37 protein-coding genes, 1 tRNA gene and 1 riboswitch (1 of these 39 running past the window's edge) are annotated in these 57,671 nt (G+C 42.8%); of the genes, 7 read left to right on the plus strand and 31 right to left on the minus strand.

The window, feature by feature from the left end; translation table 11 throughout:
• Both DRW42_RS02145 and DRW42_RS28555 read right to left on the minus strand, forming a co-directional pair.
• Positions 1 to 14,885, minus strand: a 14,885-nt coding sequence (locus DRW42_RS02145; RefSeq protein ID WP_113947201.1) for a tandem-95 repeat protein, incomplete at its 3' end; no start/stop codon positions are given.
• Positions 14,886 to 15,898: 1,013 nt separating this feature from the next.
• Positions 15,899 to 16,180, minus strand: coding sequence for a hypothetical protein (locus tag DRW42_RS28555; RefSeq protein ID WP_147243651.1), 282 nt, complete (start codon positions 16,178 to 16,180; stop codon positions 15,899 to 15,901).
• A 176-nt stretch (positions 16,181 to 16,356) separates the two neighbouring features.
• Here DRW42_RS28555 and DRW42_RS02155 point away from each other — a divergent pair, with 176 nt between their 5' ends.
• Positions 16,357 to 16,842, plus strand: coding sequence for an ankyrin repeat domain-containing protein (locus DRW42_RS02155; RefSeq protein ID WP_113947203.1), 486 nt, complete (start codon positions 16,357 to 16,359; stop codon positions 16,840 to 16,842).
• Here the strand turns inward: DRW42_RS02155 and DRW42_RS02160 are convergent.
• The 6 genes from DRW42_RS02160 to DRW42_RS02185 all read right to left on the minus strand — a co-directional run bounded on the left by DRW42_RS02160 (position 16,839) and on the right by DRW42_RS02185 (position 26,671).
• Complete coding sequence (locus DRW42_RS02160) at positions 16,839 to 17,447, minus strand: hypothetical protein (RefSeq protein ID WP_113947204.1); 609 nt, start codon at positions 17,445 to 17,447, stop codon at positions 16,839 to 16,841. The two genes, DRW42_RS02155 and DRW42_RS02160, sit on opposite strands and share 4 nt — an antisense overlap.
• A gap of 56 nt (positions 17,448 to 17,503) precedes the next feature.
• Positions 17,504 to 19,696, minus strand: a complete 2,193-nt coding sequence (locus tag DRW42_RS02165; RefSeq protein ID WP_113947205.1) for a catalase — start codon at positions 19,694 to 19,696, stop codon at positions 17,504 to 17,506.
• A gap of 10 nt (positions 19,697 to 19,706) precedes the next feature.
• Positions 19,707 to 20,261, minus strand: a complete 555-nt coding sequence (locus DRW42_RS02170; RefSeq protein ID WP_113947206.1) for a YciE/YciF ferroxidase family protein — start codon at positions 20,259 to 20,261, stop codon at positions 19,707 to 19,709.
• A 174-nt stretch (positions 20,262 to 20,435) separates the two neighbouring features.
• Positions 20,436 to 24,485 carry a malto-oligosyltrehalose synthase gene (gene treY / locus DRW42_RS02175; RefSeq protein WP_113947207.1) on the minus strand — a complete coding sequence of 1,350 codons (4,050 nt, stop codon included), beginning with the start codon at positions 24,483 to 24,485 and terminating at the stop codon, positions 20,436 to 20,438.
• Positions 24,478 to 26,358: a malto-oligosyltrehalose trehalohydrolase gene (treZ, locus tag DRW42_RS02180; RefSeq protein WP_113947208.1), complete on the minus strand. Its 1,881-nt coding sequence runs from the start codon at positions 26,356 to 26,358 to the stop codon at positions 24,478 to 24,480. The genes treY and treZ overlap by 8 nt, the downstream gene beginning before the upstream one ends.
• A 79-nt stretch (positions 26,359 to 26,437) precedes the next feature.
• A complete protein-coding gene (locus DRW42_RS02185) occupies positions 26,438 to 26,671 on the minus strand; it encodes a hypothetical protein (protein WP_113947209.1) in 234 nt (77 codons plus the stop codon).
• Between the two features lie 143 nt (positions 26,672 to 26,814).
• Here DRW42_RS02185 and DRW42_RS02190 point away from each other — a divergent pair, with 143 nt between their 5' ends.
• Positions 26,815 to 27,075, plus strand: coding sequence for a hypothetical protein (locus tag DRW42_RS02190; RefSeq protein ID WP_113947210.1), 261 nt, complete (start codon positions 26,815 to 26,817; stop codon positions 27,073 to 27,075).
• Between the two features lie 413 nt (positions 27,076 to 27,488).
• Positions 27,489 to 29,006 (plus strand): PAS domain S-box protein, encoded by a 1,518-nt coding sequence (locus DRW42_RS02195; protein ID WP_113947211.1) that lies wholly within the window; start codon positions 27,489 to 27,491, stop codon positions 29,004 to 29,006.
• Positions 29,007 to 29,035: 29 nt separating this feature from the next.
• On the opposite strand, the gene DRW42_RS02200 is transcribed toward DRW42_RS02195, so the two are convergent.
• From DRW42_RS02200 to DRW42_RS02225, 6 genes are all read right to left on the minus strand, one after another.
• Entirely contained in the window at positions 29,036 to 29,326 is a 291-nt protein-coding gene (locus DRW42_RS02200; RefSeq protein WP_113947212.1) for a hypothetical protein, read from the minus strand.
• 39 nt (positions 29,327 to 29,365) lie between these two features.
• Positions 29,366 to 29,890 (minus strand): DUF4385 domain-containing protein, encoded by a 525-nt coding sequence (locus DRW42_RS02205; protein WP_113947213.1) that lies wholly within the window; start codon positions 29,888 to 29,890, stop codon positions 29,366 to 29,368.
• A 3-nt stretch (positions 29,891 to 29,893) separates the two neighbouring features.
• Positions 29,894 to 30,094 carry a hypothetical protein gene (locus DRW42_RS02210; RefSeq protein ID WP_113947214.1) on the minus strand — a complete coding sequence of 67 codons (201 nt, stop codon included), beginning with the start codon at positions 30,092 to 30,094 and terminating at the stop codon, positions 29,894 to 29,896.
• Positions 30,095 to 30,401: 307 nt separating this feature from the next.
• The gene (locus tag DRW42_RS02215) at positions 30,402 to 31,082 is read right to left on the minus strand and encodes an SOS response-associated peptidase (protein WP_113947215.1); all 681 of its coding nucleotides are present in this window, start codon (positions 31,080 to 31,082) and stop codon (positions 30,402 to 30,404) included.
• 11 nt (positions 31,083 to 31,093) lie between these two features.
• Positions 31,094 to 32,338, minus strand: a complete 1,245-nt coding sequence (locus DRW42_RS02220) for a Y-family DNA polymerase (RefSeq protein WP_113947216.1) — start codon at positions 32,336 to 32,338, stop codon at positions 31,094 to 31,096.
• A complete protein-coding gene (locus tag DRW42_RS02225; protein ID WP_113947217.1) occupies positions 32,322 to 32,750 on the minus strand; it encodes a LexA family protein in 429 nt (142 codons plus the stop codon). Before DRW42_RS02225 ends, DRW42_RS02220 begins: the two co-directional genes overlap by 17 nt.
• 176 nt (positions 32,751 to 32,926) lie before the next feature.
• On the opposite strand from DRW42_RS02225, the gene DRW42_RS02230 reads away from it, so the two are divergent.
• The 3 genes from DRW42_RS02230 to DRW42_RS02240 all read left to right on the plus strand — a co-directional run bounded on the left by DRW42_RS02230 (position 32,927) and on the right by DRW42_RS02240 (position 34,478).
• Entirely contained in the window at positions 32,927 to 33,166 is a 240-nt protein-coding gene (locus DRW42_RS02230; protein WP_113947218.1) for a hypothetical protein, read from the plus strand.
• A 41-nt stretch (positions 33,167 to 33,207) separates the two neighbouring features.
• Entirely contained in the window at positions 33,208 to 33,651 is a 444-nt protein-coding gene (locus DRW42_RS02235; protein ID WP_113947219.1) for a hypothetical protein, read from the plus strand.
• A gap of 308 nt (positions 33,652 to 33,959) precedes the next feature.
• On the plus strand, positions 33,960 to 34,478 hold the full coding sequence (locus DRW42_RS02240; protein WP_113947220.1) for a sigma-70 family RNA polymerase sigma factor: 519 nt from the start codon (positions 33,960 to 33,962) through the stop codon (positions 34,476 to 34,478).
• Between the two features lie 133 nt (positions 34,479 to 34,611).
• Here DRW42_RS02240 and DRW42_RS02245 read toward each other — a convergent pair whose 3' ends face one another.
• From DRW42_RS02245 to DRW42_RS02260, 4 genes are read right to left on the minus strand one after another with little or no spacing between them, the layout of a single operon-like run.
• The gene (locus DRW42_RS02245; protein WP_113947221.1) at positions 34,612 to 35,727 is read right to left on the minus strand and encodes an alkene reductase; all 1,116 of its coding nucleotides are present in this window, start codon (positions 35,725 to 35,727) and stop codon (positions 34,612 to 34,614) included.
• A gap of 4 nt (positions 35,728 to 35,731) precedes the next feature.
• Positions 35,732 to 36,727 carry a bile acid:sodium symporter family protein gene (locus DRW42_RS02250; RefSeq protein WP_113947222.1) on the minus strand — a complete coding sequence of 332 codons (996 nt, stop codon included), beginning with the start codon at positions 36,725 to 36,727 and terminating at the stop codon, positions 35,732 to 35,734.
• A 17-nt stretch (positions 36,728 to 36,744) separates the two neighbouring features.
• Positions 36,745 to 37,875 (minus strand): methionine synthase, encoded by a 1,131-nt coding sequence (locus DRW42_RS02255; RefSeq protein WP_244215170.1) that lies wholly within the window; start codon positions 37,873 to 37,875, stop codon positions 36,745 to 36,747.
• Positions 37,802 to 38,809, minus strand: a complete 1,008-nt coding sequence (locus DRW42_RS02260; RefSeq protein ID WP_113947224.1) for a DUF1852 domain-containing protein — start codon at positions 38,807 to 38,809, stop codon at positions 37,802 to 37,804. The genes DRW42_RS02255 and DRW42_RS02260 overlap by 74 nt, the downstream gene beginning before the upstream one ends.
• A 179-nt stretch (positions 38,810 to 38,988) precedes the next feature.
• Positions 38,989 to 39,170: riboswitch (cobalamin riboswitch) on the minus strand.
• 163 nt (positions 39,171 to 39,333) lie between these two features.
• Here DRW42_RS02260 and DRW42_RS02265 point away from each other — a divergent pair.
• A complete protein-coding gene (locus tag DRW42_RS02265; protein ID WP_113947225.1) occupies positions 39,334 to 39,795 on the plus strand; it encodes an Lrp/AsnC family transcriptional regulator in 462 nt (153 codons plus the stop codon).
• Positions 39,796 to 40,258: 463 nt separating this feature from the next.
• On the opposite strand, the gene DRW42_RS02270 is transcribed toward DRW42_RS02265, so the two are convergent.
• From DRW42_RS02270 to DRW42_RS02330, 13 genes are all read right to left on the minus strand, one after another.
• A tRNA-Arg gene (locus tag DRW42_RS02270) sits at positions 40,259 to 40,332 on the minus strand.
• A gap of 219 nt (positions 40,333 to 40,551) precedes the next feature.
• Entirely contained in the window at positions 40,552 to 40,785 is a 234-nt protein-coding gene (locus tag DRW42_RS02275) for a hypothetical protein (RefSeq protein ID WP_113947226.1), read from the minus strand.
• A gap of 462 nt (positions 40,786 to 41,247) precedes the next feature.
• Entirely contained in the window at positions 41,248 to 42,411 is a 1,164-nt protein-coding gene (uxuA, locus tag DRW42_RS02280; RefSeq protein WP_113947227.1) for a mannonate dehydratase, read from the minus strand.
• Between the two features lie 63 nt (positions 42,412 to 42,474).
• On the minus strand, positions 42,475 to 43,299 hold the full coding sequence (locus DRW42_RS02285; RefSeq protein ID WP_113947228.1) for an SDR family oxidoreductase: 825 nt from the start codon (positions 43,297 to 43,299) through the stop codon (positions 42,475 to 42,477).
• An 18-nt stretch (positions 43,300 to 43,317) separates the two neighbouring features.
• Positions 43,318 to 44,784 carry a glycoside hydrolase family 30 protein gene (locus tag DRW42_RS02290; protein ID WP_113947229.1) on the minus strand — a complete coding sequence of 489 codons (1,467 nt, stop codon included), beginning with the start codon at positions 44,782 to 44,784 and terminating at the stop codon, positions 43,318 to 43,320.
• A gap of 188 nt (positions 44,785 to 44,972) precedes the next feature.
• Positions 44,973 to 46,148 (minus strand): glycoside hydrolase family 88 protein, encoded by a 1,176-nt coding sequence (locus tag DRW42_RS02295; protein WP_113947230.1) that lies wholly within the window; start codon positions 46,146 to 46,148, stop codon positions 44,973 to 44,975.
• Between the two features lies 1 nt (position 46,149).
• Positions 46,150 to 47,337: an alginate lyase family protein gene (locus tag DRW42_RS02300; RefSeq protein ID WP_113947231.1), complete on the minus strand. Its 1,188-nt coding sequence runs from the start codon at positions 47,335 to 47,337 to the stop codon at positions 46,150 to 46,152.
• Positions 47,338 to 47,363: 26 nt separating this feature from the next.
• A complete protein-coding gene (locus DRW42_RS02305; protein ID WP_113947232.1) occupies positions 47,364 to 49,826 on the minus strand; it encodes a glycoside hydrolase family 2 TIM barrel-domain containing protein in 2,463 nt (820 codons plus the stop codon).
• 11 nt (positions 49,827 to 49,837) lie between these two features.
• On the minus strand, positions 49,838 to 51,013 hold the full coding sequence (locus DRW42_RS02310) for a heparan-alpha-glucosaminide N-acetyltransferase domain-containing protein (RefSeq protein ID WP_113947233.1): 1,176 nt from the start codon (positions 51,011 to 51,013) through the stop codon (positions 49,838 to 49,840).
• Positions 51,014 to 51,026: 13 nt separating this feature from the next.
• Positions 51,027 to 53,669, minus strand: a complete 2,643-nt coding sequence (locus tag DRW42_RS02315) for a glycoside hydrolase family 2 TIM barrel-domain containing protein (RefSeq protein ID WP_113947234.1) — start codon at positions 53,667 to 53,669, stop codon at positions 51,027 to 51,029.
• A 448-nt stretch (positions 53,670 to 54,117) separates the two neighbouring features.
• Positions 54,118 to 56,334 carry a glycoside hydrolase family 3 N-terminal domain-containing protein gene (locus DRW42_RS02320; RefSeq protein WP_113947235.1) on the minus strand — a complete coding sequence of 739 codons (2,217 nt, stop codon included), beginning with the start codon at positions 56,332 to 56,334 and terminating at the stop codon, positions 54,118 to 54,120.
• A gap of 14 nt (positions 56,335 to 56,348) precedes the next feature.
• A complete protein-coding gene (locus DRW42_RS02325; protein ID WP_113947236.1) occupies positions 56,349 to 57,446 on the minus strand; it encodes an endo-1,4-beta-xylanase in 1,098 nt (365 codons plus the stop codon).
• A 1-nt stretch (position 57,447) separates the two neighbouring features.
• Positions 57,448 to 57,671, minus strand: the 3' portion of a protein-coding gene (locus DRW42_RS02330; protein ID WP_113947237.1) for a glycoside hydrolase family 2 protein. It continues 1,606 nt past the right edge of the window; only the last 224 of its 1,830 coding nucleotides appear in the window; its start codon lies off the right edge, out of view; it ends in the stop codon at positions 57,448 to 57,450.

Here is a 57,671-nt window from a genome sequence, read left to right on the forward strand (position 1 = left end):
TTTACCGGAGTTACTGTTACAGGGATGGTTACCGTTGCCGTGCCTCCTTTGCCATCGCTTACGGTTACGGTAAAAGTATCATTACCATTATAGTTTGGCTCTGGTGTATAAATATAAGTGCCATCAGCATTAATGACCACGGTACCATGTGCCGGAGCAGTTGTTACCGCGTAGCTAAGCGCATCACCATCAATATCTGATGCAGTGATACTGCCGTTAAACGGCGTATCCTCGCTGGTGGTAATGGCCGGAGCAGTTGCAATTGGTGCATCATTTACCGGAGTTACTGTTACAGGAATGGTTACCGTTGCCGTGCCTCCTTTACCATCGCTTACGGTTACAGTAAAAGTATCATTACCATTATAGTTTGGTTCTGGTGTATAGGTATAAGTGCCATCAGGATTAATGACCATAGTACCATGAGCCGGGGCTGTTGTTACCGCGAATGTAAGCGCATCGCCATCAATATCTGATGCGGTGATAATGCCGTTAACCGGGGTATCTTCGCTGGTGGTAATGGCTGGAGCTGTTGCAACTGGCACATCATTTACAGGAGTAATGGTTACCGGAACGGTCACCGTTGCGGTACCACCTTTGCCATCACTTACGGTTACGGTAAAAGTATCATCGCCATTATAGTTTGGCTCTGGTGTATAGGTATAAGTGCCATCAGGGTTCATAACCAAAGCACCATGTGCCGGAGCAGTTGTTACCGCATAGCTAAGCACATCACCATCAACATCTGATGCGGTAATGGTGCTGCTAACGGGGGTATCTTCGCTGGTGGTTATGGCCGGAGCTGTCGCAACTGGCACATCATTTACAGGAGTAATGGTTACCGGAACGGTTACCGTTGCTGTGCCCCCATTACCATCATCTACAGTTACTGTAAAGCTATCTGTACCGTTATAATTTGCATCAGGGGTATAAGTATATGTACCGTTGGCATTTACGATTACTTTACCATGTAGCGGTTGTGAAGTTACTACATAGCTTAACATATTGCCATCAACATCAGATGCGGTAATGCTTCCATTTTTTGGAGTATCTTCTGGTGTAGTAATAGATGGAGCACTGGCTACAGGAACATCATTAACAGGTGTTACCGTTATCGGTACTGTAACAGTAGTTGTTCCGCCTTTTCCATCGTTTACTGTTACGGTAAAATTATCAGGGCCATTATAGTTTAATGCCGGAGAATAGCTGTAGGTTCCATCGGGATTAACCACCACGGATCCGTGTGCAGGCTGCGTGGTTATCGTATAGCCGAGCGCATCCCCATCTGCATCAGTAGCTGTAATTTTACCTGTTCTAGGGGTATCTTCAGTAGTGGAAACAGCTGGTGAAGTGGCAACCGGCACATCATTAACAGGAGTTACCGTTATTGGAATAGTAACTGTAGTTACACCACCCTTCTGATCGGTTATATCAACAATAAAACCATCTGGTCCGTTATAATTCTGATCGGGAGCATAAGTATACGTTCCATCAGGATTAAAGGTAAGCATACCATGTGCCGGAGGGGTACTAACCACGAATTTTAATACATCACCATCAACATCTGTTGCATCAATTTTACCTTTAACAGATGTATCTTCAGGGGTACTGATTGATACCGGAACCGCATTAAAATCAGGAGCATCATTAACCGGAGTAACAGTTACTGGAATATTGACAATCGCTGTTCCCCCATTGCCATCGCTTACAGTTATTGTAAAACTATCAGGTCCGTTATAGTTCAGCGCAGGTACATAGGTATAAGAGCCATCCGGATTAAGAGTTACCTGTCCGTGAGCCGGAGCTGTAGACAGCACATAAGTCAATGCATCACCATCTACATCACTTGCCGTAACCATACCGTTAACTGGTGTATCCTCATTAGTAGTAATTGGTGGCGAACTGGCGGTTGGATTGTCGTTTTCAGGAGTTACCGTAATAGGGATAACAACATTAACAGTTCCACCATTACCATCACTCACTGTAACCGTAAAACTATCTGTACCGTTGAAATTTGAATTTGGCACAAAAGTATAAGTTCCGTCGGTATTCAGTTTTACAGTTCCATTTTGAGGAGCTGTATTCAAAGTATAAGTCAATATGTCGCCATCGGCATCACTCGCTCCAATCAATCCGTTTAAAGGGGTATCTTCCGGGGTATTGATATCCGGCGGGATCGCTGTTGCAACAGGCACATCGTTAACCGGGGTAATACTAATGGCCAATGTAGCCAAGGCAGTGGCGCCCTTACCATCAGCGATGGTGTAGGTAATTACCGGAACCGGACCATTATAGTTGGCACTCGTGGTAAAAGTATAACTGCCATCTGCTTTGATGTTGATCGTGCCCACATTTACGCCCCCAGCACCCAATATGTTTACATCAGTGTTCAGCGTCTGATTTCCTGTCATACCCGCAATGGCATAACCTGTTATGGTAAGTGCATCACCATCGGTATCAGTATCATTGGCCAGCAAACCGGTTGATGCAGTTACCGTTAATGCATTGTCTTCATTTGTTTTTCCTGCATCATTTTGTGCTGTTGGTGCGTCATTCACAGCAGTTATCCCTAGCGTTAATGTTGCAGTTGCTGTTCCGCCGTTTCCATCACTAATGGTATAGGTAATTACAGGAACCGGCCCGTTGTAATTTAATTCCGGACTAAAGCTATAACTACCATTAGCATTGATGGTTATCGATCCTGTTTTTTGGCCGGCAGCATTCAACACCTCAAATGGCGTTCCCATTACAGGCGTTGTGGTTATACCGGCTACTGTGTAACCGGAAATGATTAACGTATTTTGATCGGCATCAGTATCGTTGCTTAATAAGCCTGCTCCCGCAGCAACATTCAACACAACATCTTCTGTTACTGTTCCCACATCATTTACAGCAACCGGCAAGTCGTTAACCGCATTGATACTGATGCTGAGTTTTGCAGAAGCCGTTAAACTGCCATCGCTGATGGTATAGGTAATTACCGGTACTGATCCACTATAATTGGCATTTGGGACAAAAACATAACTCCCGTCAGCATTGATGGTAATTGTACCAACACCTGTAATGGCAAAGGGCATACCTATAATTGGGGTGCCTGTAATGCCTGGATAAGTAAAACCTGTTACGCTGAGTATTGTGCCAGTATCGGCATCAGTATCGTTGCTCAATAAACCATTGGCCAATGTTACGGTTAAGTTATCATCTTCAGTTACCGTTGCCATATCATCAACAGCCACAGGCGCATCATTAACCGGATTTACAGTAATGGCTAGTGTACCATTGGTTGTGGTGGTACCATCACTAACGACATAGGTAATCAGTGGAACGGTTCCGTTGTAATTGGTAGTTGGTTTAAAAGTATAGCTACCATCGGCATTGATGCTGATCTCGCCTACACCTGGAATGTTGAACGGTGCACCCACTGATGGTGTACCCGGAATACCGGCAACGCTATAACCTATTATGGTTAAGGTAGTTCCGGCATCTACATCACTATCATTCGCCAATAAACCATTTATGGCGGTTTTGGTAATACCAGGAGCATCTTCGGCAATGGTTTCGGTTTCACTGTTTACTATCGGCTGATCATTAACGGGAGTAATAGTGATGCTTACATCGGCCGCAGTGCCAGCATAAGCCGAACCATCAGAGCCGTTCCATTTAAAGGAAATAGTACCATTAAAATTGGCATCAGGCACAAAAGTGATGTTGCCAAGATCAGCTGCATTAATCTGCTGCCCTGCTGTAACCGGATTGCCGTTTAAAAGCAGTTTTCCATTAGCTGGTAAAGTAACAACCTCTATTTGGGCCAATGTACTGCCTGCGTCCACATCGCTGAATTTACTGGTAAAATCAGTCGGACTAAAAGTTACAGTTGCATCTTCAGTTCCTGTTTTCGAAATATTGGCTACTACAGGCGCATCATTAACCGGAGTTACCGTAATGGCCAGTGTACCATTGGTTGTAACTGTACCATCGCTAACCGTATAAGTCATTACCGGAACGGTACCGTTGTAATCAGCCGCTGGTTTAAATGTATAGCTACCATCGGCATTAATGCTGATCTCGCCTACACCTGGAATATTGAATGGTACACCCATTGATGGTGTACCCGGAATACCGGCAACGCTATAACCTGTTATGGTTAAGGTTGTACCGGCATCTGCATCACTATCATTCGCCAATAAACCATTTGCAGCGGTTTTGGTAATGCCCGCAGCATCTTCGGCGATGGTTTCGTTTTCGCTGTTTATTACCGGAAGATCGTTTACAGGATCGATGGTTATGGTTACATCAGCCGCAACGCCCGCATAAACAGAGCCATCCGAACCATTCCATTTAAAGGAAACAGTACCATTAAAGTTGGCATCAGGAACAAAAGTGATGTTGCCCAGATCCGCTGCATTAATCTGCTGACCTATTGCAACCGGGTTGCCGTTTAAAAACAATTTTCCACTGGCAGGCAAGGTAACAACCTCTATCTGGGCCAATGTATTGCCTGCATCCACATCGCTGAATTTGCTAGTAAAATCAGCTGGAGCAAAGATTACGGTTACATCTTCTGTTCCGGTTTTCGCAATATTTGAAACAACTGGTGCATCGTTAACAGGCGTTACCGTAATGGTAAGTGTACCACTGGTTGTGGCAGTACCGTCGCTCACATTAAAAGTAATCACAGGAACACTACCATTATAATTGGCTACTGCAGTAAAGGCATAACTACCATCAGCATTGATGGTGATCTGGCCAACATCAGGAATAGTAAATGGTGTTCCAAGTACCGGTGTACCCGCAATGCCTGCAACACTATAATCTGCAATGGTTAAAGTTGTACCTGCATCTACATCACTATCATTAACCAACAAGCCATTGGCTGCATTTTTGGTAATGCCAGGCGAATCTTCAGTTATCGTTTCAGTATCATTATTTACTACCGGAGGATCGTTTACCGGGTTTACAGTAATTTTAAGTGTAGCACTGGTTTCAGCCGGAGTGGCACCTGAAAACCTGATGGTCGGGTTATCTGCAAGGGTGTAGGTTATTGTTGGAACCGTGCCATTGTAGTTAGGTTCGGGTGCAAAAGTATAGTTTCCATTGGCATTGATGGTAATGGTACCCACATTCGGGATCAATACCGGAACACCCACATTCTGATCGCCGTTTATACCATCAATACTATATCTGGTTATGGAAATCGGATCATTATCCGGGTCAGAATCATTGCCTAATAAACTGGCCGAAACCGGCACACCATCTTCAGCCATGCTGTTGATATCGTTGCCAGCAACCGGAGCCTGGTTATTAGAAAGTACTGTAATATTAAAATTCGCATTAGCTGAACCGCCATTGCCATCGCTTACGGTATAAGTTATGGTAGGAACATTGCCGCTAAAAGTAGCCAGAGGTGTAAAAGCGTAACTTCCGCTGGCATTGATGGTAATATCGCCTACTCCAGGTATAGTAAATGGCGTACCCACAACAGGTGTAATAGCCGAGCCACTTACTGTATAAGCTGTAATGCTCAGGGTATTCAGGTCTATATCAGTATCGTTGGCCAATAAACCTGGTGTGTTTCCGGTTAACGTGCCACTGTTCTGTATCATACTGGCCACGTCGTTACCGGCAACCGGTATATCATTTACCGGATTAATGTTGATTACTACGTCAGCAGGTGTACCAGCATATACGCTACCGTCAGAACCGTTCCATTTAAAAGTAGCGGTGCCATTAAAATCCGGATTAGGTATAAAAGTGATGTTTGCCAGATCGGTTGCATTGATTTCCTGATCAACCGTAATGTTCACGCCGTTTAATTTAAGCAAGCCATTGCCCGGCAAGCTTATGATTTTTATTTTGCTAAGGGCATTGTTTTCGGCATCACTGAATTTTCCTGTAAAGTCGGCAGCAGTGAAATTAACCGAAACATCCTCCGCCCCCGTCTTTGTAATATTCGAAACTACCGGCGGATCATTTTGAGGTACAATGCTGATGGTTAAAGTAGCTGTTGCAGTACCGCCACTACCATCAGCAACTGTGTATGTAATTACCGGAACAGGCCCATCGTAATCGGTAACTGGTGTAAAAGTATAACTACCATCTGCATTAATGGTAATATTGCCTGCACCTGGAATAGTAAAAGGACTGCCAATAACCGGAGTACCTGTTATGCCGGGATAGGTAAACCCTGTAACGGTTAAAATGGTACCCGCATCAACATCACTATCGTTAGATAAGAGTCCGTTAGCGGCTGTGCGGTTAAGTATGGCATCCTCGTTTATGATGGCCACATCATTAACTGCTACCGGATTATCATTTACCGCCGTAACATTTAGGCTTAAATTTGCACTGGATGTACCACCGTTGCCATCGCTTATGGTGTAGGTTAATACCGGAACAGCACCGTTATAATTGGCCTGCGGTTCGAACCTGTAACTGCCATCAGCATTGATGGTGAGCGTGCCTACACCTGCAATCAACACCGGAGTGCCGACAGGCTGCGTGGCTGCAATTCCTGCAATAGTGTAGCCGGTAACGGTTAAAGTCGTACCCGCATCAACATCAGTATCATTTGCCAATAAGCCATTACCTGCGGTTACATTCAAAATAACATCTTCAGGAGTATTATTGCTATCATTATTTGCTACAGGAGCATCATTTACCGCTGTAATGTTGATGGTTAATGTGCCTGTTGCGGTTCCGCCGTTGCCATCGCTAATGGTATAGGTAAATACCGGTACAGCCCCATTGTAATTACTAGCTGGTGTAAAACTGTAGCTGCCATCTGCATTAATGGTGATGCTACCTACCCCGGGCACGGTAAAAGGACTACCCATTACCGGTGTGCCTGTAATACCAGGATAAGTAAAACCTGTAATGGTTAAAATATTACCATTATCAACATCAGTATCATTGCTTAACAAACCATTGGAAGCCAGGCGGGTTATTGCAACATCTTCACTGGTGGTAGCTACATCATTAACAGTTACCGGGTTGTCATTTACTGGTGTAATATTCAAGCTTAAAGTTGCATTGGCTGTACCACCGTTGCCATCGCTTAAGGTATAGGTAATTACCGGAACAGCGCCATTGTAATTCGCTGCCGGTTCAAATCTGTAGCTACCATTGTTATTGATGGTAAGAAGTCCAACTCCAGGAATAGATACCGGAGCGCCCACATTCTGTGTACCCGAAATACCTGCAATGGTATAACTAGTAATCAGCAGGGTTGTACCGGCATCAACATCGGTATCGTTAGCCAATAAACCATTAGCTGCTGTTACGTCCAAAATAACATCTTCACCTGAGGTATTGGTATCATTGCTGGCTACAGGGGCATCATTAACCGGGGTGATACCAATAGTTAAAGTACCTGTTGCGGTGCCTCCGTTACCATCGCTAACAGTATAGGTAATTACCGGAACAGAACTGCTGTAATTGGCTAAAGGCTCAAAAGTGTAACTACCATCAGCGTTAATGGTAATACTACCTACGCCCGGAATTGTAAAAGGACTGCCAATGGCCGGAGTACCTGTTATGCCCGGATAGGTAAAACCAATAATATTCAGGTTATTTCCTGCATCAACATCGCTATCATTACTTAACAGGCCATTGCCGGCTGTACGGATAAGGGTAACATCTTCGTTGGTTGTGGCTAAATCGTTAACTGCAACCGGGTTGTCGTTTACAGGGAGAATGCTGATGTTAACGTTTGCCGCTGTTGCATAGGCTGAACCATCAGAACCATTCCATTTAAAGCTGGCATTACCATTAAAGTTTGGTGCAGGAACAAAAGTAATATTTGCAAGATCGGCCGTCACAATTTCCTGTCCGGCAACGATGTCAACACCATTCAGCTTTAATATACCCTGATTGGCTGCTGGTAAGCTTACGATCTGGATCTTGCTTAAACTGTTATTATCTACATCGGTAAATTGACTACTGAAATCGGCAGCCGTAAATGGAATAACAGTATCTTCATTTCCTGATTTGGCAATATCAGTAATTACCGGCTGATCATTAACCGGAGTAACTGTAATGTTTACATCAGCCTGATTGCTGTAACCGGTTCCATCAGAACCACTCCATTTAAAGTTAACGTTACCATTAAAATTTGGTTCAGGAGCAAATACCAGTTTGCCTAAATCGGCTACATTAATCTCCTGCCCTGCGCTTACCGGTGCTCCGTTAATCAATAACCTACCCTGATCTGGGTCGGGAAGATCCTGTACCTGTATTTTTGCCAGGGCATCGCCTTCGGTATCGGTAAAATTACTGGTAAAGTTTCCTGGTGCAAACTGCAGGTTCACATCTTCAGAGGTGGTTAAATTAATATTGGTAACGGTTGGCAGATCGTTAACCGATGCAATGGTAATATTTATATTGTTCGGTGTTGTGGCATAAGCCGTGCCATCGCTGCCGTTCCATTTAAAGGTAACCGGACCGTTGAAATTTGGTGCTGGTACAAATGTTATATTGGCCAGATTGGCAGCCGAAATTTCCTGTCCGGCAAGGATGTCAACACCATTCAGTTTTAATACACCCTGATTAGCTGGCGGAAGGCTTATGATCTGGATTTTGGCCAGTGCATCGCCATCAGCATCAGTAAAATTACTGGTAAAATCGCCCGGCGCAAAATTGAGGGTAACATCTTCTGTTCCTGCTTCTGCTACTGCCGCAACAACCGGATTATCATTTATTGAAGCAATGGTAATATTTACATTGGCTGGTGTAATAGCATAATCAACCCCATCGCTACCGTTGTAACCGAAGCTCACATTGCCATTAAAGTTTGGTGCAGGCACAAAAACGAGATTAGCCAAATCTGCAGACGAGATTTCTTGTCCTACGGTTACATTAACATTGTTTAATTTTAAGAAACCCTGAGCCGCTGTTGGCAAACTCAATATTTTTATTTTAGCCAATGTACCATCTAAGTCGCTAAACTTGCTATTGAAATCAGCCGTTGTAAAAGGCACATTATTATCTTCTGTTCCGTTTTTGGATATATCGGCAACAGTTGGCAAGTCATTTACCGACTGGATATTTAGGTTTGAAGTTTTGGTATCCGTTAAAGCCGGGCCACCTGTATTGCCCTGATCGTTAATACTTACGGTTAACGTTACGGTGCCGTTTGCATTTTCTGCAGGCGCATAGGTAACCTTGGAAGCAGCTATAAATGCGTTAATGGAACTGGTACTACCTGTAAGGATAATTGCATTACTACCTGTACCCGTAATGGCAATACCCGGCTCGGCAGTGGCGGTTAAAGTACCCTGCCCTGCCGGAACGCTGATGGTAACCACTACATTCAGGTTACCTGCGTCGGCATCGGCAAAGCTTATACCCGACAGTGCCTTTGGTGTATCCTCTACCAGGGCAATGGCTGCAGGAACCGTTGCTACAGGAGCAATATTGTAATCTTCCCGCCAGTCCCTTTCTGGTGTTGCAGGGGTATCCAGATTAGGAAACGAATCTGGAGTTTGGGCATTGGTTGGATTATAGGCCGAATCATTATTATCAAAAGCATCGTCCAAACCATCTTTGTCGGCATCGCTGCCAAGCGCTACCACATTGGCCACGCCATTGTTATCGGTATCATAGGCTTCGAGTGTATCACTATCGTTGTCGTTGTCTGAATCAAGATCGAGGTAATCAGGCTGGTCTGTACCATCGGTATTTACCGGCGTGATACCATTCGGACCATAGGCATCATCCAAACCGTCGCGGTTGGCATCAACACCCGACGGGGCAATATAACCGGCAGTGCTTTGCGCTTCAATATTATCTGGAATGCCATCGCCATCTGAATCAAGATCAAGGAAATTCGGAATCCCGTCGCCATCTGTATCGCCGGCACCTTCTAGCTGGTCTTTTATACCGTCGTTATCCGAATCCAGATCGAGATAATTCGGAATACCATCGTTATCATTATCTTTTACTGTTACCGGCGTTCCGGAAGGCTGACCTGCCAGAGAGCCTGTAAGGTTATTGTAATCATCGGCAACATCTGCTATTCCATCATTATCAAAATCGTTAATTGCACCTGAGCCTACCTTTCCATCACCATCGGCATCCGTACCGCGGTTTTCTATTACATCATTAATACCATCATTATCCGAATCCAGGTCGAGGAAATTAGGAAAACCATCTCCATCGGTATCAGGCGGACTATAACCACCATTTGCCAGCTTTGGTACACCGTTGGCATCCACATCATTCGGGCCGATTAAACCAATACCCGGTAAACCGTTATTATCAGGGTCTGAACCACCTGCTTCAATCACATCCGGAACACCATCGCCATCCGAATCCAGATCGTGGTAGTTTGGTAAACCATCTATACCGGCTGTATCCTGCATGCCATCTACGGTATCTAAAATACCATCATTATCATCATCTAAATCAAGGCCATCGGGCACACCATCTTTATCGTAATCAACTGTTGAACGCCAGTCACGCTCTCCGCCGGTGCTTTGTGTAGCCGGCATATCAGTTGGTTTCTGACCCGCGTTTGTGGCATATCCAATCGGACTGTTATTTCCATTATCAAGATCAAAAATATCCTGCAAACCGTCGCCATCACTGTCGGGTGTAAGGTCCATAAAACCATCAGGCCCCGCAGCGCCGGTGCGGTTATTAAAATTATCCACTTCAAGCGGACTCTCTACATTATTTTCAAGCCAATCGCGGAAGCCATCGTTATCGGCATCGCCATCTACATAATCAGCAGCTTCGCCCCCATCTACGTTAGAATAACCAGAAGCAATGCCACCATTATTTACATCATAGGCGTTATCGATTCCATCACCATCGGTATCTAAGCCTTTTGGCGCCACATAATTTGCAGTTGCCAAACCTTCAACATTATCCACAATACCGTCGTTATCGGCATCAATGTCGAGGTAATTTGATAAGCCATCGCCATCCCTATCAACATTAAAGTTGGGATTGATAACTACAAAATCAGGATCATTAAGGTCTGAAAGTCCATCTCCGTCAGCATCGGTTATCTGCCCGGTGCCGATGAAACCATCATTCTCGCTATCGGGTATGAAAAATACCGATTCAAAATTATCAGGTATGCCATCCGCGTCAGAATCAAGGTCTAAATAGTTTGGTTTTCCATCTTTGTCTTTATCTCCGATTACTATTGCTGTACCACCTGCAGCAGGGTCTACTGCGTCTTGCAGGCCATTTCCATTCGCATCTACAAATGCACCAATACCATAACGGCCATCTTTATTGGGATCGTTATTCGGGTTGCCGTCTGATTCGATGGCATCAACAATACCATCATTATCAGCATCAACATCGAGGTAATTCGGAATGCCGTCACGATCGAAATCGCCGGTCCCTTCAACCGTATCCGGAATGCCATCGTTGTCGTCGTCCAGATCGATGCCATCAGGTACACCATCTTTATCGGTATCCGTTACAGAAACAGGAATGGTATAGTTTGCCGTATTCGAACTGGCTCCCGAATTATCAATAGCTGCAAAAGAAAAAGTTGCATTGCCGTTGAACAGCGTATTTGGATTAAATTTTAAACCAGCTGCCTGGGCAGGTGTTAAAGTCTGACCTGCTGTTACCGGTGTATTATCTGCCAGGGTAAGTGTTCCCTGAGCAGCAGTAGGAATAGTAAGTATTTTGTATGAGGAAATGGTGCCATCAATATCTGTTGCGGTTAGCGGATCGATGGTTTTTGGACCCGCAGCACTTTTTAAGGTTGCTGTATTGGTAATATCTGATGCTTGCGGCGCATCATTAACCGGATTAACGGTAATGCTTACTGTTGCGGTTACGCAATCATTGTTTGCGTCGCACAAGCGATAGGTAAAAGCATCTGTACCGTTAAAATTTGCTGCCGGTGTATAAGTATAGGTTCCATCCGCATTAAAGCTTACCGTACCTTTAGCGGCACCACCATTGGTACCCACCAAAGCCCAAACGTTTCCACCATCACCACTTAATATATCATTGGTTGCAACATTGCCTGTTATGGGCGTATCTTCATTACCCGAGGCATTGTCGGCTGTAGCTACCGGAAGATCGTTAACGGAAACCACCGTAATTGATACGGTAGCAATATCGCAATCGTTGTTTGCATCGCACAACTTATACGTAAAACTATCAGACCCGAAATAATTTGCATTTGGGGTATAGGTAAAGGTTCCGTCTGCATTAAACACAACTGTTCCATTAACCGGGTTGGTTTCTTTGGTAAATAAATTGCCTCCGTCTGCACTCTGTACATCATTGGTGCTTACATTGCCGTTAAATGTTACATCCTCGTTGGTGCTCACCATATCATTAACAGCATCGGGCAATGCGTTAAAAGTCATAGAAACGGTAGCCGCATTACTACTTACCGCTGCTTTGTCAACTTCGCTGAAGGTAAATGTAAAAGTACCTGCACCCGGTGGGTCGTATCTTAATAATGCAGGGTTATAATTCACAATGGTTTGTCCGGCGGTTACCGCAATGGCATTATAAAATAATGTACCGGTTCCAGGCAGTGTAACTATTTTTATGGTATTACTGTTACTCGTGCCGTTATAAGCGCCATCTTCCGGGTCGGAGCCTGTTAATGTTGGTACCGCAACAGTATTTGTACCTGCAGGGGTAGTAAATGTAGCACTTGTATTATTAGCCGAGGGTTTCTGGTCTATTCCGAAATTAATCCCCGCAATGTTCGCAGCAAGCACTGATATGCTTGTTTTTCCATCGGGTGTACCATCACCGCTTGCACTGCTGCCTTCTGCGGTATTGGCCGCATTGGCCAAAGTAACATTTACTGTACTGCCTATTGCCTGTACACCGTTAGAAACTGCAATAACAAAAGTAGTATTGGCCGTAACCCCATCGGCAGTACCAAAACTGTAGGTACCTGAAGGCGAAACAGCAGCGCTTTTTACAACCAAACCAGCGTTGGATACCAGGTTGGCATATAAAGTATTGGTTCCTATGGTATTGGTGGCGGTACCAAAAATGGTTCCGCCATCGGCATCGTTATAAGTTGTTCCGCTTAAAACAAGATCGGTAAAGGGCATGGTAACTGTACCGGGTGAAGCGCTCGGCATTAATGCCCTATCGCGGTAACTGAAGGTAAATGTTGCAGTAAGCGCGCCGTTCGCGGGGTCGAACAGCAACAATGTAGGTTCGTAAGCACGAATTACCTGGTTTACCGTTACTGCAATACCGTCATAATACAGTACTCCCATTGCGGCAGTTGGCAAACTGTTAATAATGATATCGGTACCTGTTAAATTGTTGGGGCTTTGAAAGAAATAATAATCCTCATCATCATAACCATTCAGGGTTGGTACCTGTACCTTTAGCGTACCTCCGGGATTACTTCGCGGAGCTGCAGTAACATTATTGGTTAGGGGCAACCGTTCGGCACCAAAATTAGCATTTTGAACAACCGTGTTACTGTTTATGATAACCCCGTTTATCATACCATCAGGTGTTCCATCCCCTCCTGTGGTGAGCCCTTCTCCGGTAAATATCCAGTTGCCGGTACTATTAACGGGCAGCGACGTGCTGCTATTAGTTGTGGTGCCTATACGGAGCGAATAGGTACCATTTGGCACCTCTGTGGCATTAAAAGAAAATATACCACTTGCCGAAATGGCTTTCGAGGCAACAACCGTTGTACCGCTAACCAATTTAACAAACATCTGGTTAGCGATGTTAGTACTAACACCATTAACCGCACCATCTTTAAGGCCATCGGCATCATTAAATAAAGTGCCTGATAAAACAACAGGACTTTCCACAATATCAAAGGATGCCTTGCCTACCACTACTGAACAGCCCGCACTATAACCACCTATATTGTAAGCCATATCAAGGTTTGGGTTACCGGCCCCACCACCTGTGGTATTGGTAATTGTGTAAGTAACGTTTTCGCCTGCTCCTTCCGGTACATTATCTGCCAATGCTGTAAAGGGGATGCTTATACGACCGGCAGTACTTCCGGTGGCCGTACTTATATCATAATCTCCGGCCGGCAATGTTAGGGTAATATTATCATCCTGATCAACACTTATGCTACCCCTCGTAGGGGTACCAATGGTATAATCGATGCCATAGCGTGCAGCACCGCCAGTTTTAGAGATGGTAACAGTCGCCTCGCTTTTTAAATTTCCACTAATGAATAATTCTAAATTGGTACTGCCGTTTGTTGGGCTGCCCTCTGTAATGGCCTGCGAGGTAAAGCGGCGCACATCGGCCAGGGGTTTTAAATCAACATCGGCATCATCGATCAGGTTGCCTAAATCCTGACCGAGACCTGCGGTTGTGCCCTGTGCGTTTAATCTTGCACCAAACACACCGAGCCTGCGCGTACCCTGCACGCCATTATTGGTTACTGTTCCGCTATACAATAACCATTTACCATATTCTGCATCGTGGGTGGATGAAGCCGTACCTATGGTTGCCCCGGAAGCCGGATCAATCAGTTCGATGCGCAACCGCTCTACATTCTTATCATCAATAGTTTTCCGGTGCCATATGCTAAAGGTAACGGTTTCGTTAGGCAGCAGACAAAGTTCCTGATAAAGGCCGGCTGATACCCAAGCATTAACCTCAGCCAGTTGCCGCCCCGAATGTGACTTAACACCTGAATAGTCACTTAGCCATATTTCGATCGCATTGGTAAGGCTTCCGGTTCCCCTTCCACATTCTACTTTTCCCCTTGTTGCGTTATCATTGCTAAACCAGCCAGTTACTTGTGTCTGTGGTAAAACATTCCATGATGGACCATCAGTACAAGTTATAAATGGAATTTCAAAACCCGGATTAATCAGGTAGCGTGCCGCCTGGCCAAAAACATTTACCGCAAAAAATAAACTGATAATTGCTAAAATTAGTAGTCCTTTTTTCATGGTTAAGCGCGGTAAATTTTAGGAAAGGAAATACTTATGCAAAGACCGTTAGCCACAGAAAAGGCAAAATACCCTTTCATTATTTTTACGGCGGCAATATTATGATCTGGGAAAAAACCTGGAGGTAAAAGTTTAATCATATTTGATTTAATTAATATCGTATGTAATACCTGCAAATCCTGACCTTGAATAGTAGACAAGTATTTCCTTATAATCAGTTTGGGTTATTTAATATTTCTGATAATGAATGATCTTTTAGGCATGCGAATGATGGCGTTACGGATGATCATTTTTCGTTGTGTTTTTTTACTGCATTAAGCAAAAAAACCAATACTGAATCCGTAGTGCGAATCATACATTTACACATAAAACACAAAATTACGCTACCCTTGATTAACATTATAGGAGCTGTCGATAGAATGGCATTTACGATAGATGGCTGACCATAATCTGTCGGTAGAATTTTATGAGCATAAATTTATGGGCTATCCAATAAAATAGCCGTGCCGATGCCTTTTATGCTTTAGTGGGTGGAGTTGGTGCCCCGGAAAGTTTCTTTTATAGGAGATACTGCGGTTAGCGTTCAGTAAATATTAAAATCGCTGGATATTGCCAAGGGTAAAAGTAAATCGTGATTAACTTGCCAGCTTAATTTGATCAGTAGTTGATTGGAGGGTTCCAGTGAGAATTTAAAATCCGGCAAAACCGGCAATTTTTGCATGTGGGGATTAGGTTGGTTTGTAAGTAGCCGGATTGCTTTTAAGCCGTTTGAAAGCAGATTTTATGCTGCCTAAAACCTGAAATACGTTAAAAATGGCCGCTGAATAGTATAAAAAGCCAGTTTTTAGTCTTACTAACAACTGTTGCTTTCAATTCTACATTAAAAATTCGAAAAAAACTACTACTTCGATTTGAGTTATTGCTGATTATCGGCACCATTGCCGGCTAGCAGTTGTTTACTTGAAAACAATATATCGCCAGCATCATTTTGCAGCGTGAACGAACAGGTGATATTAATGTTCAGTAGTTGTAAAGTTTAATGCACCTTCGTATTTAAAGGTTGCAAAGGCATTGCCGGTAGAGGTACGCACAATTCCTGTAAAATCAGATGGATAATCGCCAACGGATTCCCATACTAGCTTGGCCGCGTTGGCAAACAAAAGTAGATCAGTATCGTCTTTAACGATAAAGGTCATCGTGTGGTCCCCGATCAAATTACTTCTCTGGGATCCGATAAAATTCGAGCGGTAATAATCACTTTGGTCTTGTATCGAATTTATATTCTGGTTCTTCATATATTTTTACTTTTTCTTCCCAACCTTAAAATAAGGCGGACGTAAAATTTAACATGAGTTAGGGATAAATAGTTTTATAAAAAATATGAAATTGTTTATCCCTGCCCGGAAATAAAACAAGTGAGATAATTAAGACCGTGACGAAACTTTTTTATACTAAGTGCAGTTATAACGATATGGAAAACATCAACCTGTTAATTATTCCCGCTGCCCGTAAAGGCGAAATTGAAGTATTGCAAGAACTTATCCTCAGAAATGCCGATCTTGATTATACAGATGAGAAGGGATATACCCCACTGATTATCGCCTGTTACAACAATCAGTATGAAGCTGCCAAACTATTGATAGCAGCAGGGGCAAATATAAATGCAGCAGATTACGGAGGAAATACGGCACTGATGGGAGCTGCCTTTAAGGGTTATAGCGATATAGCAAAACTGCTTATTGAGAGTGGAGCCAGCCTCGACCTTAAACATGGTAATGGCGGCACAGCCTTGATGTTTGCAGCAATGTTTGGAAGAAATGAGGTTTTATCCCTGTTGATTGATAGTGGCGCGGATGTTACACTCACTGATCAACGAGGCCAAACTGCGCTTGATTATGCGGCATTGCAGGGCAATGAAGCTGGTGGTCAAATCCTTACTCAAGCTATTGGATCTTAATCTGATAAAAAAGCTTTAACAAGGCTCTTCCATTGCGGGTAAGACAAGCCTAATTTTGCAGCAACGCCTACCATAAAATTCCGGCCTTTATCCAGTAGCTTTTCCGCATCTGTATTGGCTATTTCGTTGCGTCCGTGCTCTTCGGCGCTTACTTCTGAGCCGTTAAGTCTGATGATGAATGTAGAGGTAGCGGCATCTTTTAAAAAATGTGCGGCTTCCTGACTATCCGAAACCGGATGGGCACAAGGCCGAACCCTCATTCCAAGCAAGCTGTTGCCGTTTTCCTCCACACTTTTTATCTCTTCTACCCGCACCCAATCATAGCCCATCCCTGCCACTGTTCCTGGCCCCGGGATATCGATACGGATATAATCCCCTTCCTTTACCTCTCTGTTAACCCTTACGCCTGAGGAATCGATAAGCTGAAAGGCTGATAAACCGGCCAGTTCTCCCCAATCGTTTACATTCATTAAACGCTCACAGGCACGCTTAAATATATTGGCAGCTTCTTCCTTCGTTTCACCGCTTCTTTTTTCAACAACATCCATCCTGCTTCCCTCATGTTGTACTGGAATCAGGTTGTTTTCATTTTCATCCGTTATCATAAGCTATGGGATTAAAGTGATGGAGCAATGAAATACCCCATCACTATATTTTTAAACTAAGCCGGAATTTTTCTAGGGTTTTCCCTGTCCCAGAATCTGTGGAGTGCAATCATTTCTTTAAACAATGCAGTTAGTTCCTCTACATCAGCAGATACGATCACACCTTCTCTTAAAACTGTTTCCCTCGAATATTCTGCAGGCAGTTTTTTGTAAAAGTAGGTTGATTCGAGCACCTGAACAGCTTCTTCATCTGCAGCAATGGCCTTGCAATGTTTAAAGGCTTCATTTAAAAAATGTAAAGCATTGGCTTCAGCCTCAACTGCTGCCACCGAATTTGTACCACCAGGCACGTAAACAGCATCATACAATACGGATGCTGCCGTGAGAAAACTCTCATCAGGCACAATTTTCTTATCACCTTTTGAAATAATTTCGCCCAGTTTAGGTGCAATAATGTGCACCACTGCCCCATCTGCAACCAGGGCATCTTTAACTTTGCTCAAAGATTTTTCATCCACACCATCGGCAGCCAGAATGGCTATTTTGCGCGTTTTTATGGTATCTTTAATCGTTCCTGCCATGCTAAGGGCCTCTGATGTGGCCAGGCTACCTTCTGGATTTGCTGAAGCATAATCCTCCCTTTTACCATCAGCCGGAATACTGTTGTTCAACTCTGCCAATGGTACATCCGGAATATGCAGCCCCAGTGCAAATGCAACTTCACCGGCAAGGCTTTTGTCGATATTGGCCAGAACAGCAAGCATACGCTCTCGGATGGGCACTGCTTTTACCTTACCCAGTTCAAAACTAAGGGCATCAATAATGTGGTTTTTCTCCGGATCGCTTTGAGAATTGAAAAACAGGCGGGCTTGTGAAAAATGGTCGAAAAAGCTTCTGCTTCTCGCCCTGATTTTTTTTGCATCAATCCGTTCGTTATAACTGGTAAATCCACCATCAGCGGCTTTCACCTGCGCGGGATCATTGCCGGCAATCGCATTCGGGCCATAACTGGTTTTTCCCCGGTTAATTGTCTGGCGCATATAACCGTCGCGCTGGTTATTATGCACCGGAACCACAGGGCGGTTAATTGGGATTTCATGAAAATTGGGTCCACCAAGGCGGATCAATTGTGTATCGGTATATGAGAACAGCCTTCCCTGCAATAGCGGATCGTTGGTAAAATCTATCCCCGGCACAACATGCCCTACGTGAAAAGCTACCTGCTCAGTTTCTGCAAAAAAGTTATCAGGATTTCTGTTCAGCGTCATTTTACCGATTCGCTGTACTGGTACCAATTCTTCAGGGATGAGTTTTGTAGGATCCAGAATATCAAATTCAAATTTAAATTCGTCTGATTCCGGTACAATCTGTACACCCAGCTCCCATTCGGGGAATGCTCCCGCTTCAATGGCATCCCAAAGATCGCGCCTGTGAAAATCAGGATCCTTGCCCGATATGTTCTGTGCTTCATCCCATGCTACTGCATGCACACCCAACAGGGGTTTCCAGTGGAATTTAACAAAATTCGATTCACCTTTGGCATTTACAAAACGGAAAGTATGCACCCCGAAGCCTTCCATCATCCGGTAGCTGCGTGGCAGTGCACGATCGCTCATTGCCCACATAATCATGTGTGCAGATTCAGGCAACTGCGATATAAAATCCCAGAAAGTGTCGTGGGCTGAGGCTGCCTGAGGCATTTCGTTATCAGGTTCGGGCTTTACGGCGTGGATAAGATCAGGGAATTTTATGGCATCCTGGATAAAAAATACAGGCATGTTATTTCCTACCAGGTCAAAATTACCTTCCTGGGTATAAAATTTCACTGCAAATCCGCGTACATCGCGGGCAAGATCTGTAGATCCCCTTGATCCTGCCACGGTCGAAAAGCGCACAAAAACTGGTGTTTCTGAGCCTGGATCGCATAAAAATGCAGCGCGGGTAAGTTCAGACATATCTTCATATACCTTAAATACGCCGTGCGCAGCAGATCCCCTGGCATGTACAATACGCTCAGGAATTCTTTCATGGTCAAAATGAGTGATCTTTTCGCGAAGGATAAAATCCTCCAGGAGCGTTGCTCCCCTTTCGCCTGCTTTTAATGAATTCTGGTCATCGTTTATCTTTACTCCATGGTTTGTAGTCATAAACTGACCGGCAGCATCGGCTACAAAGTTTTCGAGTTGATCTGTTTTACCGGTTTGCTGCTGAACAGGAGCTGTTTTTGATTTTGGATTTTGCTTAGCCATGTTTTTTGATTTAAGCCTCTTGTGCTGCTTTATAATTAATGTCTTTTTCTGCCACTTCGCTTAAAGTCTGATCTGCTTTTTTCTCTTCTCCTAAGGTCTGTTCCAACAGTGCTGCAACTTCATCCAGGCCAAGGGTAAGGGCCAATTGATGTAACCCTCCATAACTTGCAATCTCATAATGTTCTACTTTTTGTGAGGCCAGAATAATGCCCACATCCCTGGTTGCAGTGCCCGGCGGAGTTCCTTCTACAATCCCTTCGGCTTCTTTGGTTAATCCTTCCATAGCATCGCATTTTTTTGCTATTGCCTTTTCACCAAGCAGATCAAATACCTGCTCCAGTCTTGATACATGCACTTCAGTTTCTGCTAAATGCGACTGGATCCCTTTCTTTAAGGCCGGCGAGGTTGCGGCAGATATCATTTTAGGAAGGGATTTTACCAGATGGTTTTCTGCCCAGTAAAGATCTGAAATAGCGTCTTTAAATAGTTCTTTCATTGCAGGAGATTCCTGTAATGAAGTTTGGGCAGCAAATTTTGGATTACTGCCGGTTTCATTTTTTGTCATGGTATGTTCTGTTAAGGTATTGCTACTGATAGAACCGTGAATCCGGCCATTAAGTTTTGTTAATTTTAAGCTAAATGAATCAGAACCAAATAATACCGGATTTAACCTGGTTGAAGCCTCCTCCGCAATACCGGGTAAATCCCTCCGGAGAAATATGGGAATAGTATGCTGTTCCTAAATACTCCTTCCAAAGATTTCCGTTTGCATTCTAAGCCATTTGCAATTATCCTCATTCAGTTTATTTTCTTCCAGGCGCCATAGCCAGTTATGGGATGAGCTGCCCGGGATATTCATTCTTGTTTTTTCATCAAGCCCCAGCACATCCTGAACAGGCAAAATGGCTATTTTGGCCACAGAAGAATAAACCAACTGAGCCATAAACTCATGAACATTTTTACCAGTAAGCCCCGGCCCTGCATATAGGCTCAATCGCTTTTTTCCCTCAGGATCAAGCTCATTTTCGTACCAGCCCTTAACGGTATTATTATCATGTGTACCACTGTATACCACGCAATTGTTATCTTCGAAATTATGCGGGATATTGGGTGAAGCCAACAGGTCGTTACCGAAGGCGAACTGCAGCACTTTCATTCCGGGAAATTTAAATTCCTTTCGGAGTGATTCCACCTTGTCGGAAATTTCACCCAGGTCTTCAGCGATAAAAGGCAGCGGACCGAGCGCTTCTTCAACCGACCGGAAAAAATCCTCACCCGGGCCATTTACCCAAACACCCCCACTGGCATCTTCATCACCGGCATCAACCTCCCAAAAGGAAGCGAAAGCCCTGAAATGATCCAGGCGGATCAGGTCAAAAAGTTCGATATTTTTCTTCAGTCTTTTGTTCCACCAGCTAAAACCATCAAGTTTCATTTTTTCCCAGTTAAAAACCGGCATGCCCCAGAGCTGGCCTTTGTCGTTAAAATAATCGGGCGGAACCCCTGCAACTTTTTCAGAGTTGAGTTCATTATCAAGTTTAAACAATTCAGGGTGCATCCAAACTTCAACTGAATCGCGGTCTACATAAAACGGAAGATCCCCTATGATCTCAATACCATTATCCCCGGCATACTGCTTTAAGTTGGTCCACTGCCTGTAAAAAATGAATTGCTGCCATTTGATTTCATCAATCCTGCCGGCATTGATCTTTGAAAATGAATGTAGCTTATTTTGCTCCCTGTTGCGGTACTCTTTCGGCCAGTTATACCACTCCGTATTTTGATGGCTAATCTTTAACGCGGTGTACAATGCAAAATCTTCCAGCCAGTAATTTTCATGTTCACAGAATTTTTTATAGCGGTCTGCTAGCTCTTGCCCCGGCATTTTCCGGAAACGATTGTAGGCCAGTTGCAGGAGTTCAGTTTTTGTTTTTTCGACAGCAGGGAAATCAATCCGGTCAGTTATCGCAAGTTTGGCATTTTCCAATTCATCTGCCGTGATAAGATCATACTGAAAAAGACCTTCGGGACTGATCAGCAAGGTATTGCCTGCCAAAGCAGAACTGCTTGAATATGGAGAATGCCCGGTGGCTGCACTGGTTGGGTTTAGGGGTAAAATCTGCCAGTAGCGTTGCCTGGCATCTGCCAGAAAACCGATAAAATCTCTGGCTCCGGAGCCCAAATCCCCTATTCCGAATGACGAAGGAAGGGAGGTAATGTGCATTAATATACCGGCTGACCTTTCCTGTTTTTTCTCAGAAAGGGCAATAACCGCAATCGGAACCTGTGTAAAGAGCTGGTTAATCCTGATTCCTTTGGTAAGGACATCTTTAGCCGCAGGTTTTCCCCAAAGTAAATCCTGCCACCTTAGGGGTAGCTCTTTAGGCAGAATAATCTCCGTATCCAGCCAGTTAAAAGGCTCCCCGGCGATAACATCTGTTAAACCTGCCATCCCCAGCGGAACGGCAACCAGGATACACTGGCCTTCAAGTTTTCTGGCAAAGGCAATCACATTTTTATGGTATTTACCTTTCACCTTTAAGGGTACATATTCCCCTTTTTCGAAAAGCTGCTGGTTATCACGTCTGATTTTCATCAACAGATGGCTGAGCCAAAGTTTGATTTTACCGCTGTAACGATCGCTCCAGAGTTTTTTAGGATTTAACCCTTCCAATTCTCCAAGCAGAGTTTCTCTTTTTTGAAAATCTACCGGCCTGCGGTTGTCGGGATCAACCAGGCTCAAATCCCACATTTCGCATCCCTGGTAAACATCGGGTATGCCCGGACAAGTAAACTTCAGCATTAACTGTGAAAGACTGTTTATAACCGCAAAATCGGCTATCTTCGCCAGTAGTGATGAAATAATCTGATAACCAGCACTTTCTGGATTGATCAGTAAAAGGGCAAAATCTTTCACCTTAGTTTCATAATCTTCATCCGGTTCTGCCCAGTCTGAACGTTTTTTGGCCTCCCTCAAGGCTTTTTCTAGGTATTCTCCCAAACGTTTACCAATATCATCCCAGTCTTCCCCTGGCATTGGCAATGTGCCTAAAATCGTTTGAATGATAAGATAAATATCGTTTTTGTGCAACCATTTGAAAGATGGATTCTGATCCTGAATGCCGGCAATCCAATCCATCATATTCTTTACTGTGGCAGTCCACTGATGTGGAATATCCGTTAGTACGTTTAAACGTGCCCTTACGTCTTCTCCTTTTTTGGTATCATGGGTGGCGCTTGCGTTGATCGATAGCGGCCAGTATTGCTGTCTTTCCAACATGCGGTTATGAAACTCTCCAATGCTCATGCCAAAGGCTCCGGCAGCATCTCCTACCTCATTATGTCCGATAAAACGGTTATAGGTAAACATGAGCGTATCTTCAACGCCTTTGGCCATCAGCGGCCCCGTAAACTGCATACAGCGCTGGTAAAACTGCGATATTTTCTTATTCGCTTTGGCGTTATTTTTTCCCGGGCTGGTTATAAACAGTTCTTCCAGCAACCTGCCGGCATCAGCCAACGCGGGCTGAAGAATAACCGGGTGCAATAACTGTACTATTTTTTGCCGGTTATCAGCAGATAAAGGAAATTCATAATCGTAATAACGGTAAACCGGCATCTGGATAAGCATTTCACCTAAGGCTTTTTTTAGATTTTCAGCTCCAATATCATGTACGTTTTTTTTATTTACCGGTTCCAGGTTTATCAGGAGATTGAACAGATTATCCAGTTCACCCTGCATGTGGTGGTATAAAATAGCGGTTTTCTTTTCATGCACCATCAGTTTAACGTCTGGCTTTTTACCGGTTACCTCCTGATAGAGCCTGTCAAAAGGTTTTTGTGCAGATTTATTGGTGAAAAGGTTATTGCTGATGGCAAGAAAATCGTATCCGGTAGTGCCCTGTACTGCCCAGGATAAAGGCAGCTGCTCTTTTTCTGCCAGTATTTTCTCCACGGTAATATATACTTCATCGCTTACGGCTGACCTTAGTCTTTGCAGATAAACTTCGGGATCAAAAAGCCCGTCCACGTGATCGATCCTTAAACCCTGAAATATACCTTTTTCTACAAGTTCTAAAATGTAGGCATGATAGGCGTCAAAAACTTCAGGGACCTGGATATTCAGGCAGATTAAACTGTTTACTGTAAAAAACCGCCTGTAATTGATCCTGGATTCGGTTTCCTGCCAGTTGCAAGGCCGGTAATACTGGAGATCTACCAGTTCAGTTAGTAAAGCAGTATCGTTACTTACCCTGCCGATCTTGTTGTTTTTCAGAAAGCGCTGACCCGGATCATTTACCGGCCAGCTGTTTCCACCAAAATCCAGGAAATATTTTTCACCTGTTTTTTTTAACTGTATGGCACGGGCCGATATGGCCTTTTCAAGATCATCACCCAGAAAAGGCACCATTAATTTTTCAGTAAAATCGATATCAAAAAATGCAGAATAGGCTGATTTCTCACCATATTTCAGTACGTCCATCAACCAGCTGTTTTCGGGAAGGAAAGCCATGTGGTTGGGAACAATATCCTGGAGCCAGCTAATCTCTAATGCCTTTAATTTTTTACTTATGGCAAAAAGCTGTTTTTCGGTACCTATTTCAGGATTAATGCTGAGCGGATCGGTTACATCATAACCATGGGTACTGCCAGGAGCAGCCTTAAAGATTGGCGAAGCATATATCGTATCAACACCCAGACTTTTAAGGTATGGGATGATCTTTTCAAAGGATTTAAAGTTAAATTCCCGGTTAAACTGGATCCGGTAGGTAGAATTAGGTTTATACATTTTTGCCGCTAAAAATTAAGATTGATTCAGGTTTAATACCAATGATTCCATCGGCAGAAATTTCATTTTGGTTTGTTGATGGCCCTCCCCATTGTATGGAGGAAGAATCGAGTATGTTACTCCACGCGCAGCCGATTGGAGGACGAAGTTTCTGTTTCTGAGCGGAAAAATTCATAAGTACCATGATGTGTTGTTCGCCATGCCCCCGACAGAGCATTATACAGTTTTGTACAGGCAGGGCAATGGCTTTAACCTGGCCACGATCTAAAGCGGAAAGTACTGGATGCGTTTTCCGCAAAGCAATTAATGCCTTATAGTAGGCCAGCAGCAATTGATGCCCTTGTTCATTGATACTTTCCCAATCCAGCTTCGAACCCAAAAAAGTTTTTTCATCCTGTGGATCCGGGGTATCTTCTGAATGGTGGAATGCTGCAAATTCGGCTTTCCGTCCTTTTCTAACCGCATCGACAAGCTTGGGATCTGTATGGCTGATAAAAAAACGGAAAGGATGCTTTTCCCCGTATTCCTCCCCCATAAAAATCAGCGGCACAAAGGGGCTGCAAAATACAGCTCCTGCAAGCAGTTTTAACATTTCGTTGCTCACCAATGTGCTGGTACGTTCGCCCAGCATACGGTTACCTACCTGATCGTGGTTCTGGGAAAAAACAATAAACTGTTCTCCGGGGTTTCCTTCTGCCGGTATACCAAAGGTTTTATCGCGGTGGGGAGAATACTGCCCATCGTAAACATAAGCGCGCTCATAAGATTTTGCCAGGTGCCCCACGCCGTTAAAATCGCTGTAGTAACCCTGTTTCTCCTGTCCTGCCGCTACACGCAAGGCATGGTGAAATTCATCTATCCATTGCCCGTCGAGGCCATAGCCACCTGCATTTTTTGGATTGATATAACGGTTATCATTCAGGTCAAGTTCAGCAAAAAGGTGATAATGCCTGCCTGTTAATAGTGAAAGTTCGCCGGTATACCTTTTGATTTCAGCAAGGATGTGGACAGCACCAAAGTCTTTAATGGCATGTACCGCATCAAGCCTCAATGCATCGATATGGAAATCACGGAACCACATCAGTGCATTTTCGATAAAATAATGACGTACCGCATCTGAACCGGCATCATCATAATTTATCGCCTGCCCCCAGGGAGTAAGGTATTTATCGGTAAAATACGGACCAAAATCACCAAAGTAATTCCCTTCAGGGCCAATGTGATTATATACAACATCCAGTATTACAGCCAGTCCCTTGTTATGGCAGGCATTAACTAAATGCTGTAAGGCCTTTGGGCCGCCGTAACTATTTTGTACAGCAAACGGATATACACCATCGTACCCCCAGTTTCTATCGCCCGGAAACTGAGCGAGAGGCATGAGTTCTATAGCGGTAATTCCCAGTGCTATTAAATAATCCAGTTTATCTTCGATGGCCCGGAGATCTCCTGCCCCGGTAAAGGTTCCGGTGTGCAATTCGTAAATAATATAATCTTTCCGGTGGATTCCTTTCCAGTTCTGATCCGACCAATTGAAATCCAGCGGATCAAAAGCTGTTGCATAGGCACCTATACCATCTTTTAAAAACAGCGCTGCCGGATCTGTCCTGATTAGTTTTGAAGAGGATGATTTATCTGTTTCCTTTTTCGCCTCATTCCAGATTTCAAAACCATAACTATCACCAATTTTTAGCTGATCGATATTTGTAAACCAATACCCATATCCTGCACGTTCCATAATCACCTGGGCAGGCAGTTGATCGCCTACAAGCGCAACCATGGAAGCAAAGGGCGCCCAAAGCAGTACTTCTGCACTGCCATTATCTAAAAAACTCAAACCGATTTTTCTCCGGCCGATCTCTATCTGCATCATTTTAAGTAAAACCGTTTAAATATTCTGATGAGGGTGACAACACACTCATCGCGTTGGAAGAAAAAAAAGAAAACCGCTTTTACTGGTTAAGTGAAAAACTGTCTGTCACACTACTATCAGGCGAAATAACATTAATTTTCGCCAGTGAATTGGCATCTACAATCTCCGCTACATACTGCTGCAGTTCAGCAGATAGCGCTGCAGCATTTTCATTTTCAGCTACAATTATATTAATCTCAGCCAGTCCTTTTATCCCGATTGTACGGACACGTTTGCCTAAAAATACTTTGAGCTGCGCAATTAATTCTTCCATATCTGTTTTTATTAAGAAAAGCGTGTAACCGGGTAAAAAGTTTTCTTTCAAAAAAAAATACTTCTTCTAATGATATCTGTATATCTATGGCATGTCGGTATCCGATTATAAAACAAAAGCGTACCATTTAAAGTTTTGTTACCATGAACGCACTTAATATCGATATGCCCCATAACGGAGAAATCATCACCTTAACCATTATTCCAAAAGATGATTATTTTAAGATTGCTTATGCCGGAAGAATGCTTGGAGCGACTAAAAAGGAAGGTTCGGATTGGATTTTGATGCAGGAGGATGAACTTGATATGACTGGCAATAAACTTAACCCGCAAAGTAATGATATTATACTGGGTGCCGCAGAGATTAACCAGATTGCCGGCGAAATCGAGAACCATTTGAAATAAAACACGAGGTGATTGAAATTTTGTCTGATTTAGTAATCTCCCCATCCTCCTCGCAAATTTTAGTTTTTTTCTGATTTAGTCCATTTCTTGATATATCAACCTGAGTTCGATTAATATTTATGCCTTTTGATTAGTTTTAGCCTACTTTTCCTAGCGCGATCGTCATGCTGTCTCGAAGCTTCGGGATCAGCATCTTTCCTGCTAGATAGACCCTGAAATAAATTCAGGGTGACGACTGTGAGTTGAAAATATTCGCAGGAGACTTAAAACAAAAAAAAGTAATCGAACTCAGGTTATCAGGTAACATTATAGATAGATATGCGTTTTAACCCCTGCTTAAATACGTATAGTTTCACCGTGTTTTATCAAATCACGGAATATTCCTATATTGTTTGCCACATCCAAAACAGGGAATGAACGGGACACAGGATATATTGGAAAAAATCAAGGCTTTTGAACAACGGGAAACCGAACTCAGGTTGGATAATGCCGAACTGAGGAAACTGATTGCGGCCTTAAAGCTGGCAGAAGAAAAAAGCGCGGCTCTCAATTCCATAGTAGAGTGTTCGGATGATGCAATTATCAGCAAAGACCTTAACGGGGTAATTACCAGCTGGAACAGTTCTGCGCAGCGGATGTTCGGCTACGTGGCAAATGAAATGATCGGCGAATCAATCCTGAAACTCATTCCTGCCGATAGAATTGAAGAGGAACCGAAAATCCTCGCGCAGCTGAGACAGGGAATCCGTGTTGATCATTTTGAAACCCAACGAAGAAGAAAAGACGGTTCGATCCTGGATGTTTCGCTCACGATTTCGCCTATTTATAATCCTGAAGGAGAAATTATAGGACTTTCTAAAATTGCAAGAGATTTAACCCTGCACAGAAAGGCAGAAGTTGATGGACGCAGGCTGATGGCCATTATCGAATCTTCGGATGATGCAATTATCAGCAAAGACCTCAACAGTATTATCACCAGCTGGAATGCTTCGGCCCAAAGAATTTTTGGCTACAGTGCGGAAGAAATGATCGGACAATCAATACTTAAGATCATCCCACCCGACAGACATGGCGAAGAACCAAGAATACTTGCCCAATTGAGCGAGGGGATCAGGGTGGATCATTTTGAAACGCGGCGGCTAAGAAAGGATGGCAGATTAATCGATGTTTCGCTAACCATCTCCCCCATCAAAAACTGGAAGGGCGAAGTAGTAGGATTGTCGAAAATTGCCCGGGATATTACCGATAAAAAACTGGTTGACCAGAAAAAAGATGAGTTTGTTGGTTTTATAAGCCATGAGCTCAAAACCCCGCTTACTTCTTTAAAATCATACCTCCAGATTGCCGAGAAAAAAATTACCGACACCAACTTTCTGAAGCTTGCATTGGAGCGGGCTACCCTCCAGGCCAAAAAAATGGAAAACATGATTGGCAGTTTCCTTCACCTTTCGAGGATTGAAGGAGGCCACATCCGTATTGAAAAATCCTCTTTCAACATTGCCGAATTGATCGATGAGACAATAACAGACGCACAAATTGCAAGTCCTGTACATCAGATCAGCCACCGCTCTGCCGGAGAGATAAATGTACTGGCAGACCGGGAAAAAATATCAATGGTGCTGACCAATCTGATTAGCAATGCCCAGAAATATTCACCAAAAGGCGGACAGATTACCATTTCCTGTACTCAAACAGACAAACAAGTACAAATCAGCGTAAGTGATGAGGGTATGGGGATTTCGCCATCGGATCAGAAACGCCTTTTCCAGAAGTTTGCCAGGGTAGAAAGTGAACAAACAAAACACATCTCGGGATTTGGCATCGGGCTTTACCTGGTATCAACAATACTGGAGCGGCATGGCTCATCCATTAGCCTCGAAAGTGAAGAAGGTAAAGGATCACGGTTCTCTTTTATACTTTATACTTTTTAACTGCCATACTAGTCGGCCAGCCGGTTATATTATTCTACCTCGCCCTCGGCCAATCCTTCGAGGAACCAACCTGATTTATACTCAAAAAAGGCTTCGCTGTTTCCCGATTCATTGATCACTTTTCCCCTGAAATCATGGGCGATATCTTTTTCGGATTCGAGTACCTTTTTCGCAAGCCTGGCATATTCTTCTGTATTCAGTCCATCCTTTATCATATAATAAGGTTCGCCCTGCTCTGTATAACGGGTTTCAATTAAACCTTCTTCAAACTTTGCCCTATCAGGGCTACTGGCTGTAGCATTATTCTGATTATTTTCCATATTTAAATTTTATCATATCAATCAACAAGCTTTTCAGGATCAACCATGAACTTTTTTCCAGCTGGCCTTAGCCTTTCGATAAACCGGATGCTCTTCCGCCTTTTTCCAATACGTGTAAAATATTTCCGCAGCCCGGGCCTTTTGCTCATCTCCCGTGCCTCGTTCGAGCAGGGCATAATCATGTAACTTATCATATTTTTGTCCGCCTCTATAATTCGCATAACGCCGCGCACGGGTGTAACCCATCTGCAGGTACTTTCGGGCCAGATCTGCTCCAACAAAATCTCCTCCAGATATGAAGTCAAGAAACAGTTTATAAATTGCCCCGGCACTTTTCTGTGCAATCTCAGGATCTTTAAAACGCCATAACGGACCAATGATGGATTTGTAGGGTTCACAGATTAATACGCCTTGTTCTCCCTTGCCCACCCTGTAAAGATCGGGATGCTGTTTATAATCCACTTCTTTTCTCCAGGGATATCCTTTCAGGTCAAAATCCAGGTAAGATGGGCGGCGGGATAATTTATTGGCTGGGCTTCTGTTATTTACTTTCGCTTTAGCCATTCCCTAGCCTCCAGGCATCCGTGGCGCGTTGGTTGTGCTATCCTGATGAGCATCTGTAGTAACTGAATCGGTAGCAGCTTTAGAGGTATCTGTTACCTTGTAAGAAGTATCTTTCTGTCCATCCTTGCCATCGGCACTTTTTCCTGTACATGCAGCAAGGCTAACTACACCGGCCGCAAAGCATAATAAAAAATATTTTTTCATCTTTAACTGATCTTAAATTTCATTATAACCCGCCTGCCATTTCTTTGCCAGGATCAACAGGTTATAATGTCGGTATTTTGTTAAAGAACACTGCCCAGGGGTAAAAGGTTTGATCAGGTTTTCAGTTTGGTAGCTGACTGAAAATAGTCTGGTGCTGGTATAAAAAAAAAGCCCAGGATACTAAAATAATAAAAACACATTTCAAGATCTTATCATCTCAGGCCACAGCAACCTATCATTAGTCTCGCCCCACTAACCAAAATGCCTGGCCTTATCGCCGGTCAGAATCCATAAAAATCAAACACCCTTAGTCGAAAAGGGTAAGGTCCGGGCCAGATGCCCTGTTATTATTACCATCCTTATTGCGGGCGTTATTGATCTTTGGATCTACCTGCCAGCCTTTAAGTAAGGCATCATCCACCGGATGCAAAACTTTAAGCATTTCCGAAGCAGGTAGTTCACGGTCAAGCCATACTGCGCTTTCTCTTTGTGAGAGTATGCAGGGCATCCGGTCGTGGATTTTGCCTATATATTTATTTGCTGGCTGCATGATCATGGTACAGGAAGGGATCACAATGCCTGTTTTCGGATCTTTCCAGCTATCCCAATAACCTGCCAGCAATAATACTTCACCATCGGTTCTTTCAAAATAATAAGGTTGTCTGCTGCTGCTGCTCCGGTCCCATTCATAAAATCCTTCAACCACAAACACACAATGTCTCCTGCCGATCAGATTTTTATAACTGGGCAGCGAATGCATGGTTTCGATCCGGCAATAGGTAGTTGAAAATTTAGGCACTTCGGTAGAGCCTGTAGGTATGAGTCCCCATTTTACATAATGCAATCTGCCCGGTCTCGCGTCGAGTATCACCGGCATATCCGTTCCCGGTGGACGGTTGGTATCTTTTTCCCTTGAATCTCCTCCTAAAAGCAGACCTGCTTTTGCCGCCATGGCCAGGCTTTCGCCAATCAATGTTCTTCCGCACATATCTTTTTCTTTTATTTAACCTTTATGATATCAGCCCACCTGGTGGTGTAGCCCTTTGAGAGGTATTCATGCTTGAGGCGCCATTTTTTCTCATATCCTTCACTTGCCATCCGTAGCGTCCCCCTGCCGTAAGCAAGGTTAAGCTTATCCAGCACTGCCGATACCGTGTCTTTTTTACCGTTATCATGATCAAAAAAAGCATTCAATTGCAATTCGTTTTCCGGTACCAGGCCGGTGGCTATCACTCCCGCTTTCCTGTATTTTACCCCGGCCCTGAAAAGCCTGGCTGATACCCTCACCGCTATGCTTACCAGATCGGTGGTATTGTTGCTCGCAATGAGCAGTTTGTGGGTATGGCTCGGGAAATGCTGGGGATGGTCTTCCCTGTTTTTATTGGTATACAGGAAAACCTGCAGGTATAAACAACGCAATTTTTCTCTACGCAATTTTTCCGCTAAGCGGCTGGCATAAAGCGTTAGTGCCTCGGCCAGAATTTCGGGCTGCTCGATGTAATTCCGGAACGAGCGGCTAACGGTGATTCCTTTTTTTGTTTCCCTTACCGCTTCCAGCGGAATGGCAGGCCTGCCCCAAAGCTCGTTCCACATACGTTGACCCAAAATGGTCATGTGCTGCTTGAACCACATTTCCGGCATATTCCTTAACTCTCCTGCGGTACGTATACCAAGCGATTCAAACTTTTTATAATGCTGTCTTCCTACACCCCACAGTTCATGCGCCGGAAAATCATTTACCGCTGCTTTAATTTTTTCATCACTATCCAGCACCAGTACCCCACCTGTTCTTTTGGACATTTTGTTAGCCAGTTTGGCCAGTGTCTTGGTGGGTGCTACTCCGATTGAAACCGGAATGCCGGTATTGCGCACAACCGATTCCCTGATTTTAGGCACGTAATTTCCCAGGTCTTTCACCCCGCCAAGCCATCCGAAAGCCTCGTCTATACTATACACATCAAGCCTCGGAAACCAGCGTCCAAGATTATGCATTACCCGTTCACTCATATCCCCATAAAGGACATAGTTGCTGGAAAAAACCTGAATACTAAACTTTTTGATCAGATCCCTCACCAAAAATTCGGGATCGCCCATCTTGATGCCGCAGGCTTTCGCTTCCTCACTCCTGGCAATTACGCAACCATCGTTATTGCTTAACACCACAACCGGCTTCCCGTTGAGTTCAGGACGGAAGAGCCTTTCGGCAGAGGCATAAAAGTTATTGCAATCACAGAGTGCAAACATGGCTGTACCTCCCTGTTCTTAACGCTTTTGGCAGCATGTTTCTGCAAATAGCTGTAACTACTCCCCAAACCTGCAGCATTCCCATTTCGGTTTCCCGAACAGTTGCCTGATCGTTTTTGAGCACAAATTCTCCGTTTTCAATGAGAAACATACGGCAGATAAATGATCCGGCAGAAAAGGCCACCACGATTGCGCCATGATGGGCTTTTAGCGAGCGGTCGATAATTAAGACATCACCATCCAAAATCCCGCAGGATTCCATTCCTCCGCCCTTCATCTGAAAATAAAAAGTGCAATGAGGATCAATTACGAGCCGCTCTGAAATATCAAGTCTTCCTTCTAAATAATCTGCCGCCGGGGATTGAAATCCCGAAATCTTTTGCTCTGCTCTTTTCTCAAACGACCTGATCATAAACCCCTTTGCTTAAAACATCACAAATTTATACTAAAATTTTTAGCAAATAAAATCTTATTTAATGATAAAACACAACCAAAGGGAATAATCAATTTTAAGGCTCCTCAAAACTAATCAACAGCGAATTTGTCTTATCATAGGGCTGCACCAAAGGCAGTCTAACGATAAACACTATGGAAAACTTAACATTATCTGAAAACGCCAAACGTTTCATGGACTATGCGGTAGATACGCTGAATACAATGGATGGAGCTCCCCAGCACAGCCCTGCCATGAAAGACGAAGTAATTGGAAAGATCAGTACACTCAAACAATACCTTCAGGAGCTTGAACAGGCTTATATTGACAATACACCTGATGATGTTTCATCCCCTGTAGATCCCGAATATATTGCAGCTGCAGGACACAGTTAAGGGATATTTCCAAAAAGATCATTTTATAAAGGCTAGAGATAATGGGTAAAATCAAAAACCTGATTGCCGGCCTTGGAGGCGCGGTGGTACTGAACATCCTGCACGAATCACTAAAAAACAAAGGCAACGATATGCCCCATATTGACCGTTTGGGCGAACAGGCGCTTCAGAAATCGCTTGGATATCTAAACACAGGTATTGAAGGTGAAGATAACCTGTACCTGGCTATTACTTTAGCAGGTGATGTGGCAGGAAATGCGGTTTATTATAGCCTTATTGGCGGCAAAAATAGCCTGATATGGCTGAAAGCCATCGTGCTGGGTTTAGCAGCCGGCATTGGAGCAGTAACACTCCCTAAGCCGATGGGACTGGATGATGCTCCTGTAGCCAGGAATGCCAAAGCCGCAACACTCACCATTGCTTATTACTTAACAGGGGCGCTTGCCACTGCTATGATTCTTAAACTATTTAAAGACCGGTTGTGAGTTCGCGTTTTTTTTCGCAGCCCACATCATAAAAAATTACACTTAAGCACCTGAAAGCATTGATTTAGATTAAATGGAGCCTTCAAAGAAAGCGTTCCCTTTTTCATATTAGCTTTCTCATATACTCTGAGTATGCAAAAGCTTATCCCCGGGTGTATTAATTAATTGCTTGTGTTAATTGCGGTGATTTAGTTATCCGTATAAATACGGAATTTAGTCCCCAATTTAATCATACTCAAACCAATCATACATCCTGTCTGTTAACTAAGTCCACCTATATAATACTATAAAATAAGCGAAGGAAACCTATGGACCAAAATGAATTCAGCCTGATTGCAAGTAAACATGAAACCGCGCTCCATTCACATGCACTGAAGTTCACCCGTGATGAGGATGAAGCCAAAGACCTTGTACAGGATACACTGTTAAAGGGTATACGTTTCTGTGCAAATTTTGACAAGGGTACCAACATAAGGGGATGGCTTTATGTAATTATGCGCAACACCTTTATCAACAACTACCGTAAGGATCAAAAGAAGCAGGCACTGATTGTGCAGGAGGAAGAAATTACCAGTCCGAGTTTGATGAACAGCTCTACGCGTAATTCATCCGGCTCAACATTTATGATGGAAGATATCCGCAGGGCATTAACCAGTATACCTGAGGCTTATAGTTATCCCTTCCAGCGTTATTTTGAAGGTTACAAATATGAAGAAATATCCGAAGAGCTCGGCATCCCCCTTGGTACAGTAAAAACCCGCATCCATCAGGCAAGGCTCATGCTAAAAAAATACCTGAAAAATTATCAGGATGGAGCCGGCGACTAGATTACTACATTACTTAAATCGCCGGTTAATATTTTATAATATTCCGGCACGAAACTTCACAGAAGTATGGCAGAATGATCGGGTCGGTTCGATAAGCCAGCCAAATAATTCAGTTAAATTCATTATCACTTAGTTAAATTTGACCATCTATTATTTGTGTAGTGTTTTCTTCGTCGCAGCATGGATAATCAATATATCCTTGCTCCCCGCCACCATATATGGTAGCCCTGTCAGGCTCACTAAGCGGGGCGTTTTTTTCGAACCGCTCAGGCAGGTCGGGGTTTGCGATGTATAGCTTGCCAAAAGAGATCAGCTTCGCAATACCTTTTTCAAGTTCTGCTTCGGCTGAAGCCCTATCATACCCTGCATTGGCAATAACTGCCTGGCGGATCTTGCTGCCAAAGCGCTCAATCTCGTCTCCAGCCGCATAGTGTTCGGGCGAGGGGAAATTTGGGCTGCACCTCATGATTTCCACATAGGCAAAGTCCATTTCGTTCAGTTTTTCGATCAGGTAGGTATAGGTAGCGGCAGGGTCATCCAGTATCGTATCGCCATAGCAATGGAACGGGGCTATTTTAATGCCCACCTTTTCACCACCCACCACGCGGATCAATTCCTGCATCACCTCCAGCACGAAGCGGACTTTGCCCTGGATGCTGCTGCCGTAAGCATCCGTCCTTTGGTTGGAACTTTCAGCTAAGAACTGGTTGGGAAGACAGCCATTGCAGGCGTGAAGTGTAACCCCGTCAAAACCTGCCGCTATCGCATTTTTTGCGGCCTGGCCATAATCCATTATGGTTTGCCTGATTTCCGGGATCGTCATTTCCTGAGGTATCTCGAAATCCTTCCTGCCTTGAGATGTAAAATGCTGCATTCCCCGGATAGCCAAGGGTGATGGTGCAAGCGGGAGCTTGCCGTTCCGGTCTACAGAATGTCCCATACGGCCGGTGTGCCAAAGCTGGGCCACTATTATGCCACCTTTGTCATGTACCGCTGTGGTTACCTTCTTCCAGGCTGCTATTTGCTGATCGGTAAAAATACCAGGCGTAAGCGGACTGCCCGTAGCCTCTTCGCTGATCCTGATGGCTTCGCTGAAAAGCAAACCTGCACTTGCCCTTTGTGCATAGTATTCTGCCGTGATATCACCCACCAGACCGTTGCTGTATGTACGGCCCCTGGTCATCGCTGCCATGGCTATTCTGTTTTTTAGGCTGAAATTACCCAACTGTATTTTTTCTAAAAGCTTCATAGGACTATCTTTCTTCTTTTCGCCGGGCCATACCCTGAGCGATGATGCTGGCGGCAATCAATTGCAGGGCATGATAAAGCATGAGTGGCAGCAATACAATACCAGTGATGGTACTGTGCTGAAAGAGCACTTTTGACATGACCGTTCCATTTACCAATGATTTTTTAGAACCACAAAATAATACCGTGATGCGATCTTCATCTGAAAAGCCGAACAAACGGCTGAGTAATCCGACGCAAAAGAATACGGCAAAAAACAAGGCTATCATCCCTGCGGCAAGTCCCGCAAGTTCAAGCGCGGTAAAGCCTGCAAACAAATGTTCGGAGAATGACTTACAAAACGAGGTGTAAATGATGGTAAGGATGATTGCCTGGTCGAAATATTTCAATTGTTTCTTATACTTTTCAGCAATGGCGCCAAAACGTGCGTTAAGACTGATGCCAATGATGACAGGCAACAACACCTGAAGGACCAACTTGATCACGATCTCGGTGACATCAAAATTGCCTGTTGCAGAAGCGATGAACAGCCCAACCCAAAGCGGCGTAACTACAACGCCGATTAAACTGGAAATGCTTGCATTGAAAATGGCTGCGGGAATATTGCCTTTAGCGATGGAAACCATGACTACCGAAGACGAAACGGTTGATGGTAAGGCCGCAAGAAAAAATATACCCAACCAAAGCACTTCGAAATCAGTACCAACAAACAGCGGGCGGGACGCCAAAACGATGAGTGGAAAGAACAAAAAAGTAGTCAACTGAACGATAATATGCATTTTCCAGTTGACAAGCCCGGCTTTTAGTTTCTCCATACTCAATCTTAGTCCATAAAATAAAAAGATCAGCGACACGCCTACACCTGCGATCTGCTCCAGCGAAACAGGTTCTTTTACCCTGCCCGGTTGCGGTAAAAAATAGGCCAGTAGGATCATGGTGCCTATCATGAGCAGGAAACCGTCGAAACCTGCTTTACCTAATATTGCTAATAACTTCTTCAATGTAATTCAATATATTATTAACCCGCATTTTCTTTGCGTATGATCTCTGCGCCTGCGCTCAAAGCACTTAGCTTACCTCGCGCTACCGCTCTTGATAATGGGGCCATACCACAGTTTGTACTAGGGTAAAGATTCTCTATATCTACAAATTCAAGCGCTTTACGTAGGGTATTGGCTACTTCTTCCGGTGTTTCTATTGTGTTAGTTGCCACATCAATAGCGCCGACCATCACTTTTTTACCGCCAACAAGTTCCATCAGATCTAGGGGCACGTTTGAGTTGTGGCATTCTAATGATACCACATCAATCTTAGATTTTTGAATTTTTGGAAAAATTTCTTCGTATTGACGCCACTCTGAACCCAATGTTTTTTTCCAGTCGTTATTGGCCTGTATTCCGTAACCGTAGCAGATATGTACCGCAGTTTCGCATTTTAAACCTTCAATTGCTCTTTCCAGCGTTGCCATTCCCCAATCGTTTACTTCATCGAAGAAGACATTGAATGCTGGTTCGTCAAATTGGATGATATCTACCCCTGCCTCCTGAAGTTCTCTTGCCTCTTCATTGAGGGCTTTGGCAAATTCCCAGGCTAACTTTTCACGACTTTTGTAATGGCCATCGTACAAGGTATCTACCATGGTCAACGGTCCGGGTAATGCCCATTTGATAGGTTTACTGGTTTGTTTACGCAAAAATTTGGCGTCTTCGACAAAAACTGCTTTTTGCCGGGCAACGTCGCCTACAACCATCGGAACACTTGCATCATAACGGTCACGGATTCGTACCGTTTTGCGATTTTCAAAATCTACACCGCTTAGATGCTCGATAAAGGTGGTCACGAAATGTTGGCGTGTCTGCTCACCATCACAAACGATATCCAGTCCTGCCAATTCCTGTTCCTGCAGTGTAATGCGTAACGCATCCTGTTTTCCTTCCGATAACTGGTCTCCTTCCAATTTCCATGGCGACCATAGTTTTTCGGGTGGTGCAAGCCAGGCAGGTTTGGGCAAACTTCCAACAATTGAGGTTGGCAATAATAATTTCTTCGTCATAGCATAATTTTTAGGTATTGTATTAATTAATTGAGAAATTGGCTGACCATTGCTCAAGAATATCCCGGTAAGGTTTGATGAAATGCTCTTCGGCATATCTGCCCTGTTCAACGGCCAACCGGCTACGCTCTTCGCGGTCATATTCAACCCGGGTCAGTGAATAATCTTCGTGTTTAAGACTAGGTTGATAGATTTTGCCGGCCACTGAATTTGCATTGTAAATTTCAGGGCGATAGATCTTCTGGAAAGTCTCCATCGTGCTGATGGAGCTGATCAGCCCAAGATCGGTATAGTCACTAAGCAGATCTCCGGAATGATAAAAAGCCATCGGTGCCACAGCATTTGGAGGCATGAAAAAACGAACCTTTAAACCCATTTTTGCGAAGTATTCATCGGTGAGTGAAAACTGATCCTGCTGGTACTCAAAGCCCAGTACGGGATGTTGATATTCCGTGCGGGTATAGGTTTTATTACCCGATACACTCAGGCAAATGATCGGCGACATCTTAAAGTGTTCTTTATATGTTGCCGAATTCACAAAACACTTATAAAGTTTTCCATGCAGGTCGCCAAAATTTTCAGGAACAGTGAAACTGGGTTTATCTTTATTGTAGTCGATCAATAACACACTAAAATCATAATCACGCACGTAAGAAGAAAAATTATTTCCGGCAACACCTTCGATTTGCTGACCAGTCTTACGGTCAAAAATATTCGTTTTTAAAACTTCGATCATCGGCAGATCGTTGATACCGTTCTCATCATCGATACGCATCGTTACGGTGAGGATTTCGAGTTCTACATGGTAACGGTCGCCTTTTGGATTATCTACATGAGCCAATGCATTAAATCGATTATTGATCATATTTAAGGCATTACGCAGGTTTTGCTTACGGTTAACTCCCCTGGCCAGGTTTGCAAAATTGGTGGTCAGACGCGTCTGACTTGCGGGTTGATAATTTTCATCTAAACAAGTGCTCTTTAGCGTGAAGACAAAATCATCCCCAGTGGTATTCTGGATATTTTCCATGTATTTCTTTAACTTTTTAAATGGTTAATGATCATTAAAAAGTTCTTGGTTATTCAGGATACGACAGACAAAAGAAAGGATTTCAGGAAATGATATATACGCGAAAGTGCACGACAAACCCCGATGGTTTGCACCTTATAAGCTATACAATCTGACCAATAACCTCTTTACGCGGAAGTATCGTCAATTCAGAAAAGGCAGGTATCCTGACTTGTAACGGTTTTTACCGGCCTTCCCGTTTGCACAGTGACCATCATTGGTAAAACCTATTGTGTTACTTACAGTTGCGCGACAGTTCGTGATTTGCACACGATTCCCTATTAATGTACCGCTAAGTAAAACCTTTCCCGATTGCTGAAAAAAGCAAAGAACCACGAGCTATAAATTCTGTCCAAAGTTAAACAAACAGTTATAAAAGTCTAAATAAGCCTGTCATTTAGGCTAAAATTGCTTTATTTTAATGATTTATTGAATTTTTATGCGGTTTGTGTGTACTTTAGCGTGCTTTAACAGTAATTTATGCTATGGAACAATTGGATGAGATCGATCTGACACTATTAAAAATATTGGGAAATGACTCAAGTCATACCATCAAGGAACTCGCCGCGAAGGTAAATTTGACGCCATCGCCGGTAGTGCAGCGTGTAAAACGACTGGAAAACAGTGGTTATACTAAGAAATATATCGCACTACTTGACCCGGAAAAGTTCAACCAGGGCTTTATTGTGTTCTGCAATATCCGGCTTAAACAGCATGACCGGAAGGTGGGACACAACTTTGTAGCGGATATTCTCAAAATCGAGGAGGTTGTAGAATGTTATAATATCTCAGGCGATTATGATTTCTTTCTGAAAGTGTATGCCAAAGACATGAAGCATTACCAGGACTTTGTTTTTAATAAGTTAGGCTCCGTTGAAAGTATTGGGAGTACACATAGTACTTTCGTGATGGCCGAGATCAAAAACACACACAACATCAGTTTTTAATTTTTGACACCTTCACACCCAATGCCAAAATTTATTAGGCAGTCTTCCAGTCGCATTTGGACTTTAGTCCCATCTTGTAACATCCCATTTTCGTTTTATTGAGGATTTCTTCAAAATACCATCAACATCGATTCTCAGACATAAGAACCTTTCTTTAGCTTTTTTCTCCGGCGTCTTCAAAAAGAAAGTTAGACCAAAACTGCTTTCCCACATAATTCTACGATTTAAAATTAATAAATGTCGAACTATATAAACTTTGAATCAAGCCGATAATGCGCTTTACATTCTGAATACCAATATCTTAGATGTAATTCTGCGGCAGTTTTTTTCATATTTATAACTACCAAGATTCTGCCACGAAAATTTGTTTAATTTTTTGACTCAGTTGAGCGCCAAAAGCGAAACAAAATAGCTAGTGTCAAAATAAAAAAGGCTCCCAGTTTAACTGAGAGCCTTTAAGCTGTACCCCGGAAGGGATTCGAACCCCTGACCCACGGTTTAGAAAACCGTTGCTCTATCCAACTGAGCTACCGAGGCCCATTTTTTAATGAGCTGCAAATATAGAAGTTCTATTTAATATGTAAAAATATATTTTAAACTATTTAGAAGCTGCTTTTCCTAATTCAAATAAGTATTTCAGAACGAAGCAATTAAAATTGATTTATAGCAAAAAAACTTTCTGAAAAACACAGTTTTATCTCTATTCTACGCATTAAAACATAGATTGAACTTTCAAAAAAGCTTTATCAAGCGGGTTTAAGCATCCTCCCCATTCCAGATATCATCATCGGCATGGCTAATTTCATCGTGACTTGATGTAATGCTTTTTAGCTCTTCGTGATGATAATTTCTTTCAGGATTTTCGGGCAATGCGTCATCCTGATTTAGCGGTATTTTCCTTAAATGTTCAGGCTTTTTAACCTCTGGTAAATCATCGTGTATAACCGAAGGTTTCAGTATTGTTTTTTTGGGATGATTGTTATTTTCCATAATTTATTAGAGGACTCAAATTTTAAGCCATAAATTAAAGGTAGGGGAAAATAATGGGTTTGCCGGATTTAATCGAGAAGAAAAAGCAGAGCGTAAACAGCGTTAAACAATCATCAAAAGATCCTTCGACTATCCTCAGGATGACAAAAAGAGGAGTCAATACCACCAAATCCTCCGTGTTTCTGTGAATCCGTGGCAAAAAATACGCACAAATAAAACATCTGTGTTTATCTGTGCGCATCTGTGGTAAAGTAAACCCTACAGATCCTTCGACTACGCTCAGGATGATAGTATCAAACGAAACGTCATCTCGGCCGCATTGGAGAGATCTATAAAAAGAGAAGTCAAGTTTTAAAAACTTGACTTCTCTGAATTAGCGCAATGAAAAGATCCTTCGACTACGCTCAGGATGACAAAACCAGTAAGGAATTACGATGAATACATTCCTCTAAAGTACTGTATTTAATAATTTCCGGTTACCCCAATTTCTAAACCTCTTAATTCGGCTAAACCGCGTAACCTGCCAATGGCTGAATATCCCGGATTGGTTACTTTTGCCAAATCATCCAGCATCTGGTGACCATGATCGGGACGGAAAGGAATCGATTTATCGCGTAAAGCATTCTCTTGGGTAATGGCTTTCATGATTTCGTACATATTTACATCGCCACCCAAATGGTCGGCCTCGTAGAAACTGCCATCTTCATCTTTTTTCACGTTACGTAAGTGTGCAAAATATACACGCTCTTTAACCGCATCAAAAATTTCTAAAGCATTATTACCCATTCCGGCCCCTAACGAGCCCGTGCAGAAGCAAACACCATTAAAAGCCTGATCTACTTCTTTAATGATGTAGTTAAAATCTTCCAAAGTGCTGGCAATACGTGGTAATCCCAAAATCGCATAAGGTGGATCATCTGGGTGAATGGTCATTTTAATGCCTTCTTCGGTACAAACCTCAGCAATTGAAGAAAGGAAATATTTTAAATTTTCTTTTAAACCCTGGGTACCTATGGCTTTGTATTCGTTAATACTGGCACGCAAAGTTTCCAGTTCAATTTCTTTTTCGTTCGGGATGCCCATCAATACATTGATGCGCAGATCAACCAGATCCTGCTCTGATAAAGTGGCATGTTTATCTTTAGCTCTTTGCAAAATCGATTCGGAATAATCAGCGTCGGCACCTTCCCTTTTCAGGATATATAAATCGAAAATAGCCAGATCGATCCAGTTAAAATAAAGCGCTTTAGATCCGTCGGTCATTTCGAGATCCAGTTGTGTACGTGTCCAGTCGAGTACTGGCATAAAATTGTAGCACACAATCTTAATTCCGCAAGCCGATAAATTCCGCAAAGAGGTTTTATAGTTCTCAATATATTGGTCAACATCTGCCCTGCGCGTTTTAATCGCTTCGTGCACCGGTACACTCTCCACTACCGACCAGGTTAAGCCTGATGCTTCTATAATTGCTTTTCTTTCTTTGATATCTTCCAAAGGCCAAATTTCGCCATGTGGAATATGGTGCAACGCGGTTACAATACCTGTAGCACCGGCCTGTTTAACGTCTTGTAAGCTTACCGGGTCATTTGGTCCGTACCAACGCCAGGTTTGTTCTAACTTCTTCATTATATATGATTACACAGATTAATTGATTACAACAATAAGGTGATTACATTGATTAACTTTTGGTTATACTCCCGAAAATGCAGTAAAGCCACCATCAACTTTAATATTTTCGCCGTTTACAAACTTAGAGGCATCGCTAAGCAAATATACCAATGCTCCGATTAATTCTTCGGGATCTCCAAAACGTTTAAATGGTGTTTTATAGATAATGGCTTCTCCCCTTGCGGTTAAGCTGCCATCTGCATTGGTAAGCAAAGCCCGGTTTTGGTTGGTGATAAAAAATCCGGGAACAATTGAATTGATCCTGATTTTGTCCTGGTAGCGGTTTGCCAGTTCTACCGACATCCATTTGGTATAACAATCTATTGATGTTTTGGCCAATGAATAACCTAATACGCGCGTAATGGCCTGGTTAGCAGAAACCGACGAAATGTTTACAATACTGCCGCCATTTTTGGCTATTTCTTTACCAAAAATCTGGGTAGGCAACATGGTCCCGAACAAGTTGAGGTCGAATGCCTGTTTTAAGGCTGAAATATTAAGATCAAAAATATCACTTCCCGGCTGAATAACTGCTTCGGCTACATTTCCACCTGCCGCATTAACCAGGGCATCTATCCGTCCAAATTCTTTGATAATGGTTTCATTCGCATCGAGCAGGTTCTGCTCATCCAGCACATCTGCAATAATATAAATGGCATTTCCACCTGCATTGGTTACATCAGCTACCCTTTGTTTGGCCGCTTCTTCGTTTCTACCAATTACAACGATTGTAGCACCTGCAGCGCACAATCCGTTAACAAAAGCCTCGCCTAAAACACCTGTAGCGCCCGTAACCACCACAACCTTGTTTTTTAGTGAAAACAGGCTTTCTACTTCTTTTATCATTTGTTTAGTTAATTTAAGTTATTCTACTACCAATGTTGTTATAGAGTGCGGCAAGCTGGTTGTTGTTGCAGCCTCGCCTTTAATCCATAAACTGTATTTTAATTTATCGTCTGATTGGTTCATTACCACTACCACCAGTTTGCCATCGGTATTTAAGAAGGCTGTTGATTGGAGTTTATCGCGACTAGATGCAGCACCAATCCTTTTAGCACCCGGACGGATGAATTTAGAGAAATGGCCCATGTAATAATAAGCATTGGTATAAATTAGTTTATCATTTTTAGTATCGGCATGTACAGGGGCGAAACAAAAGTTACCCACGTGGTTTGGTCCGCCTTTTTCATCTAAAAGGATGTTCCAATCTGTCCATGCTGCTGTACCGGCATTAAAATCGTTAATCATCGAGTAACCGTAACGCTCGCCCAAAGTCCAGTCGTCCAGTTTATTTACATCGTATTTTTCCTTGCAACCTTCGGTAAAAATGAGCGCTTTATCCGGATAAGCTTCATGTGTTTGTTTTACATTGCCAAACTGCATGCCACTGCCTGTCCATGTTTCGTACCAGTGGAAACCAATACCCCAAACATATTTGGCAGCATCTTTATCGTTTAAAATAGTACTTGCCCTTTGAAAAATCTGATCGCGGTTATGGTCCCATGCAATTAGTTTTTTTGAAGAAAGACCTGATTTCTGTAAAGTTGGACCTAAGAAATTTTTAATAAAATCGCGTTCTTCTTCGGCGGTAAACACACACGATTCCCATTTTTGTTTAGCCATGGGCTCGTTCTGTACACTCAAACCCCAGATCGGAATGCCCATCGCTTCGTAAGTTTTAATAAATTTCACATAGTGATTGGCCCAGTTCTGACGGAAGGCAGGTAATAAATGTCCGCCCTGAATCAAACTGTTATTATCTTTCATCCAGGCTGGTGGCGACCAGGGACTTACAAACAAAGGAAGTTTACCACCTGCTGCTGCTGTAGCCTGTTTAATCAAAGGGATTTTAAATTGCTCATCGTGTGCCACGCTAAAGGTTTTAAGGGCTGCATCATTATCCTGAACGTAGGTGTAACTTCCGCTCGAGAAATCGCAGCTGGCAATATTGGTACGGGCCAAAGTATAACCAATACCTTTATCCGGGCTGTAATAAGCGGTTAAAAGTTCCTGCTGATTCTTTTTAGATAACTTGGCAAATGTTTCGGCAGAAGCATCAGTAAGTGCACCACCAATGCCAACCAAAGTTTGATATTTAACCGTAGGATCTACAAAGATACATGGCTCTGTTTCAAAAGGTTGTTTATTCTCAACGAAATTTAAGGTTTCGGTTTTACTGATGCGGTATTCTGATTTTTCGGCAGTGGTATAAACGGTTACTTTTTTATTGGCAACGGTATAGGCCTGTACGGGTTTAACCGCTTTTTTGTTCTGTGCAGCCGCAGTAAATGCAGTTGCCAAAACCAATAGGATGCTCAAATTTTGTTTCATTACAATATTATTTATTTGATTTAGCCTTGTAAAGCTGTTTTTATATTATTTGTGGCCCAATTTGCGAATAAATCGTTTATCCAGGCCATAAAATCTTAAATTTAACAGACCGATTTCAATCTACTTTTGATCATTTTTACATAACCAATTATCATTTAAGGAAATACAATCATTCAGATTCGAAATTTTTATTTTTTGCTTCTTAACAAAGCTTCCAGGTAATAATAATCTGCATAATTAATCGGTACATCAATTTCTGATTTGGCCGGACGATGACCTGTGCTGTGGTCCAAAATAAAGCCGTCGTTATCGCCGGGTTTGCTTGTATATTTTGTACTTAGAGAATATAAAATTTTATCGGCAGCAGCTTTATATTTTTTACTGTTGGCAGGGCTGTATTTTGCAAGTTCGTAAAGTGCAGAAGCCGTAATTGCAGCTGCAGAGGCATCACGCGAAACATCAGGAATTTTAGGATCATTATAATCCCAGTATGGAATACCATCTGCAGGGGTTATTTTACTGTTTAAGATAAAACCCGCAATACCATCAGCCTGAGCCAGATAAGTTTTGTTTTTGGTTTCGCGGTAACACATGGTATAACCATATAATGCCCAGGCCTGTCCACGTGCCCATGCCGATTCGTTTGCATAACCCTGTGCAGTTACCTTCTGGCGTACATTGCCGGTTAAAGTATCATAATCAATCACATGGTAAGAGCTAAAATCAGGTCTGAAATGGTTTTTTAATGTAGTATTGGCATGTTTTACAGCAATTTTATAAAAAGATGAATCGCCTGTTAATTTGGTGGTTTCAAATAACAATTCAAGGTTCATCATGTTATCAATAATTACCGGATACTTCCATTTATCGCCGTTGTGGTCCCACGATTTGATTACCCCTGCAGTTGCATTAAACCGGGTCGACAATGATTTTGCCGCCTGGATAATTACTGCTTTGTAAGCGGGATCATTGGTTAAACGGTATCCGTTACCGAAAGGGCAATAGATCATGAAACCCAGATCGTGTGTTCCTTTATTAAATTGTTCTTTTTTAATGTCTTCGGTATATTTTTTGGCCAGCTCAAGCCATTTTTTATCCTTGGTATATTGATAGAAATACCAAAGCTCTGCCGGGAAAAATCCACTGGTCCAATCTTTGGAAATTACCATTTTAAACTGGCCGTTTTCTACCGTACGTGGTGAAACCAGATTTGGCTTTAATTTCCGGGCCGAATCTACATTTTTAATGAGTACATCGGTTTGTTTGGCAGCTGATGCAAAAGCCTTTGCAACATTAACTTGCTGTGCTTTAACAACACTGAAAGACAGCATACTTAATGCCGTGATGGTTAATTTTATGTTCATGTTATAACCAGATTATTGGGTTACGGATAGGTAAATTTCTAATTACTTCTTCTACTTGTGGTTTGTGGTCTAATTTTGCCCAGGTTTGGTACCAGTTCGCCTGTTTAAACTCTACTGCACCAAACAGTAAAAACGGTTGTGCAACCGGCCAATTCTCCCAGTACATTACATCGGGCTGCAAGGTCCATTTGCTTTTATCGGCAATAAACGGATACAGATAAGTGATTCCTTTTTTGATGGATTTACCATCAGTGGTTTCAAAGTTCCAAAGGTTATCTTTTGGGGTAGATAAAATCTGGCAGAGCATGGTCATGGCATCAAGGTTAAAGATCGAATAACCATAAGGCTTTGTACGGGCAATTTCTAACGGAAAACTACCATCAACCCCCATCTGGTTGGGCAACAGAATAGTTTTATAGCTGGTACGCAAAGAATCGAGCATGTTTTCATCGCCACAAAGTTTAGCAAACGAAGCCACTTGCATGGCCCAGCAGGTGGCATGGTTGTTTTTAACGGTTTTCTCCTGGATGCCTGGTTTACTCGTATTTAACCATAACGTATAATCGGCAAACCATTTTTTAACGCCTTTAGCCGTTTCCGGATCGAAAGCTTTGGCCTTTTGCATCACCAGGGCACCCTGTGCCACTTCCATAAGGTGGATGGTATCGATAATACCGTAGTTACGACCAGTAAAGCGTCCTTTTATGGCCTGTGCAAAAAGCAGGTTAGGATTCATCAGCGTTTCTGAATTGATAAACCAGGCCTGAAAATGTTTAACCGCTTCTACCACATATTTTTCGTCGCCGGTAATTTTGTAAGCAGAGGCTAAAGCGCCAATAATTTTACTGAAGCGCACCATGGCTTTACGGTGAGCTAAAAAGTTATCTGAATTGGTCATTCCATCCCTGTTGATATATGGGCCATCAGGGTTTTGCGGATCAGGCCAGAAATAATCTGCTTCTGAGAAGAAATCATGTTTTCCACCCGCACTTCGAGGCGAAGATGAAGCGGTAACCGTAATGGGTTTTTGTTGCATGGCCCAGGCTGCCTCGGCCAAAATCTGCTTCTTTAACAGCACCTCTGCCTGTTTTTTTAAATCCGTTTCTTTCGGACCGGGCTTTGAGGATGCATCGGCTGTTCCTGTAAAACAGAGCAGCAGCAATAATGCATAAGGGATGATTTTTTTCATTGGTTTATATTTTTCTTGGTTAGCTGTTATAATTTTGTAAAAACTGTTTTTAAACCTTCTGAACTTACGGAAACTGCACTCTGGCCTTTATTTAGTTTCACCTTAATAATGGCCCTTCCATTGTAAGCCTGTACTTTACGCGATCCGGAAGAAGTGCCCTGATTATCAATCAATTTACCATCCCCTGTTAAACCAAAGGTAATCCAGTTAATGGCATCTAAACATTGTACGCCTTTGTCATCAAAAAGCTTTACTTCAACGGTGGCCACATCATCCTGCTGATCAATTTTCTTTAGCTCCAATTTAGCAGGTTTGGTCCATTTTTCGGTCTGGTAGTTAAATTTAATTTCGTCAGTTACGGTTTCTTTTCCTTTTTTAGCGATTACTTTAACGGTATTTTCACCTTTTACAAAAGGAAGATTCCAGCGCAGGCCAGCCGCAGGGTAATCCTGACTGTTGCGTTTTTTGCTTCCAAAACTTTTACCATTCAGAAAAATTTCGGCTTCGCTGCAGTTCGAATATATTTTAACCATTTTTTCTTCGCCTTCATCACCCCAGCGTACCGGCCAGGTATGTCCGTAAATATGGACCATCGGTTTTTCCGTCCAGTATGACTGGAAAACATAGTAAGATTCTTTTTTGGTAAAATCCCTTTCTACTACCCCCTTCTGGTTTATATAAGGCACAGGGTTATCGGGACGTATTGCGGTAGAAAAATCCTTAAAAGGCCAATAAGCGCTGCCACTTAACCATGGCATGGTTTCCTGTTCTTTTAAATGCCAGTCGATTAAATTGGCAATATACGATTCGCTCCAGTCGCCATCTTTAGAGATCCTTGCTGCTCCGCCGTACAATGAGGCATCACCTGCCCTTTCATCGACACTTCCACCCGTTTTGATTTTGCTTAAAGCTTTATCCGGGTTTTCTGAATGACGCAAGGCGTGGCTATCACCGCCCCACTCTACGTGCAAAAAGCGTTTAACTTTGGCAAACTCATCTTCTGATGCTTTTTTATAATCGGTATATGCACCGCGGTACCAACCCGCCCATATAGATGGTGAATACACATCTACAATGTCGCTGCAGAAATCGCAACGGCGGATGGCAGTATAACGCGATTGATCCAATTGGTGTGAAAGATCGTTCAGTTCTTTCATAAAAGTCCTGATTTTTTCCTTATCAAATTCCGGGAAATCGCCCGGCCAGTCGTTTTCGTTGCCGAGGCCCCAAATAATAATGGCAGGATGGTTATAGTGCTGCTCAACCATATTGGTGAGCATTCTTTTTGCCTGTTGTTTGTAAATATCGCCGCCTAAACCGCCACGGCACCATGGAATTTCTTCCCAAACCAATATACCCAGACTATCGCAAAGGTTTAACACGATACGAGATTGCTGATAATGCCCCAAACGGATAAAATTAACGCCCATATCTTTCATCATCTGCATCTCCTGGCGGATCATACCTTCCGTCATCGCCGCACCAACACCTGTGTGGTCTTCGTGGCGGTGCGTTCCGCGTAACAGTAAACGTTTTCCGTTGAGGTTAAATGGTCCTTTCTCCACAAATTCGATATGGCGGAAACCAATTTTTTCTTCTCCTTTGTAATTTCCTGTTGAAGCGATTACTTCATATTGTAAGGTATACTGAAGAGGTTTATCGGTTGACCATAATTGCGGTTTTTTCACTTCTACCGACCATAAATCGATATCGGTAGTTAAACTACTAAGTTTTTTCTCTGTTTTGGCTACAGTTTTACCAGCAGCATCAACCAGTTTAAGCTGCACAATGGCGTCGTTAATGCCCGAAGGATTATATAAACGGGTTTTAACATTCAATTTACCCAATTTGCCCTGCGCATCTACTTCAGCCTTGGCAAACATTTTATCGACTGAAAGTGAAGGCGCATAAACCAAATTTAAATAGCGGTAAATGCCACCATAAATATTAAAATCAGATAAATCAGAAGGGATCATTTCGAGGTCTCTTGAATTATCGGTTCTTACTGACAACGGCACTTTACCTTTAAACTGTTTTTGATAAACATCCGTTTTTTTGAAAGCGGCTACAGCATCCGTAATATCAACCGTCCATTCGTCGTACCCGCCAACATGCGTACCTACTTTGGTGGTATACACGTAAACTTCTGTTTTTTGTCCGGCGCCTTCGAAATGCAAAATAGTTCTCCCGCTTTGGTAAGGATTATCAATTTTAAGCTGTGTCCGGTACCAGGCCGGTCCCTGATAATAGTTTACATCAGGATCAACCGCATCTTCTGCATTTACGCAATGTGGCAACGTTACTTTCTGCCAGAGTGGTACAGCCTCAGGATTGCCCACGCCAACAGGGCGCACAGCTTCCCAAACGCCACCGAGATCTTGTTTTACAAACTCCCAATTATTGTTTAAACGAACAGATTGCTGAGCAAACAACAACTGACTACATATCAGCACAATAAATAAAAAAAGGTATCTAACTAACTTTAACATGTATCTTGAAATTAAACTTTTAACCGTAATTTTTTCTTTTCTAAAAAGTACACAATCCCAATAACCAAAAAGGAAATAAAAAAGGACCTGATAATGCCACCAATGCCCGAACTCAGGAAATGTGGGAAGTGGAAATGGACTAAATGGAAAAGCGAGTATAATAAATATGGGATAAGGTAACAGGTTAGGGTACTGGTACCAGCAGGTTTAATGATTTTAAACCAGTCTTTTTTATGTTTTACATCAACAATATAAATCAACAATGCGAAAACCAGAATGGTAATGCCCATGCATACAAATACCCACGCCGGAGTAGCATAAATTTTAGAAATCCCTCCAGCATACGGCCTGATAAACATGCCAAAAGCAAAGGATAACAAACCATAAAATATAATCATGATCCAGAAATCGAGGTATTTTTTATTACCGATCAGTTTTTTATACATCGAGGTAACCAGTGCACCGCCCATCATCAGCGTAATGGAAGAAGCATCTCCAATGATCCATAAGTGGTGTTGAAAAATACCCATATGCGAAGTAATGTTGATGGCGGCAAATGCGACAAAGGCCAGCATAAGTACCAAAATATTTCCTTTTGAAAAAAGATATACGAAAGCCGAAACAAGATAAGCCCAGCCGATAATCCCAAGAATTCCCCACCAGTGTGGTTTTAAAGTTTCAGGTTTTTCTGCCGAACCACCTTTATAAAGCAATGCCAATACTGCAATTAATACGATGCCGAGGACGATAAACCCATTCTTTTTTACTTTGGAGAGCGTTGAAGGATAATCAAGCCACACGAGGAAGAAACCAATCGTAATGAGAATGGTGTAAACCGAATAGGATAACAAAGCAGATTGCCCGTCGTAATTTTCTAAATTAACATGAAAAAAGCCCATCACAATTAAGGCAAATGCCCTTAAGGCAATGTAACCCGAAACAGAGAGCAAACCGGCACCTTTATCTTTTCGGCTCTGAATGGCAAATGGCAGTGAAAGTCCAACGATAAATAAAAAAGCCGGAAAAATAAGGTCCGAAAATCCCATCCGGTCGGCATCAGCGGGTGCATGTTCTATCCATTCAGGAATATGTTTTACACCTGCAACATCGTTTACAAAGATCATCAGAAACATGGTGATGGCCCTTAAAACATCGATGGATAAAATACGGAGCGGTAGCTGGTTCATTTTATTTTAAGGATTAGTAAATTTTTCTAAGCTGAACAGCATTTAAAACCGGCTTACCCTCGATCGCATTAAAATCAATTGAAATGCCTTTACCATTTTGTACCGTGATCCTGGTTGTTTTTTTAACCGCTGTGGTGTAACCAAAATCAGCAGCGAGGTTCAGTTTTGGCAAAAATGCTGTTCCATTAATCGAAACATCAAAAATGCGCTGCTCTTCTACTTCTTTTTTATGGTTGTTATCCAGGTTATAAGCCAAAGCTTCTTTGGTTTCGCCACCAACCAGCTCGGCAAAGTAAAGTGCCAGTTCGTATTCACCATCGGGAACATCGAATTTAAACTGTTTAATACCTACCTGCTGGGTTTGAAAAACAGGATCGTTATCGGTACCTAAAATATTTTTGTCGCTGCCATAGGTAATGCGGTTATTGGTTCCCTTGTAAGGATCGCCACCTATCCAGCCCCATGCACCAGCTTTATAAGGCTGATCGGGCATCCAAAGCTGATGTTCTTTTTCATCGATATAAAAACGTTTGGATCCTAGAAGGATGTTAATGTTTTTAAAAGGAATATTGGCATCCTTAAATTTATATGGTTGTAACTGAAAATTGATATCGGCCTGGTCGCTCTGATCGCCAGAAACCACACGCAACTGATTTTTGCCATTAATAAACGGCACCTGCCAGTCGATAATATGATCTACAGCATCTTTTACACCCAAACTTTTACCATTCAGAAAAAGTTCGGCTGATTTTTGGTTTGTAGCAACCTGAACCGGCTGCGTGCTCGTTAAAGCGGCAGAATCTGCAGTTCCTGTTCTATCTTTCCATTGCGCCGAAGTAATTTTCAGGTATGGTTTGCCCAGTAAATAAGCCTGATAAAGGAAATAAGTGTCTTTTGGCTCGCGACCAATGGTTAACAGCCCTTTATTATTGATATGTGGCATGGTTTCTTCGCGGGTTTCGGAGTTGAAATCGGCTAAATTCCAGGCTTCACCACCGGCTACAAAAGGCCTGCTCAACATGGCATTTAAATAAACCTGGTTAAATTTAATGCCGTACTCTACACTTTTATCGAAACGGATAGGCGAAAACGAACGAATCCGCGGATCGGCATCAGCACCATATTCGGTAACCATAAAAGGTGTAGTGGGCAATTCTTTATGGTGGCGGTCTAAAAATTTCCCGAAATCTTCCGGAACGCCCGAATACCAGCCTGAGTATAAATTCCAGCCAACAATCATCGGGATTTTGGTTAAACCCACTTTGTTATAAATATCCCAGGCACCGTGATTAACCAACAGGGTGTATCTGGAAGGATCCAGTTTACGGGTTAAACTATCCAGTTTTTGGGCCAGTTGGCGTACATGATCAAAATAAACCTGCTGGCGGGGCTTATCATTCGAGAATTTTAAACGTAACAAAATCTCGTTCATGTAAGCCCAGATGATGATACTGGGGTGATTGAAATTCTGTTGGATCATTTCTGTCTGCATGTTCAAACAATTGTTGGTAAAAGCCTCTGTTTCGGTGATGGTATTTACCACCGGGATTTCTACCGAAGCCAAAATACCCAGGCGGTCGCAGGCTTCTAAAATCTGCGGATCTTGCGGATAATGCGCTACCCTTAAAAAGTTGCCTCCCATGGCTTTAAGCAGCTCGATATCCCTGATCTGCAAAGCATCAGGAGTAGCATTGCCCCTGTTTTCGTAGTCCTGGTGACGGCTTGCACCGATTATTTTTACGGCTTTATCGTTTAAGAAAAATCCTTTTTCGGCATCAAATTTAAACCAGCGGAAACCCAATGGATTGGAAACCTGATCGATGACGGATTTGGTTTTTGAGTCAATAATTTTGGTCACCACACGGTACAGATAAGGATTTTCCGGCGACCATAATTGGGGTTTCTGAATGGATTTAATGTCCTGAACCACCACCATATTACTACCTTTATTGATATTTACAGCAGTAGTTTGATTGCTAACGGTAGTGCCTTTCGCATCGAAAATCGTGGTAACAACTTGTACTTTTTGGTTAACTGCCGACGCATTATCGATTAAACTTTTAACCTGTACAGTAGCCGTTGAAGCCGAAACCTGAGGCGTAGTGATGAAAATGCCATTGCTTCCGTTTTCTTTTTGCGAAAAATGAACGGGGTTGGTAATTAATAGCGTTACATTTCTGTATAAGCCACCAAAAAAGGTAAAATCGGCAGTTAAAGGAGGAATATCTTCATTAAAGCGATTATTTGCTCTTACTTCAATAACATCATCCTTATAATTTAAATAGGGAGAAATGGGAACGATAAAACGGGTATAACTGCCGATGTGTTTAACAGCAGATTTACCGTTAACCAATACTTCGGCTTCCTGCGCCACACCATTAAAAACCAAAAAAATGTTTTTTCCTTTTGCAGTTTCGTCGAGTTTTAATTTACGTTTATAAATACCCAAACCACGGTAATAACCAGCTGCATCATCCAACACATCTCTATCGTTCCAGGTATGTGGGATAGTTACCTTTTCAACCGGTCCGTTTTCTTTGTTAAATTCCCATTGATCGTTCAGGCTGATGGTTTTCCGGCCTGCATCCTGGGCAAAGCTGGTTAAGCCTGTAGCCGTTGCAATAAGTAGTAATAAAAGTGATTTCGCTTTTAACATTCGTTTAGTTTTTTTCTCAGGTTATCTGGTTCGTGTTGCCACGGTGTTTTTTTGACCACGAAGGCACAAAGACACAAAGTCTCCATGGTCTGTGTCCCCACAGACCATTTACATTTTTTACATTCTATATCGTCATGGTTCGTGTCGCCACGAACCATTTGTTTATTTTTTATTGTTTATACAACTCCTCTGTGTTTCTGTGTCTCCGTGGCTGACTATTTTTTTTGCCACGGATGCACCGAGGGCACGAAAAGTTATGCTATGCATCGTAATGGTTCGTGTCTCCACGAATTATTTGTTTATTTTTTTTGCAAAGTTCCAATTCGGTGTCGTCATTTCGAGCGGAGTGCAACGTAGCCGAGAAATCTATTTAATAAATCTCTCTCCCGAATATTCGGTACTACACTCCAGTCGAGATGACGGCTTTTATTGTACTATGTCTCCGTGGCTACAACAAGGTAAAATCTTTTTCCAGTTTAATGTTGTTTGAGGCTGTTCCGATCATTAATTTAAAATCGCCTGCTTCGGCACCCCATTTAAGCTGCTGATTGTAAAAAGAAAGTTTTTCTTTATCAATGGTGAACGTAATGGTTTTGCTCTCTCCTGCTTTTAGCATTACTTTCTGGAAATCTTTCAGTTCTTTAACCGGACGTACCACCGAAGCAAACTTATCCTGCAGGTACAGCTGAACGACCTCTTCGCCAGCATATTTACCGGTATTTTTTAAAGTAAAACTTACGGTCATTTTCTCATCCGGTTTGATCTGTGTTTTGCTTACCACCAAATCAGTATAATCGAAATTGGTATAACTCAAACCATAACCAAATGCAAATTTCGGACTGTTCGGCATATCTAAATAAGCAGAACGGTAACGTGTATCTTTATCGTTTTTAGCCGGGCGCCCAGTACTTAAATAATTATAATACAAAGGAATCTGTCCTTCATCTCTTGGGAACGTCATCGGTAATTTACCAGACGGATTATAATCGCCATAAAGCACATTGGCCATTGCATTACCCGCCTCGCTTCCCAACCACCAGGTGTACATAATGGCAGGAACGTTATCGGCTGTCCAGTTAAAAATTAACGGACGGCCAGCCATTACCAGAACCACAACGGGTTTACCGGTAGCCTGAATGGCCTTGATTAAGTCTTCCTGTACGCCAGGGATGTGGATATTTGCCCTGCTTTTTGCCTCGCCACTCATATCAAAGGCTTCACCAACAGCCATTACCACTACATCAGCTTGTTTTGCTACTGCTACCGCCTCAGCGAAGCCAGCTTTCGAAGAATCGGCCAGTTCGCAACCTTTAGCGTATAAAAGCTCGGTTTGATTGCTTACTTTATTTTTTAAACCCTGATAAAGTGAAACCAGGTTGTCTTTTTCCCAGGCAATGGACCAAAAACCCTGCATATCTTTTTCTGATTTACCCAAAGGACCTATTACCGCAATCTTTTTTAAGTTTTTAGATAATGGTAAAATTTCTTTCTCATTTTTCAAGAGCACAATACTTTTCTCAGCCATGGTTAAAGAAGCTTTCCTGTTTTCGGCAGAATTGATCTCCTTTTCCTGACGTGCTACATCACTGAAACGGTATGGATCATCAAATAAACCCAACTCGAATTTCTTGCGTAAAACCCTTCTTACTGCATCATCAATTAAAGCAACAGGTACTTTTTTATCGGCAACCAATTTGGCCAGGCTTGGCAGATAACTTCTGCTTTCCATATCCATATCGCTACCAGCTTTTATCGCCAGTTCGGCAGCCTGTTCTTTATCTTTTGCATAACCATGTGCAATCATCTCGCCTATCGATCCCCAATCGCTCACCACAAAACCCTGGTATTTCCATTGTCCTTTTAAAATGTCGCGTTGCAGGTAACTGTTGCCTGTGGCCGGAATACCATTTAAAGTGTTAAACGAGTTCATAAAAGTGGCTGCACCGGCATCAACTGCGGCTTTAAACGGTGGCAGATAGGTTTCCCACAACGTATGTTCGCTCATATCAACCGCATTGTAATCCCTGCCTGCAATGGCAGCTCCATAAGCGGCGAAATGTTTCGCGCAGGCCATCACAGCATCCAGATTACCTAAACCTTTGCCCTGGAAACCTTTAACTCGTGCAAAAGCAATTTTAGAGCCTAAGTAAGTATCTTCCCCGGCACCTTCCATTACCCTCCCCCAACGCGGATCGCGGGCAATATCAACCATGGGCGCAAATGTCCAGTGTACACCAGATGCGGCAGTTTCGCGTGCAGCAACCCTTGCACCATTTTCTATCTCAGCCAGATCCCAGCTGGCTGCTTCGGCCAAAGGAATGGGAAAGGTAACACGATAACCATGGATGACATCTAAACCGAAAATCAAAGGAATTTTCATCCGCGATTGCATGGCTACTTCCTGTACTTCGCGGGTTTCTTTGGCACCACGCACATTAAGCATTGAACCCAGTTTACCATCACGGATATCTTTTAACTTATTCGGATTATTGGTTATCGGTCCGGTTGCATCCCGATCGCCGGTATATTGGTTTAACTGACCGATTTTTTCGTCCAGGGTCATCAGTTTTAAAACCGAATCAATTTTCTTTTCGATCTTTTTATCCTGTGCCGAAGCGGAAATGGATATCCCTAAAATTAAGGCTAATGGTAAGTATCTTTTCATATTGGTATTTTATACTATTTAACGCCATCTAAAATGGCCTGGTAAGCTGCTTTTCGTTGATATTGCGCATCGAAAGGCAATGGCCAATCGGGACGGTTGTAGTTTGATGGTATCCAGCTATCGGCATCGGTTACATTCCATTGGGTAATTCCGTACTGCTGACTTTTTGGAATGGCATGATAAGCTTTAACAATGGTTTTATATTTTGCTGCCTGCTCCTCACCCAGCGCCGTAGTATAAGTTATTGATTGTATATTATCAGGGTTCAGGGCAATATCGATTTCAGAAATGTGGATTTTTAAGCCGGTGGCAGCCGCAGTTGTAATGGCAGCAGTTAAATTGGCATCAGTTTGGGTTACGCGGGTATGCATTTGTATGCCAATGCCATCAATCGGGATGCCTTTGTTTTTAAGACTGGTAACGAGGTTCAAAATCGCTGTACGCTTGGTGGGGCCAAATTCGTGGCCGTAATCATTGTAAAAAAGTAAGGCATTGGGATCTGCTTCATGCGCATACTGAAATGCCCTGCCGATATAATCGGGACCTAATTTTTGAAGCCAGATGCTGTTGCGTAAGGTACCATCCTCGTTAACGGCTTCGTTTACTACATCCCATGAAGTTACTTTGCCTTTGAAATGCCCGACAACGGTTTGAATATGGGTTTTCAGGAGATTCTCCCAATCAGCTGTGCTTCCCTGGAAATTATTTACCCAATCAGGCAATGATTTATACCAGTTTAAGGTATGTCCGTGGATTCTTTTTCCATTGGCTACGGCAAAATCAACCACGTAATCAGCATCGCTCCAGGTATAGGTATCTTTTGCCGGATGTACAGCTGCAAATTTCATGGCATTTTCTGCCGTAACACTATTAAATTCTTTGATTACCAGATTGCGGTAATTGGCATTACTTTTTAAAAGACTTACGTTAACAGCTGCTCCCATCGGGAAAGGCATGTTTTTTTGTAAGGTTACCTCGTCGACACCATGATTTGGAACAACCATACCAGGATCGATGCTGGTACTCTCCGACTTGGCGCAGGAGATGCTTAACAGCGACAACGAAAGTATTAATTTCGAAGCAAAACCAATTTTCTTTAATCTGTTTATCATGCTATTTGTATTTGACCTGCATCTGGTCGTAAAATTCTTTCAGCACATAATAGGCTTTCTTTTTCTTGCCTGTTTCGCTGATTAATCCTTTACGGTTCCAGAAATTCTGATAGATAGGGTGTTGTCTTCTCGGCGACCTGAAATCGGTTAAAATCCAGGGCGTCATACCGCGTAATGCACCAATTTTACTCAATAGGGTAATCTGGTTTTTATACAGGGCTTCTT

Origin of the sequence: Pedobacter miscanthi, assembly GCF_003315595.1 — a bacterium.
GTDB lineage: Bacteria > Bacteroidota > Bacteroidia > Sphingobacteriales > Sphingobacteriaceae > Pedobacter > Pedobacter miscanthi.

Excerpts from the sequence above, each read along its gene's own strand:
- DRW42_RS28555 (WP_147243651.1), bottom strand. The coding sequence starts at position 16,180 with ATGAAGAACCAGAATATAAATTCGATACAAGACCAAAGTGATTATTAC.
- DRW42_RS02155 (WP_113947203.1), top strand. The coding sequence starts at position 16,357 with ATGGAAAACATCAACCTGTTAATTATTCCCGCTGCCCGTAAAGGCGAA.
- DRW42_RS02160 (WP_113947204.1), bottom strand. The coding sequence starts at position 17,447 with ATGATAACGGATGAAAATGAAAACAACCTGATTCCAGTACAACATGAG.
- DRW42_RS02165 (WP_113947205.1), bottom strand. The coding sequence starts at position 19,696 with ATGGCTAAGCAAAATCCAAAATCAAAAACAGCTCCTGTTCAGCAGCAA.
- DRW42_RS02170 (WP_113947206.1), bottom strand. The coding sequence starts at position 20,261 with ATGACAAAAAATGAAACCGGCAGTAATCCAAAATTTGCTGCCCAAACT.
- treY (WP_113947207.1), bottom strand. The coding sequence starts at position 24,485 with ATGTATAAACCTAATTCTACCTACCGGATCCAGTTTAACCGGGAATTT.
- treZ (WP_113947208.1), bottom strand. The coding sequence starts at position 26,358 with ATGATGCAGATAGAGATCGGCCGGAGAAAAATCGGTTTGAGTTTTTTA.
- DRW42_RS02185 (WP_113947209.1), bottom strand. The coding sequence starts at position 26,671 with ATGGAAGAATTAATTGCGCAGCTCAAAGTATTTTTAGGCAAACGTGTC.
- DRW42_RS02190 (WP_113947210.1), top strand. The coding sequence starts at position 26,815 with ATGAACGCACTTAATATCGATATGCCCCATAACGGAGAAATCATCACC.
- DRW42_RS02195 (WP_113947211.1), top strand. The coding sequence starts at position 27,489 with ATGAACGGGACACAGGATATATTGGAAAAAATCAAGGCTTTTGAACAA.
- DRW42_RS02200 (WP_113947212.1), bottom strand. The coding sequence starts at position 29,326 with ATGGAAAATAATCAGAATAATGCTACAGCCAGTAGCCCTGATAGGGCA.
- DRW42_RS02205 (WP_113947213.1), bottom strand. The coding sequence starts at position 29,890 with ATGGCTAAAGCGAAAGTAAATAACAGAAGCCCAGCCAATAAATTATCC.
- DRW42_RS02210 (WP_113947214.1), bottom strand. The coding sequence starts at position 30,094 with ATGAAAAAATATTTTTTATTATGCTTTGCGGCCGGTGTAGTTAGCCTT.
- DRW42_RS02215 (WP_113947215.1), bottom strand. The coding sequence starts at position 31,082 with ATGTGCGGAAGAACATTGATTGGCGAAAGCCTGGCCATGGCGGCAAAA.
- DRW42_RS02220 (WP_113947216.1), bottom strand. The coding sequence starts at position 32,338 with ATGTTTGCACTCTGTGATTGCAATAACTTTTATGCCTCTGCCGAAAGG.
- DRW42_RS02225 (WP_113947217.1), bottom strand. The coding sequence starts at position 32,750 with ATGATCAGGTCGTTTGAGAAAAGAGCAGAGCAAAAGATTTCGGGATTT.
- DRW42_RS02230 (WP_113947218.1), top strand. The coding sequence starts at position 32,927 with ATGGAAAACTTAACATTATCTGAAAACGCCAAACGTTTCATGGACTAT.
- DRW42_RS02235 (WP_113947219.1), top strand. The coding sequence starts at position 33,208 with ATGGGTAAAATCAAAAACCTGATTGCCGGCCTTGGAGGCGCGGTGGTA.
- DRW42_RS02240 (WP_113947220.1), top strand. The coding sequence starts at position 33,960 with ATGGACCAAAATGAATTCAGCCTGATTGCAAGTAAACATGAAACCGCG.
- DRW42_RS02245 (WP_113947221.1), bottom strand. The coding sequence starts at position 35,727 with ATGAAGCTTTTAGAAAAAATACAGTTGGGTAATTTCAGCCTAAAAAAC.
- DRW42_RS02255 (WP_244215170.1), bottom strand. The coding sequence starts at position 37,875 with ATGCCGAAGAGCATTTCATCAAACCTTACCGGGATATTCTTGAGCAAT.
- DRW42_RS02260 (WP_113947224.1), bottom strand. The coding sequence starts at position 38,809 with ATGGAAAATATCCAGAATACCACTGGGGATGATTTTGTCTTCACGCTA.
- DRW42_RS02265 (WP_113947225.1), top strand. The coding sequence starts at position 39,334 with ATGGAACAATTGGATGAGATCGATCTGACACTATTAAAAATATTGGGA.
- DRW42_RS02275 (WP_113947226.1), bottom strand. The coding sequence starts at position 40,785 with ATGGAAAATAACAATCATCCCAAAAAAACAATACTGAAACCTTCGGTT.
- uxuA (WP_113947227.1), bottom strand. The coding sequence starts at position 42,411 with ATGAAGAAGTTAGAACAAACCTGGCGTTGGTACGGACCAAATGACCCG.
- DRW42_RS02285 (WP_113947228.1), bottom strand. The coding sequence starts at position 43,299 with ATGATAAAAGAAGTAGAAAGCCTGTTTTCACTAAAAAACAAGGTTGTG.
- DRW42_RS02290 (WP_113947229.1), bottom strand. The coding sequence starts at position 44,784 with ATGAAACAAAATTTGAGCATCCTATTGGTTTTGGCAACTGCATTTACT.
- DRW42_RS02295 (WP_113947230.1), bottom strand. The coding sequence starts at position 46,148 with ATGAACATAAAATTAACCATCACGGCATTAAGTATGCTGTCTTTCAGT.
- DRW42_RS02300 (WP_113947231.1), bottom strand. The coding sequence starts at position 47,337 with ATGAAAAAAATCATCCCTTATGCATTATTGCTGCTGCTCTGTTTTACA.
- DRW42_RS02305 (WP_113947232.1), bottom strand. The coding sequence starts at position 49,826 with ATGTTAAAGTTAGTTAGATACCTTTTTTTATTTATTGTGCTGATATGT.
- DRW42_RS02310 (WP_113947233.1), bottom strand. The coding sequence starts at position 51,013 with ATGAACCAGCTACCGCTCCGTATTTTATCCATCGATGTTTTAAGGGCC.
- DRW42_RS02315 (WP_113947234.1), bottom strand. The coding sequence starts at position 53,669 with ATGTTAAAAGCGAAATCACTTTTATTACTACTTATTGCAACGGCTACA.
- DRW42_RS02320 (WP_113947235.1), bottom strand. The coding sequence starts at position 56,334 with ATGAAAAGATACTTACCATTAGCCTTAATTTTAGGGATATCCATTTCC.
- DRW42_RS02325 (WP_113947236.1), bottom strand. The coding sequence starts at position 57,446 with ATGATAAACAGATTAAAGAAAATTGGTTTTGCTTCGAAATTAATACTT.